Annotated in this window: 59 protein-coding genes and 2 tRNA genes (1 of these 61 cut by a window edge); 27 read left to right on the forward strand and 34 right to left on the reverse strand. The window is 63.8% G+C overall.

Annotation, left to right across the window (positions count from 1 at the left end; genetic code table 11):
* Positions 1-660: RNA polymerase sigma factor (locus G3N95_RS35580; RefSeq protein ID WP_205974768.1), on the reverse strand; the 660-nt coding region annotated here is incomplete at its 3' end.
* Positions 661-816: 156 nt separating this feature from the next.
* On the opposite strand from G3N95_RS35580, the gene G3N95_RS35585 reads away from it, so the two are divergent.
* A complete protein-coding gene (locus G3N95_RS35585; protein ID WP_205974769.1) occupies positions 817-1,710 on the forward strand; it encodes a metallophosphoesterase in 894 nt (297 codons plus the stop codon).
* Positions 1,711-1,726: 16 nt separating this feature from the next.
* Entirely contained in the window at positions 1,727-2,104 is a 378-nt protein-coding gene (locus G3N95_RS35590) for a cupredoxin domain-containing protein (protein ID WP_205974770.1), read from the forward strand.
* A 9-nt stretch (positions 2,105-2,113) separates the two neighbouring features.
* Here the strand turns inward: G3N95_RS35590 and G3N95_RS35595 are convergent, their stop codons facing one another.
* Positions 2,114-3,025, reverse strand: coding sequence for a LysR family transcriptional regulator (locus G3N95_RS35595; protein WP_205974771.1), 912 nt, complete (start codon positions 3,023-3,025; stop codon positions 2,114-2,116).
* Positions 3,026-3,209: 184 nt separating this feature from the next.
* On the opposite strand from G3N95_RS35595, the gene gcl reads away from it, so the two are divergent.
* From gcl to G3N95_RS35610, 3 genes are all read left to right on the forward strand, one after another.
* The gene (gene gcl, locus G3N95_RS35600) at positions 3,210-4,985 is read left to right on the forward strand and encodes a glyoxylate carboligase (RefSeq protein ID WP_205974772.1); all 1,776 of its coding nucleotides are present in this window, start codon (positions 3,210-3,212) and stop codon (positions 4,983-4,985) included.
* Positions 4,986-5,094: 109 nt separating this feature from the next.
* Entirely contained in the window at positions 5,095-5,895 is an 801-nt protein-coding gene (gene otnI, locus G3N95_RS35605) for a 2-oxo-tetronate isomerase (protein ID WP_205974773.1), read from the forward strand.
* A 70-nt stretch (positions 5,896-5,965) separates the two neighbouring features.
* A complete protein-coding gene (locus tag G3N95_RS35610; protein WP_205974774.1) occupies positions 5,966-6,874 on the forward strand; it encodes a 2-hydroxy-3-oxopropionate reductase in 909 nt (302 codons plus the stop codon).
* Positions 6,875-7,863: 989 nt separating this feature from the next.
* Here G3N95_RS35610 and G3N95_RS35615 read toward each other — a convergent pair.
* From G3N95_RS35615 to G3N95_RS35645, 7 genes are all read right to left on the reverse strand, one after another.
* Positions 7,864-9,126, reverse strand: a complete 1,263-nt coding sequence (locus G3N95_RS35615) for a PQQ-dependent sugar dehydrogenase (protein WP_205974775.1) — start codon at positions 9,124-9,126, stop codon at positions 7,864-7,866.
* A 333-nt stretch (positions 9,127-9,459) separates the two neighbouring features.
* Positions 9,460-10,491 (reverse strand): asparaginase, encoded by a 1,032-nt coding sequence (locus G3N95_RS35620; RefSeq protein WP_241019144.1) that lies wholly within the window; start codon positions 10,489-10,491, stop codon positions 9,460-9,462.
* Between the two features lie 86 nt (positions 10,492-10,577).
* Positions 10,578-11,504 (reverse strand): CysB family HTH-type transcriptional regulator, encoded by a 927-nt coding sequence (locus G3N95_RS35625; protein WP_205974777.1) that lies wholly within the window; start codon positions 11,502-11,504, stop codon positions 10,578-10,580.
* 72 nt (positions 11,505-11,576) lie between these two features.
* The gene (locus G3N95_RS35630) at positions 11,577-12,635 is read right to left on the reverse strand and encodes a sulfate ABC transporter ATP-binding protein (protein ID WP_205974778.1); all 1,059 of its coding nucleotides are present in this window, start codon (positions 12,633-12,635) and stop codon (positions 11,577-11,579) included.
* Between the two features lie 15 nt (positions 12,636-12,650).
* Positions 12,651-13,655, reverse strand: coding sequence for a sulfate ABC transporter permease subunit CysW (cysW, locus tag G3N95_RS35635; RefSeq protein ID WP_205974779.1), 1,005 nt, complete (start codon positions 13,653-13,655; stop codon positions 12,651-12,653).
* A complete protein-coding gene (cysT, locus tag G3N95_RS35640) occupies positions 13,652-14,551 on the reverse strand; it encodes a sulfate ABC transporter permease subunit CysT (protein ID WP_205974780.1) in 900 nt (299 codons plus the stop codon). Before cysT ends, cysW begins: the two co-directional genes overlap by 4 nt.
* Positions 14,552-14,645: 94 nt before the next feature.
* The gene (locus tag G3N95_RS35645; protein WP_205974781.1) at positions 14,646-15,689 is read right to left on the reverse strand and encodes a sulfate ABC transporter substrate-binding protein; all 1,044 of its coding nucleotides are present in this window, start codon (positions 15,687-15,689) and stop codon (positions 14,646-14,648) included.
* Between the two features lie 344 nt (positions 15,690-16,033).
* Between G3N95_RS35645 and lexA the strand changes: the two genes are divergently transcribed.
* The 3 genes from lexA to G3N95_RS35660 all read left to right on the forward strand — a co-directional run bounded on the left by lexA (position 16,034) and on the right by G3N95_RS35660 (position 17,794).
* Positions 16,034-16,684 (forward strand): transcriptional repressor LexA, encoded by a 651-nt coding sequence (gene lexA / locus G3N95_RS35650; RefSeq protein ID WP_205974782.1) that lies wholly within the window; start codon positions 16,034-16,036, stop codon positions 16,682-16,684.
* A 27-nt stretch (positions 16,685-16,711) separates the two neighbouring features.
* Positions 16,712-17,056: a hypothetical protein gene (locus tag G3N95_RS35655; protein ID WP_205974783.1), complete on the forward strand. Its 345-nt coding sequence runs from the start codon at positions 16,712-16,714 to the stop codon at positions 17,054-17,056.
* Positions 17,057-17,140: 84 nt separating this feature from the next.
* A complete protein-coding gene (locus G3N95_RS35660; RefSeq protein ID WP_205974784.1) occupies positions 17,141-17,794 on the forward strand; it encodes a DUF2939 domain-containing protein in 654 nt (217 codons plus the stop codon).
* A gap of 27 nt (positions 17,795-17,821) precedes the next feature.
* Here the strand turns inward: G3N95_RS35660 and G3N95_RS35665 are convergent, their stop codons facing one another.
* On the reverse strand, positions 17,822-18,286 hold the full coding sequence (locus tag G3N95_RS35665; RefSeq protein WP_205974785.1) for a universal stress protein: 465 nt from the start codon (positions 18,284-18,286) through the stop codon (positions 17,822-17,824).
* Between the two features lie 111 nt (positions 18,287-18,397).
* Between G3N95_RS35665 and nodI the strand changes: the two genes are divergently transcribed.
* Both nodI and G3N95_RS35675 read left to right on the forward strand, forming a co-directional pair.
* Entirely contained in the window at positions 18,398-19,465 is a 1,068-nt protein-coding gene (gene nodI / locus G3N95_RS35670) for a nodulation factor ABC transporter ATP-binding protein NodI (RefSeq protein WP_205974786.1), read from the forward strand.
* A gap of 53 nt (positions 19,466-19,518) precedes the next feature.
* Entirely contained in the window at positions 19,519-20,346 is an 828-nt protein-coding gene (locus tag G3N95_RS35675; protein ID WP_277398061.1) for an ABC transporter permease, read from the forward strand.
* Between the two features lie 57 nt (positions 20,347-20,403).
* Here G3N95_RS35675 and G3N95_RS35680 read toward each other — a convergent pair whose 3' ends face one another.
* From G3N95_RS35680 to G3N95_RS35690, 3 genes are all read right to left on the reverse strand, one after another.
* On the reverse strand, positions 20,404-20,826 hold the full coding sequence (locus G3N95_RS35680) for a hypothetical protein (protein ID WP_028365170.1): 423 nt from the start codon (positions 20,824-20,826) through the stop codon (positions 20,404-20,406).
* A 246-nt stretch (positions 20,827-21,072) separates the two neighbouring features.
* Entirely contained in the window at positions 21,073-22,131 is a 1,059-nt protein-coding gene (locus G3N95_RS35685) for a permease (RefSeq protein ID WP_205974787.1), read from the reverse strand.
* 338 nt (positions 22,132-22,469) lie between these two features.
* Positions 22,470-23,522, reverse strand: a complete 1,053-nt coding sequence (locus tag G3N95_RS35690) for an NADP(H)-dependent aldo-keto reductase (RefSeq protein ID WP_205974788.1) — start codon at positions 23,520-23,522, stop codon at positions 22,470-22,472.
* A 161-nt stretch (positions 23,523-23,683) separates the two neighbouring features.
* Between G3N95_RS35690 and G3N95_RS35695 the strand changes: the two genes are divergently transcribed.
* Together G3N95_RS35695 and G3N95_RS35700 are read left to right on the forward strand one after the other, a co-directional pair.
* Positions 23,684-25,126 carry an MFS transporter gene (locus G3N95_RS35695; protein WP_205974789.1) on the forward strand — a complete coding sequence of 481 codons (1,443 nt, stop codon included), beginning with the start codon at positions 23,684-23,686 and terminating at the stop codon, positions 25,124-25,126.
* A 40-nt stretch (positions 25,127-25,166) separates the two neighbouring features.
* On the forward strand, positions 25,167-25,379 hold the full coding sequence (locus G3N95_RS35700; RefSeq protein WP_205974790.1) for a DUF3820 family protein: 213 nt from the start codon (positions 25,167-25,169) through the stop codon (positions 25,377-25,379).
* 117 nt (positions 25,380-25,496) lie between these two features.
* On the opposite strand, the gene G3N95_RS35705 is transcribed toward G3N95_RS35700, so the two are convergent.
* Together G3N95_RS35705 and dusA are read right to left on the reverse strand one after the other, a co-directional pair.
* A tRNA-His gene (locus tag G3N95_RS35705) sits at positions 25,497-25,572 on the reverse strand.
* A gap of 92 nt (positions 25,573-25,664) precedes the next feature.
* Positions 25,665-26,654 (reverse strand): tRNA dihydrouridine(20/20a) synthase DusA, encoded by a 990-nt coding sequence (gene dusA / locus G3N95_RS35710; protein WP_205974791.1) that lies wholly within the window; start codon positions 26,652-26,654, stop codon positions 25,665-25,667.
* Between the two features lie 453 nt (positions 26,655-27,107).
* Here dusA and G3N95_RS35715 point away from each other — a divergent pair, with 453 nt between their 5' ends.
* The 3 genes from G3N95_RS35715 (at position 27,108) to G3N95_RS35725 (ending at position 29,911) form a co-directional block, all read left to right on the forward strand.
* A complete protein-coding gene (locus G3N95_RS35715; protein WP_205974792.1) occupies positions 27,108-27,908 on the forward strand; it encodes a phytanoyl-CoA dioxygenase family protein in 801 nt (266 codons plus the stop codon).
* 44 nt (positions 27,909-27,952) lie between these two features.
* Positions 27,953-29,170: an acyltransferase gene (locus tag G3N95_RS35720; protein ID WP_205974793.1), complete on the forward strand. Its 1,218-nt coding sequence runs from the start codon at positions 27,953-27,955 to the stop codon at positions 29,168-29,170.
* A gap of 474 nt (positions 29,171-29,644) precedes the next feature.
* Entirely contained in the window at positions 29,645-29,911 is a 267-nt protein-coding gene (locus G3N95_RS35725; RefSeq protein WP_012401034.1) for a hypothetical protein, read from the forward strand.
* Positions 29,912-30,346: 435 nt separating this feature from the next.
* On the opposite strand, the gene G3N95_RS35730 is transcribed toward G3N95_RS35725, so the two are convergent.
* The 3 genes from G3N95_RS35730 to G3N95_RS35740 are packed head-to-tail and all read right to left on the reverse strand — an operon-like array spanning position 30,347 to position 31,066.
* On the reverse strand, positions 30,347-30,598 hold the full coding sequence (locus G3N95_RS35730) for a hypothetical protein (protein ID WP_205974794.1): 252 nt from the start codon (positions 30,596-30,598) through the stop codon (positions 30,347-30,349).
* Positions 30,599-30,648: 50 nt separating this feature from the next.
* A complete protein-coding gene (locus tag G3N95_RS35735; RefSeq protein WP_201660264.1) occupies positions 30,649-30,849 on the reverse strand; it encodes a hypothetical protein in 201 nt (66 codons plus the stop codon).
* 58 nt (positions 30,850-30,907) lie between these two features.
* Positions 30,908-31,066, reverse strand: coding sequence for a hypothetical protein (locus G3N95_RS35740; protein WP_205974795.1), 159 nt, complete (start codon positions 31,064-31,066; stop codon positions 30,908-30,910).
* Positions 31,067-31,076: 10 nt separating this feature from the next.
* Here G3N95_RS35740 and G3N95_RS35745 point away from each other — a divergent pair, with 10 nt between their 5' ends.
* Entirely contained in the window at positions 31,077-31,352 is a 276-nt protein-coding gene (locus G3N95_RS35745; RefSeq protein ID WP_205974796.1) for a hypothetical protein, read from the forward strand.
* Between the two features lie 66 nt (positions 31,353-31,418).
* Here the strand turns inward: G3N95_RS35745 and G3N95_RS35750 are convergent, their stop codons facing one another.
* Genes G3N95_RS35750 through ssuD form a run of 4 tightly spaced genes read right to left on the reverse strand, consistent with a single transcriptional unit; the run spans position 31,419 to position 34,737 of the window.
* Positions 31,419-31,634 (reverse strand): molybdopterin-binding protein, encoded by a 216-nt coding sequence (locus tag G3N95_RS35750; RefSeq protein ID WP_012401038.1) that lies wholly within the window; start codon positions 31,632-31,634, stop codon positions 31,419-31,421.
* A gap of 58 nt (positions 31,635-31,692) precedes the next feature.
* On the reverse strand, positions 31,693-32,685 hold the full coding sequence (locus tag G3N95_RS35755) for an ATP-binding cassette domain-containing protein (protein ID WP_205974797.1): 993 nt from the start codon (positions 32,683-32,685) through the stop codon (positions 31,693-31,695).
* Positions 32,682-33,524 carry an aliphatic sulfonate ABC transporter permease SsuC gene (gene ssuC, locus G3N95_RS35760; protein WP_205974798.1) on the reverse strand — a complete coding sequence of 281 codons (843 nt, stop codon included), beginning with the start codon at positions 33,522-33,524 and terminating at the stop codon, positions 32,682-32,684. Before ssuC ends, G3N95_RS35755 begins: the two co-directional genes overlap by 4 nt.
* Before the next feature lie 55 nt (positions 33,525-33,579).
* Positions 33,580-34,737, reverse strand: a complete 1,158-nt coding sequence (gene ssuD / locus G3N95_RS35765; protein ID WP_205974799.1) for an FMNH2-dependent alkanesulfonate monooxygenase — start codon at positions 34,735-34,737, stop codon at positions 33,580-33,582.
* Positions 34,738-35,336: 599 nt separating this feature from the next.
* Between ssuD and G3N95_RS35770 the strand changes: the two genes are divergently transcribed.
* Positions 35,337-35,756 carry a hypothetical protein gene (locus tag G3N95_RS35770; protein WP_205974800.1) on the forward strand — a complete coding sequence of 140 codons (420 nt, stop codon included), beginning with the start codon at positions 35,337-35,339 and terminating at the stop codon, positions 35,754-35,756.
* A 42-nt stretch (positions 35,757-35,798) separates the two neighbouring features.
* On the opposite strand, the gene G3N95_RS35775 is transcribed toward G3N95_RS35770, so the two are convergent.
* Positions 35,799-36,929 carry an enoyl-CoA hydratase/isomerase family protein gene (locus G3N95_RS35775; RefSeq protein WP_205974801.1) on the reverse strand — a complete coding sequence of 377 codons (1,131 nt, stop codon included), beginning with the start codon at positions 36,927-36,929 and terminating at the stop codon, positions 35,799-35,801.
* Between the two features lie 112 nt (positions 36,930-37,041).
* The gene (locus tag G3N95_RS35780) at positions 37,042-37,776 is read right to left on the reverse strand and encodes a TetR/AcrR family transcriptional regulator (protein ID WP_205974802.1); all 735 of its coding nucleotides are present in this window, start codon (positions 37,774-37,776) and stop codon (positions 37,042-37,044) included.
* A 127-nt stretch (positions 37,777-37,903) separates the two neighbouring features.
* On the opposite strand from G3N95_RS35780, the gene G3N95_RS35785 reads away from it, so the two are divergent.
* On the forward strand, positions 37,904-38,884 hold the full coding sequence (locus G3N95_RS35785; RefSeq protein WP_205974803.1) for an NAD-dependent epimerase/dehydratase family protein: 981 nt from the start codon (positions 37,904-37,906) through the stop codon (positions 38,882-38,884).
* A gap of 42 nt (positions 38,885-38,926) precedes the next feature.
* Here the strand turns inward: G3N95_RS35785 and G3N95_RS35790 are convergent, their stop codons facing one another.
* The gene (locus G3N95_RS35790) at positions 38,927-39,214 is read right to left on the reverse strand and encodes a DUF1488 domain-containing protein (RefSeq protein WP_012401047.1); all 288 of its coding nucleotides are present in this window, start codon (positions 39,212-39,214) and stop codon (positions 38,927-38,929) included.
* A 227-nt stretch (positions 39,215-39,441) separates the two neighbouring features.
* Positions 39,442-39,717 (reverse strand): hypothetical protein, encoded by a 276-nt coding sequence (locus G3N95_RS35795; protein ID WP_205974804.1) that lies wholly within the window; start codon positions 39,715-39,717, stop codon positions 39,442-39,444.
* A gap of 174 nt (positions 39,718-39,891) precedes the next feature.
* On the opposite strand from G3N95_RS35795, the gene G3N95_RS35800 reads away from it, so the two are divergent.
* Together G3N95_RS35800 and G3N95_RS35805 are read left to right on the forward strand one after the other, a co-directional pair.
* A complete protein-coding gene (locus G3N95_RS35800; protein WP_205974805.1) occupies positions 39,892-40,125 on the forward strand; it encodes a hypothetical protein in 234 nt (77 codons plus the stop codon).
* Between the two features lie 136 nt (positions 40,126-40,261).
* Positions 40,262-40,615: a hypothetical protein gene (locus tag G3N95_RS35805; RefSeq protein ID WP_205974806.1), complete on the forward strand. Its 354-nt coding sequence runs from the start codon at positions 40,262-40,264 to the stop codon at positions 40,613-40,615.
* Positions 40,616-40,642: 27 nt separating this feature from the next.
* On the opposite strand, the gene G3N95_RS35810 is transcribed toward G3N95_RS35805, so the two are convergent.
* Together G3N95_RS35810 and G3N95_RS35815 are read right to left on the reverse strand one after the other, a co-directional pair.
* A complete protein-coding gene (locus G3N95_RS35810) occupies positions 40,643-40,981 on the reverse strand; it encodes a multidrug efflux SMR transporter (protein WP_205974807.1) in 339 nt (112 codons plus the stop codon).
* 3 nt (positions 40,982-40,984) lie between these two features.
* The gene (locus G3N95_RS35815) at positions 40,985-41,482 is read right to left on the reverse strand and encodes a heme-degrading domain-containing protein (protein WP_205974808.1); all 498 of its coding nucleotides are present in this window, start codon (positions 41,480-41,482) and stop codon (positions 40,985-40,987) included.
* A gap of 256 nt (positions 41,483-41,738) precedes the next feature.
* Here G3N95_RS35815 and G3N95_RS35820 point away from each other — a divergent pair.
* From G3N95_RS35820 to G3N95_RS35840, 5 genes are all read left to right on the forward strand, one after another.
* Positions 41,739-41,815, forward strand: a tRNA-Met gene (locus tag G3N95_RS35820).
* 183 nt (positions 41,816-41,998) lie between these two features.
* Positions 41,999-42,544 carry an NUDIX hydrolase gene (locus G3N95_RS35825; RefSeq protein ID WP_205974809.1) on the forward strand — a complete coding sequence of 182 codons (546 nt, stop codon included), beginning with the start codon at positions 41,999-42,001 and terminating at the stop codon, positions 42,542-42,544.
* A 16-nt stretch (positions 42,545-42,560) separates the two neighbouring features.
* Positions 42,561-43,298 carry a leucyl/phenylalanyl-tRNA--protein transferase gene (aat, locus tag G3N95_RS35830; RefSeq protein ID WP_205974810.1) on the forward strand — a complete coding sequence of 246 codons (738 nt, stop codon included), beginning with the start codon at positions 42,561-42,563 and terminating at the stop codon, positions 43,296-43,298.
* A gap of 171 nt (positions 43,299-43,469) precedes the next feature.
* The gene (locus G3N95_RS35835) at positions 43,470-44,309 is read left to right on the forward strand and encodes an arginyltransferase (protein WP_205974811.1); all 840 of its coding nucleotides are present in this window, start codon (positions 43,470-43,472) and stop codon (positions 44,307-44,309) included.
* Between the two features lie 111 nt (positions 44,310-44,420).
* A complete protein-coding gene (locus G3N95_RS35840) occupies positions 44,421-45,455 on the forward strand; it encodes a quinone-dependent dihydroorotate dehydrogenase (RefSeq protein WP_205974812.1) in 1,035 nt (344 codons plus the stop codon).
* 49 nt (positions 45,456-45,504) lie between these two features.
* On the opposite strand, the gene lepB is transcribed toward G3N95_RS35840, so the two are convergent.
* The 6 genes from lepB to G3N95_RS35870 all read right to left on the reverse strand — a co-directional run bounded on the left by lepB (position 45,505) and on the right by G3N95_RS35870 (position 52,111).
* The gene (gene lepB, locus G3N95_RS35845; RefSeq protein WP_205974829.1) at positions 45,505-46,206 is read right to left on the reverse strand and encodes a signal peptidase I; all 702 of its coding nucleotides are present in this window, start codon (positions 46,204-46,206) and stop codon (positions 45,505-45,507) included.
* Between the two features lie 150 nt (positions 46,207-46,356).
* A complete protein-coding gene (locus tag G3N95_RS35850; protein WP_205974813.1) occupies positions 46,357-47,361 on the reverse strand; it encodes a Gfo/Idh/MocA family oxidoreductase in 1,005 nt (334 codons plus the stop codon).
* Positions 47,362-47,481: 120 nt separating this feature from the next.
* Positions 47,482-48,225, reverse strand: a complete 744-nt coding sequence (locus G3N95_RS35855; RefSeq protein ID WP_205974814.1) for an FCD domain-containing protein — start codon at positions 48,223-48,225, stop codon at positions 47,482-47,484.
* Between the two features lie 408 nt (positions 48,226-48,633).
* Positions 48,634-49,167, reverse strand: a complete 534-nt coding sequence (locus G3N95_RS35860) for a flavin reductase family protein (protein WP_205974815.1) — start codon at positions 49,165-49,167, stop codon at positions 48,634-48,636.
* Between the two features lie 274 nt (positions 49,168-49,441).
* Positions 49,442-50,278 carry a class I SAM-dependent methyltransferase gene (locus G3N95_RS35865; protein WP_205974816.1) on the reverse strand — a complete coding sequence of 279 codons (837 nt, stop codon included), beginning with the start codon at positions 50,276-50,278 and terminating at the stop codon, positions 49,442-49,444.
* Positions 50,279-50,302: 24 nt separating this feature from the next.
* Positions 50,303-52,111 carry an alpha/beta hydrolase gene (locus G3N95_RS35870; RefSeq protein WP_205974817.1) on the reverse strand — a complete coding sequence of 603 codons (1,809 nt, stop codon included), beginning with the start codon at positions 52,109-52,111 and terminating at the stop codon, positions 50,303-50,305.
* A gap of 361 nt (positions 52,112-52,472) precedes the next feature.
* On the opposite strand from G3N95_RS35870, the gene G3N95_RS35875 reads away from it, so the two are divergent.
* Positions 52,473-54,188 (forward strand): glycosyltransferase family 39 protein, encoded by a 1,716-nt coding sequence (locus G3N95_RS35875; RefSeq protein WP_205974818.1) that lies wholly within the window; start codon positions 52,473-52,475, stop codon positions 54,186-54,188.
* A gap of 143 nt (positions 54,189-54,331) precedes the next feature.
* Positions 54,332-55,099, forward strand: partial view of an MBOAT family protein gene (locus G3N95_RS35880; protein WP_205974819.1) — the 5' portion only. It continues 783 nt past the right edge of the window; 768 of the gene's 1,551 nt are visible here — the first part of the coding sequence; it begins with the start codon at positions 54,332-54,334; its stop codon lies off the right edge, out of view.

A 55,099-nucleotide genomic window follows, 5' to 3' on the forward strand; every position in this document is an offset into this window, starting at 1 on the left:
GCCCGAGACACCACCCGCCCCGTCCGGCGCACGCTGCGCAGCGCCTCCATCGCGCGCGCCGCCTGTCGGCCGCGCGCTCCCCTTCGCTTGCAACGACGTCAGCGCCGTCGCGAGTTTGCGCCGCCCGCGCGCGAGCCGGGACATCACGGTGCCCACGGGCAGATCCGCGATCGTCGCGATCTCGCGATAACTCAGCTCTTCCAGTTCGCGCAGGATCAGCACCTCGCGATATTCGACGGGCAGCTGTTCGAGCGCCTCGTGCACGAGCCGCGTGTCTTCTTCGCGGATCAGCAGCGCTTCGGGGTCGGGCGAACCCGTGCTCCAGCCTTCGAACGACGCGTCGTCGAGGTTCTCGTCGAACTCGATCGTCGCGTTCACGCCGCCCGAGCGCCTGCGCCATTCCGTGTACCACGTGCGCCGCACGATCGCGAGCAGCCAGGGCCGCGCGGTCTCGCCGTGGAACGTGTCGAAGAAGCGGTATGCGCGCATGAACGCCTCCTGCACGACGTCGTCGGCGTCGTGCCCATTGCCGCATAGCCAGCGCGCAAGGTTGTATGCGGCATCGAGATGCGGCAGCGCCATCTGCTGAAAGCGCAGACTGCGCGCCGCCTCGGCGCGTGCGTCGCCACCTCTCGCCGCATGATTTCCGGTCTCATCCACCGATCGCCTCCAGGCTTGCCCAGACTTCACGGCTGCAAAACCCATCTGCAATCCAGTTTATTCCCGGCTTTTGCGCATCCTGCAAAAAATAAATCCGGGAATAGAACGTGGCCCTGCGCAGTACCGCAGACGAGTCTCTAACTCGCGAGGACCATCATGCAGAACAGTCTCAAATGTCTGAAGCGGCGCGATTTCCTGCGCCTTGCCGCAGTCGGCGGCGCGGCGTTCGCGTCGGCGTTGCCCGGTTTCTCTTACGGACGCGACGACGATTTCTATTTCGTCCAGCTTTCGGATGCGCATTGGGGCTTCGAAGGCCCCGGCGTCAATCCTGATTCGAAAGGCACGCTGCCGAAGGCGATCGCCGCCGTGAACGCGCTGCCGTCGCCGCCCGATTTCGTGATCTTCACGGGCGACCTGACGCACACGACCGACGACACCGCGCTGCGTCACGAACGCATGCGCCAGTTCCAGCAGATCATCGCGCAACTGAAGGTGAAGCCGTTGTATCTGATGCCCGGCGAACACGACGCGAGCCTCGATGCGGGCGCCGCCTATAAGGAGCACTTCGGCCAGACGCATTACACGTTCGATCACAAGGGCGTGCACTTCATCACGGTCGACAACGTGTCGGATCCGGCGGGCCGCGTCGGTGCCGAGCAGATCGCGTGGCTCGCCGACGATATCGACCGTCAGCCGCAGGACGCGCGCATCGTCGTGTTCACGCACCGGCCGCTGTTCGATCTCGCGCCGCAGTGGGACTGGGCGACACGCGACGGCGCGCAGGTCATCGACGTGCTGAGCCGGCGCAAGAACGTGACGGTGTTCTACGGGCACATCCATCAGGAACATCACATGGTGACGGGCAACATCGCGCATCACGCGGCACGCTCGCTGATGTTCCCGTTGCCGCCCGCGATGTCGCAGGACAAGAAGCTGCCCGTGCCGTGGGATGCGTCGGCGCCGTATCGGGGGCTGGGATGGCGGCAGGTGGAAGTCGCGCGCACGTCGGGCGCACTTGCGCTCAATGAAATGCCGATCAAGACGTCATAACGGGGAGACCACCATCATGCAAGCCTCTGCAATCGACAGAAAGCGGCGACGGCTCTTCACGCTCGCCGCGCTGGGCGCGGTATTGAGCGTGGCGGGACGTTTCGACGCGCGCGCCGCCGAGCCGCGCGTGATCAAGGTTCACGCACGCAAGTTCGTGTTCACGCCGAATCAGATCAAGCTCGCGCCGAACGAGAACGTCGTATTCGAGCTGACCGCGCAGGACACGATCATGGGTTTCTCGATCCCGCAATACAACGTGCGCGCCGACGTACCGCCCGGAGCCGTCGTGCGTCTGCCGGCGCAGGCCGGCGCGGCGGGCACCGTCGATTTTCTGTGCGACATCTTCTGCGGATCGGGGCACGAGACGATGAGCGGAACGATCGTCGTGGGCTGATTCAACGGCTCACGACGCGTTTGCCCAATAGTCCTTTCGCGCATAGACCTCTTTCAGATAGTCGATGAAATAGCGCACTTTCGCGGGGACATAGCGCTGCTGCGGATACACGGCGAGGATGTCGTAATCGGGCAGCGCGTATTCGTCGAGAACGGTTTCGAGCTCGCCGCGCGCGAGTTGCTGATCGATTTCCCATGTCGAACGCCAGCCAAGCCCGAGCCCTTCCGACACCCAGCGGTGCAGCAGTTCGCCGTCATTGCAATCGAGCGTCCCGCTCACGCGGACCGTCGTCAGCTTGCCGTTGCGCCGGAAATACCAGCCGCGGTTCTGGCCGCCCTGCAGGTTGAACGCGAAACAGTTGTGACCCGGCAGGTCTTCGAGCGTCTTCGGCTTGCCGTGCTTGCGGAAATATTCCGGCGTACCGCACACGACGCGCCGGTTGGTCGCGAGCTTCACCGCGACGAAGTTCGGATCGACGGCGCCGCCGATGCGAATCGACAGGTCGTAGCCCTCGCGCACCAGATCGACCACACGGTCGGTCAGATTGAACGACACCTGCAACTCCGGCTTGTCCTTCAGGAATTCCGGCGCGAGCGGAGCGACGTGCTTGCGCCCAAAGGCGGCGGGCGCCGACACGATCAGGTGCCCGTTCACCGAGCGCCGGCCCGCCATCAGCTCGTTTTCCGCCTGATCCCATTCGCTGAGCAGCCCGCGGCAGCGTTCGAGAAACGCCGCGCCTTCTTCGCTGACCACGAGGCGCCGCGTCGAACGGTACATCAGCTTGACGCCGAGACGCTTTTCGAGCGCGTCGATCCGGCGCCCGAGTATCACGGGCGACACACCCTCTTCGAGCGCCGCCGCCGCCAGGCTGCCTGCGTCGGCAACGCGCACGAACGTTTCGATCTGTTTGAAGCGATCCATCCTTGTCTCCTCGGCCTGAGCGGCTCCCGGCTGCTTCCGGCGGCGTCGCGCGAAGCCGCGCCCCGCCTGCATTCCATACTTTTTGTTTTGGAATAAGCGACCGTGGATGATCTTATCAAACCTTAGATGCCGTCTTAAAGTCTGTCCAACACCAATCCGCTTTACAGACTTCCAGGAGACATTCATGGCCAAGATGAGAGCCGTCGACGCAGCGGTGCTCGTGCTCGAAAAAGAAGGCATCGACACGGCTTTCGGCGTTCCGGGCGCCGCCATCAATCCGTTCTACTCGGCCATGCGCAAGGCAGGCAACATCAGCCACGTGCTTGCGCGCCACGTCGAAGGCGCATCGCACATGGCCGAAGGCTACACGCGTGCATCGCCTGGCAATATCGGCGTGTGCATCGGCACGTCGGGCCCTGCCGGCACCGACATGATCACGGGCCTCTACTCCGCCTCCGCCGATTCGATCCCCATCCTCGCGATCACCGGCCAGGCGCCGCGTGCCCGTCTGTACAAGGAAGACTTCCAGGCCGTCGATATCGAATCGATCGCCAAGCCCGTCACGAAGTGGGCCGTCACGGTGCGCGAACCGGCCCTCGTGCCGCGCGTGTTCCAGCAGGCGTTCCATCTGATGCGCTCGGGCCGTCCGGGTCCCGTGCTGGTCGACCTGCCGATCGACGTGCAACTCGCCGAAATCGAGTTCGACATCGACACGTACGAGCCGCTGCCCGTGTACAAGCCGAAAGCGACGCGCAAGCAGATCGAAGCCGCGCTGACGATGCTCAACGATTCGGCGAAGCCGCTGATCGTGTCCGGCGGCGGCGTGCTCAACGCAGCCGCTGAAGACCTGCTCGTGCAGTTCGCCGAAACGATCGGCGTGCCCGTGATCCCGACGCTGATGTCGTGGGGCGCGATTCCCGACGATCACCCGCTGATGGCGGGCATGGTCGGTCTGCAAACGTCGCATCGCTACGGCAACGCAACCATGCTCGCGTCCGACTTCGTGCTCGGCATCGGCAATCGTTGGGCAAACCGTCACACGGGCAGCGTCGAGGTCTACACGAAGGGCCGCAAGTTCGTGCACGTCGATATCGAACCGACGCAGATCGGCCGCGTGTTCGGTCCGGATCTCGGCATCGTGTCCGACGCGAAGGCTGCGCTCGAACTGTTCATCGAAGTCGCAAAGGAATGGAAGGCAGCGGGCAAGCTGAAGGACCGCAGCGCATGGGTCGAGGACTGCCAGGATCGCAAGCGCACGCTGCAGCGCAAGACGCACTTCGAAAACGTGCCGATCAAGCCGCAGCGCGTGTATGAAGAGATGAACAAGGTGTTCGGCCGCGATACCTGCTACGTGAGCACGATCGGCCTGTCGCAGATCGCCGCCGCGCAGTTCCTGCATGTGTTCAAGGCACGCAACTGGATCAACTGCGGCCAGGCAGGCCCGCTCGGCTGGACGATTCCGGCTGCGCTCGGTGTGCGTGCTGCCGATCCGCAGCGCCCCATCGTCGCGCTGTCGGGCGACTACGACTTCCAGTTCATGATCGAAGAGCTGGCCGTGGGCGCGCAGTTCAAGCTGCCGTACGTGCACGTCGTCGTGAACAACTCGTATCTGGGCCTGATCCGTCAGGCGCAGCGCGCGTTCGACATGGACTACTGCGTGCAGCTCGCGTTCGACAACATCAACGCGCCGGAAATCGAAGGCTATGGCGTCGATCACGTTGCAGTGGCGGAAGGCCTCGGCTGCAAGGCGATCCGCGTGTTCAAGCCGGAAGAGATCCAGCCCGCGCTGCAAAAGGCGCAGTCGATGCTCTCCGAGTTCAACGTGCCCGTGATCGTCGAAGTGATCCTCGAGCGTGTGACGAACATTTCGATGGGTGCCGAGATCGACGCGGTCAACGAGTTCGAAGAACTCGCCATCACGCGCGCCGATGCACCGAGCGCAGTCTCGCTGCTCGACTGATCTCCGCCGTATCCCCTTCACCCGGATGGGTGCGCTTCTCACGAAGCGCATCCGTCCGCGTCACGCTGTTCACGCCGTTCAATTTGACCGACCAGAGAGAAAAAGCAACATGCCGAAATTTGCCGCGAATCTCACGATGCTGTTCAACGAAGTCCCGTTCCTCGACCGCTTTGCAGCGGCCGCCGACGCGGGCTTCGACGCCGTCGAATTTCTGTTCCCCTACCCGTACCAGATCGCCGAACTATCCGAGCGTCTCGAGCAGAACAAGCTGAAGCTGGTGCTGCACAACCTGCCCGCCGGCAACTGGGAAGCGGGCGAACGCGGTATCGCGTCGCTGCCGGATCGCGTGACCGAGTTCCAGGAAGGCGTCGGCCGCGCAATCGAATACGCGAAGGCGCTGAAGGTGCCGCAACTGAACTGCCTCGTCGGCATTCCGAAGAACGTCGAGGCCGACAAGGCCCGCGCGACGATCGTCGACAACCTGCGCTTCGCTGCTGCCGCGCTGAAGAAAGAAGGCATCCGGCTGCTGGTCGAGCCGTGCAACTCGTACGACATTCCGGGCTTCGCGCTGAACCGTTCGTCGGAAGGACTCGACGTGATTCAGGCCGTCGGTTCCGACAACCTGTTCCTGCAATACGACATCTATCACATGCAACGGATGGAAGGCGAACTCGCCGCGACGATCAAGAAGCACTTCGCGCAGATCGCCCACATCCAGCTCGCCGACAACCCGGGTCGCAACGAGCCGGGCACGGGCGAAATCAACTATCCGTTCCTGTTCGATCTGCTCGATTCGCTCGGCTATCAGGGCTACGTCGGCTGCGAGTACAAGCCGCGCACGACGACGGCGGAAGGCCTCGGCTGGCTGGAAAGCGTGGCGGGCGTGAAGCGCGCGCATGCATCGGCCTGACGCGGCCCGCTGATTCCAGCGACATCGCATACGAGCACATTTCGAACCTCATCAACTGGAGACTTACTCAATGGCAAAGATCGGTTTCATCGGCCTCGGCATCATGGGCGCGCACATGGCGCGCAACCTCATCAAGGGCGGCCACGCGCTGGTCGTGAACGGCGCGTACCCGGTGCCGGAAGATCTCGCCAGGACGACGACCGTCGTCGCCGATTCGACGGCTGTCGCGCAGGCTGCAGACATCGTCGTGATCATGGTTCCCGACACGCCCGACGTCGCGAATGTGCTGTTCGCCGATGACGGCGTCGCGAAGGGCCTGACAAAGGGCAAGCTCGTGATCGACATGAGCTCGATCTCGCCGCTCGATACGCAAGCGTTCGCGAAGAAGATCAACGAGCTGGACTGCGACTATCTGGACGCGCCTGTTTCCGGCGGCGAAATCGGCGCGCGCGATGCGACGCTGACGATCATGGTCGGCGGCCCGCAGAAGTCGTTCGATCTCGCCAAGCCGCTGTTCGATTTGATGGGCAAGAACATTTCGCTGATCGGCGACAACGGTGCGGGTCAAACGTGCAAGGTCGCGAACCAGATCATCGTCGCGCTGAACATCGAGGCTGTCGCCGAAGCGCTGCTTTTCGCGGCACGTTCGGGCGCCGACCCGGAGCGCGTGCGCAAGGCATTGATGGGCGGCTTCGCGTCGTCGCGCATTCTCGAAGTGCATGGCGAGCGCATGACGAAGCGCACGTTCAACCCGGGCTTCCGGATCGAACTGCACCAGAAGGATCTGAACCTCGCACTCGACGGCGCGCGCAAGCTCGGCATTGCACTGCCCCATACCGCTAGCGCGCAGCAGTTGTTCAGTGTCTGCGCGGCGAACGGCGGCAAGGCATGGGATCACTCGGCGATGGTCCGCGCGCTCGAAATCATGGCGAATTTTGAAGTGGCGCAGGCGCCGGCAGCCGATCAGAAGGCTGCTTGAGGCAGGGGTATTCAACGCAACAAAGGCTGCCGTGACGGGTTCACGGCGGCACGCAGGTGGGGCGCCTGGTCCGGCGCGCGGCACGCATCGGATCGGGCAAATCATGTCGCTCTGGGCTGAGAGCGACAAGTGGGGTCCGCAGCGGCACCCGGCGATGCCGGGGAAGCCTTGGTCGGTCAGACGTCATCGTCGGGTGTCCTGCTGTCGGATTCGGTTTTGATTTTTGTCTGCGACGCTAGTCGCCATCCTGGTTCTTTTGCTGGCGGCGCCTTTTTTTTGCTGGCATCCGCGATTTCATGTCGGTGTTCAGGCGTTGCCCCTGTGCGGGGCGGCACTTACTTTCTTTGCCGCCGCAAAGAAAGTAAGCAAAGAAAGCGGGCTAACCCCGCCAGTGCTAGTCGTTGCCTGCGGGCCCCCAACGGGTCCCGCACTCCACACGGCAACACATTGTGTTGCGCCCGTTGCCAGCGCCTCGAGCCGGCGCATCACCCACTCCAATCACCCGCAGGCAGCCAGCGGCAGCGACCCGTCCGCGCCGCCCAGGTGGCAAACGGTGTGTAGCTTGTCGCGCCGTATGCGTTAGCTCTCCTACGACACCGATCTGCTTTCCAGTCCGGAGTGGTGCACTTCGATCGCGACGGTCTACACACAGTTTGCCACCTGGGCGGCGGTGGACTTCCTGGTAACGCGGGCCGTGACGCGGGAGCGTGAAGCGGGTGATGCGTGAGTGAGCACGCTGGCAACGGGCGCGAACAAGCACGTTGCCGCGTGGAGTGCGGGACCCGGTGGGGGCCCGCAGGCAACGACTAGCACTGGCGGGGTTAGCCCGCTTTCTTTGCTTACTTTCTTTGCGGCGGCAAAGAAAGTAAGTGCCGCCCCGCACAGGGGCAACGCCTGAACTACGAAGGCAAATCGCGGACGCCAGCGAAAATAAGGCGCCGCCAGCAAAAAACCCAGAATAGCGACTAGCGTCGCAGACAAAAAAACCGCTATTTCGCGTAAGAAATCCGATAAATAGCACCTGCATAATCATCGGACACCAACAACGACCCATCCTGCAACTGCTGCACATCGACGGGCCGCCCCATGTATTCCCCATTCGGCGTGAGCCACCCTTCCGCAAACACCTCTGTCTCCCCGACAGAGCCATCATCCTTGACAGCCGTGTACATGATACGAGCGCCGATCGGCTTCGTGCGATTCCACGACCCATGCTCCGCATCGAAAATGCCGCCCCGATACTTCTCCGGGAACATCTTCCCGGTATAGAACGACATGCCGAGATCGGCCGCATGCGCCGCATACTCGACGGCCGGAAACACGGCGCCCGCCGGCGGCGTGTCGTTCTTGTACTCTTCCGTGCGCACCTTGCCGCCGCCATACCACGGGAAACCGTAGTTCGCGCCCGCCTTCGTCGCGTGATTCAGTTCGCCCGGCGGGATGTCGTCGCCCATGCCGTCCACCTGGTTGTCGGTGAACCACAGCGTCTTGTCCTTCGGATTGAAATCGAGGCCCACCGAATTGCGCACGCCATGCGCAAACACTTCGCGGTTCTTGCCGTTCTGATCGAGGCGGATGATGCCCGCCAGACCATTGCGGTCGAGTTCGGCGAGCTTGTCCTTGGGCGGCACGTTCCAGGGCTGCCCCAACGCGATATACAACTTCTTGTCGGGGCCGACGCGGCAGTAGCGCGCGCCATGATTGAAGCTCTCGAACTGTGTCGGAATCAGCTTGCCCTGCGGCACGACGACGGCGGCGGCAACGTCCGGGCCGCCCTCGCCGAAGAACTGCGCGGCGGGAAACGCCAGCACGCGATTCTGTTCGACGATGTACAACACGCCATCCGGCGAGAAGCACACGCCATTGGGCACCTTGAACGTAACGGAACTCGCGAACTGCACGACGTCGTCCGCGACACGCCGCTTGGTCCGGTCCGTCACCTGCCACACGCGATCCCTGCGCGTGCCGACGAACACCACACCCGTCGACGGCTCGATCGCCATCGCGCGCGCCTCCGGCACGACGGCGTAAAGCTCGATCTTGAAGCCAGGCGGCAGCTTGATTGCCTTCAGGTTCTCGCGCAGCGCATCCGCACGCGCGCCCGTCTGAGGCACCGTTTCAGCAGGCCTGGTGTTGCCCGTGGTCTTGAAGTTCGACAGCGTCTGCACGTTGTCCTGCGCAGCCTGTGCTGCAGGAAACACAGCGAGCGCCACGCTGACGGCAAGCGGCAAGAGCTTCACGGATGCGTTCATCGGATGTCTCCTGGCATTCTGATGCGGTTCGTTGGACCTGCAACAACTGCAAAGACACGGACGTGACGGCTGCGGCAATCGCGTGACCAGCCGTTGCAAGAACAACGGAAACCTCATGCGATCCGATATGAAAGCTTGCCTGACGCAATGCAAAGCGCACGGCTCCAATCGTCTGGCTAATGACTGTTATAGACGATGTCGAGCCAAACGAAAGGACGAATGCCTGCACTGCGCGACGCGCGATGCAGGCATTCGTATCTTGAGAAGAAGAGGAAGAAGCGATGTATCCGGCGGGAGCCGTCGCTGTCGCGCCGCCCTTTCGAACGGAAAAAATCAGTACGTTTCGAAGGCTTGTTGCAATGCAACCGGTGTCGTCTGCCCCGCTGCGAGCGCAAGCATCAGCAGCACGCGCGCCTTGTACGGATTGAGCGCGCCGGCCGTGACGAAGCCGAGTGTATCGTCCGAGGCCGCGCCGTTGCGCATCACATGGCCCGAACCGACGCGCGACGAGCGCACGACCGCCACGCCCTTTGCCGCGGCATCTGCGAGCGCCGTCTGGACCGTCGCATGGATCGAGCCGTTGCCCGTCCCGGCAACGACGATGCCCTTGACGCCCGCCGCCACGAGCGCGTCAACGGCAACGCGCGACACGCCCGCATAGCTCGCGACGATCTCCACCACGGGCCACGCCGATGCGACGGAATCGATCGCAAACGGCGACGCGCTCGTATGCGGCCGCACGACGCTGCGCTGAAACTCGACGCGCCCGTCCTGCACCCAGCCGAGCGCACCGATCTCCGGCGAATGAAACGCATCGACGGCATAGGTGCTCGTCTTCACAACATCGCGTGCGCTGTGAATGCGGTTGTTGAACGCGACCAGCACGCCCTGCCCTCTGGCTTCCGCCTTGCCCGCGACAGTCACCGCGTTGAGCAGATTCAACGGTCCATCGGCCGACAGCGCCGACGACGGCCGCATCGCAGCCGTCAGCACGACGGGCTTGTCGCTCTTCACGGTCAGATGCAGCAGATACGCGGTTTCCTCGAGCGTATCGGTGCCGTGCGTGATGACCACGCCGTCGATCTCATCGGAAGACAGCAATGCGTTGACGCGTTGCGCGAGCGTAACCCACAGCGCGAGCGCCATGTCCTTGCTGTCGACGCTCGCGACCTGTTCGGCCTGCACGTTCGCCACCGATGCCAGCGACGGCACAGCCGCCAGCAGTTGTCCGACGCCGACGACGCCCGCCTGATAACCGGATGTATTGGTCGCGTCGGGTGCCGCGCCCGCGATCGTGCCGCCAGTGGCGAGCACGGCAACGCGCGGCAACGCGCGCGATGCAGAGGTAGGAGTGGAAGTATTCATGGCGGCGATTGTAAGCGAAGCGCACGCCGCCGCCATCGATGAAAACGCGAGCCCGCGACGCGGCCCGCGTTCACTTCGATGCGCAATCAGGCTGCTTCGCGCAGTTGGCTCGCGATATCCGCTTCGTGCAGTTGCGGCGCGAACATTTCGATCAGCCGGTACGCATACGCGCGCAGGAACGCGCCCTTGCGCAAGCCGACGCGCGTCGTGCTCGCTTCGAACAGATGCTGCGTATCCAGCGCGACGAGTTCCGTGTCGCGCTTCGGATCGAATGCCATCGCCGCGACGATGCCGATGCCCATCCCGAGTTCGACGTAGGTCTTGATCACGTCGGCATCGATGGCCGTCAGCACGACGTCGGGCAGCGCGCCCGCTTTCGCGAACGCCGAGTCGATATGCGAGCGGCCCGTGAAGTCCTGGTCGTACGTGACGATCGGATATTCGGCGATCTCTTCGAGCGACAGATTCTCGCGACCGACGAGCGGATGCCCCTTCGGCACGACCACGACGTGATGCCACGAATAGCACGGGAACGTCACGATGTCGGGATAGCGGTCGAGCGCTTCCGTCGAAATGCCGATGTCCGCTTCGCCGTTGATGATCATCTGCGCGATCTGTTGCGGGTTGCCCTGGCGCAGCGCAAGATGAACCTTCGGATAAACCTCGGTGAACTGGCGCACCACCTTCGGCAGCGCGTAGCGCGCCTGCGTGTGCGTCGTCGCGACCACGAGGTGGCCGTTGTCCTGGTCCGCATACTGGCGCGCGACGCGGCGCAGGTTCTCGGCATCGAGCAACATCCGCTCGATCAATTGATGCACGGCCTTCCCCGGCTCCGTGAGACCCGTCAGGCGCTTGCCGCGGCGAATGAAAATATCGACGCCCAACTCGTCCTCGAGATCCTTGATCTGCTTCGACACACCCGACTGCGACGTGTACAGCACGTTCGCGACTTCCGTCAGGTTCATGTTCTGCCGCACGGCTTCGCGCACGAAGCGCAACTGCTGAAAATTCATATCGATGTCTCCGGTTCGTCCAGAGTAGGTTTGTTGTTCAATGCCTGATTCGGAAAGCGATCAGTGTTCGGCTCAATGCGCCGGAAACACGCGCAACGCGCGCGGCACCGCCGTCACGCCGTCGCCGACGTTCAGTTGCAGTTCGCGCCATGCCTCGCGATCCAGTTCCGCTTCCAGCACGTGTCCTTCGCGCCCTTCGAGTTCGACGCGCACCGAACCGCCGAGCGGCACCACGCGCCGCACGCCGACGACGATGCCGTCGCGATGCCCGGACGCCTGCGGATACAGCACGAGATCGTGCGGACGCACATAAGCAAACGCAGGACCCTGGAAGTTCGCCTCGATCGTGATCGGCTGCGCGGCCCCGTCTACGACGAAACCCTTGCCGTCGACACTGCCATGCAGGCGGTTCGCCGCGCCGAGAAACTCGTAGACGAACGAGGTCTGCGGATGATCGTACACGTCCTGCGGACTGCCTACCTGCTCGACGTGCCCGTGATTCAACACGACGATCCGGTCCGCGACTTCGAGCGCCTCTTCCTGGTCGTGCGTGACGAAGATCGTCGAGATATGCAGATCGTCGTGAAGGCGGCGCAGCCAGCTACGCAGTTCCTTGCGCACTTTCGCATCGAGCGCGCCGAACGGCTCGTCGAGCAGCAGCACCTTCGGCTCGACGGCGAGCGCGCGCGCCAGCGCGATACGCTGACGCTGACCGCCCGACAGTTCCGACGGATAGCGTTGCGCGAGCCAGTCGAGCTGCACGAGTTTCAGAAGCTCATGCACCTTCTCGCGGATCACGGCTTCGGACGGACGCTCCTTGCGCGGCTTCACGCGCAGACCGAACGCGACGTTCTCGAACACGGTCATGTGGCGAAACAGCGCGTAATGCTGGAACACGAAGCCGACGTTGCGCTCGCGTGCGCCCACTTCCGCGACGTCCTGGCCTTGCAGCACGACCTGGCCGGCATCGGCATATTCGAGGCCCGCGATCACGCGCAGCAGTGTCGTCTTGCCACAACCGGACGGCCCGAGCAGCGCGACCAGCTCGCCCGGCGGAAAATCGAGCGAGACGTTGTCGAGCGCGGTGAAATCGCCAAAGCGTTTTTGCAGATTGCGTACGGTGATGCCCATCTTTGACAACTCTCCTTACTGAACCGATTGAGCCGCGCGCTGGGTCGCGCCTTGAGGCGAATGTGCGGCCGGTTGTGCAGCGGACTGTGCAGCGGACTGTGAAGCAGGACCGGCATGCGCGGGCACATCGCGTGCACTCGCCAGTTCCGCCGACATGTGGCGCTCCGCCAGCAGCTTCAGGCCCAGCGTGACGAGTGCGAGCAACGCGAGCACCGACGCCACGGCGAAGGCCGCCGAAAAGTTATATTCGTTGTAGAGAATCTCGACGTGCAGCGGCATCGTGTCCGTCTGGCCGCGAATGTGGCCCGACACCACAGACACCGCGCCGAACTCGCCCATCGCGCGCGCGTTGCAGAGAATCACGCCATACAGCAGACCCCACTTCACGTTCGGCAGCGTGACGCGCCGGAAGATCTGCCAGCCCGACGCGCCGAGCACGTGCGCGGCTTCTTCTTCATCGTTGCCTTGCGCCTGCATCAGCGGAATCAGTTCGCGCGCGACGAATGGGAACGTGACGAAGATCGTCGCGAGCACGATGCCCGGCACCGCGAAGATGATCTGCACGTTGTGATCCGCGAGCCAAGGCCCGAACCAGCCTTGCGCGCCGAACATCAGCACGTAGATCAGGCCGGAAATCACGGGCGACACCGAAAACGGCAAGTCGATCAGCGTCGTCAGCAAGGCCTTGCCGCGAAACTCGAACTTCGCGATACACCACGATGCCGCGAGCCCGAACACGAGATTGAGCGGCACGGCGATCGCGGCCGTCAGCAGCGTGAGCTTGATCGCGGACACCGCATCGGGATCGGCGAGCGACTCGAAGTAGAACGCGATACCCTTGCTCAATGCCTGATAGAACACGGAAACGAGCGGCAGCACCAGAAACAGCGCGAGAAACAGCAGCGCGATGCTCGTCAGGACCCAGCGCACGACACGCGGCTCCGTGACGGGATCGGGACGGCGCGCGGCATTCGCGTTGTCAGGCGACGGGCGCGACAGCACCACGGAATCCTGGCTCATTGCACACCTCCCGTTGCGGCGACCGTCGACGTCGAAGGCACGACGGTAGGCGCGGTGCGCCCGCGGCTCGTGCGCCGCTGCAAATACCACTGCAACGTGTTGATCAACAGCAGCATCACGAACGACACCACCAGCATCACGACCGCTAGCGCCGTCGCGCCCGCATAGTCGTACTGTTCGAGCTTGGTGATGATCAGCAGCGACGTGATCTCGGACTTCATCGGCACGTTGCCGGCGATGAAGATCACCGAGCCGTATTCGCCCAGCGCACGCGCGAACGCGAGCGCGAAACCCGTCAGCAGCGCGGGGAACACGGCGGGCAGCACGACGCGCCGGAACGTCAGCCAGCGCGATGCGCCGAGGCACGCGGCCGCCTCTTCCTGCTCGCGCTCGAACTCTTCGAGCACGGGTTGCACGGTCCGCACGACGAACGGCAAGCCGATAAAGGTCAGCGCGACCAGCACACCGGCAGGCGTAAAGGCAATCTTGATGCCGAGCGGTTCGAGAAACTGGCCGATCCAACCGTTGCCCGAGTAGATCGCCGCGAGCGAAATGCCCGCGACGGACGTAGGCAGCGCGAACGGCAGATCGACGACGGCATCGACGATCCGCTTGAACGGAAAGCGATAGCGCACCAGCACCCACGCCACCAGAAATCCGAACAGCGCGTTGATCAACGCGCCGCCGAGCGCCGCGAAGAACGTCAGCCGGTACGACGCCAGCACACGCGGTGACGTGACGGCGCGCACGAACTGGCTCCAGTCGAGCGTCGCCGTCTTGATGAAAGTAGCCGCGAGCGGAATCAGCACCACGAGGCTCAGATACGCCACGGTGATGCCGAGCGTCACGCCGAAGCCGGGTATCGCGCTCGGCTTGCGAAAGGTCAACGTCGTCATGCGAAAGGCTCTTTCAGGTTAGGCATGTGCGCAGGCACATTGCCGAAAGCGCGCCCGAGGGCGCGCCTTGCTCAAACTTCGCCGCGGCTCGACTTCACTGCGGCTGGTAAATCGAATCGAATACGCCGCCATCGGCAAAGTGCGTCTTCTGCGCGTTCGTCCAGCCGCCGAACGAGTCGTCGACCGTGTACAGCTTCAGCTTCGGAAACTTCTCGGTCAGCGCGGCCGGCACCTTGTTCGAGCGCGGACGGTAGAAATTCTTCGCCGCGATTTCCTGGCCCTCTTCGCTGTAGAGGAAGTTCAGATACGCTTCGGCGAGCTTGCGCGTGCCGTGCTTGTCCACCACCTTGTCGACCACGGCGACGGGCGGCTCGGCCAGGATACTCGCCGACGGCACCACGATCTCGAACTTGTCCGGGCCGAATTCCTTGATCGACAGGAACGCTTCGTTTTCCCATGCGATCAGCACGTCGCCGATCCCGCGCTGCACGAAGCTCGTCGTCGCGCCGCGCGCGCCGGAATCGAGCACGCCCGCGTTCTTGTACAGCTTCGAAACGAACTCCTTCGCCTTCTGGTCGTTGCCGCCCGGCAGGTGCGCCGCGTACGCCCACGCCGCCAGATAGTTCCAGCGCGCGCCGCCCGAGGTCTTCGGATTCGGCGTGACGATCGACACGCCCGGCTTCACCAGATCGTCCCAATCCTTGATATGCTTCGGGTTGCCCTTGCGCACGAGAAACACGATCGTCGACGTGTACGGCGACGCGTTGTCGGGCAGACGCTTTTGCCAGTTCTTGTCGATCAAGCCCTTGTTCGAGAGCGCATCGATGTCATAGGCCAGCGCGAGCGTCACGACATCCGCCTGCAGGCCGTCGAGCACGGAACGCGCCTGCGCGCCCGAGCCGCCGTGCGACTGCTTGAAGGTGACCGACTCGCCAGACTTCGCCTTCCACTCCTTGCCGAATGCCTGGTTGACGTCCTGATACAGCTCGCGGGTCGGATCGTAGGAGACGTTCAGCAGCGTCGTATCGGCCTGCGCCTGGGCGACCATTCCGAGCGTGGACGCGACGCCCAGCGCGAGCGCCGCGACCAGCCGCCTGGCCTTCCCTGCTCCTGCAAACCCCGTATTCCGAATACCCATCGACCTTCTCCGTCTTGTTGGATTGACTGCCTGTTTCCGCTGATTGCCGCGATTCGCTGCTGTGCAAGCGGGAAGCGGCTCTGGTGCTGCGTGTGCGTTGTTGTTGCATCAGTGGAAGCCAGTCTATCCAACGGCTTACATCATTAAAAATAATGTTTCTTCATTTTTTAATACGCAATAGTGGTAAAGGACGGGTTTCCGTTCGCGGAAGCGTCCTGGGGAACGCTACAGCGCCCGCTTTCGACGCTCGCGCGACATCCGCAGCGAAGAACTTAAAGTAAAGCTTGAAATGCGCCGGATACTGTATAAAAATACAGTCACCTGTCTATCCATACAGTGGCGCCATGACCAAACTCACCGCACGTCAGCAGCAGGTTTTCGATCTGATCCGCCGCGCCATCGAGCGCACGGGCTTCCCGCCCACGCGGGCCGAGATCGCGGCCGAACTCGGTTTCAGTTCGGCCAACTCGGCGGAAGAACATCTGCGGGCACTGGCGCGCAAGGGCGTGATCGAGCTGGCAGCGGGCGCGTCGCGCGGCATCCGGCTCATCGCGAGTCCGGACGACTCGCCGCACCAGTTCACGCTGCCGCACCCGAGCATCATGCAGCTGTCGCTGCCCCTCGTCGGCCGGGTGGCTGCGGGCAGTCCGATCCTCGCGCAGGAACACATCTCGCAAACATATATGTGCGACCCGTCGCTCTTCTCGAGCAAGCCCGACTACCTGCTGAAGGTGCGCGGCCTGTCGATGCGCGACGCGGGCATCTTCGACGGCGACCTGCTCGCCGTGCAGAAAAAGAGCGAAGCGAAAGACGGCCAGATCATCGTTGCGCGTCTGGGCGACGACGTCACCGTGAAGCGTTTGAAGCGCCGGCCGAACGGCCTCGAGCTGATCGCCGAGAACCCCGATTACGAGAATATTTTTGTTCAGGCCGGCAGTGCGGAATTCGCGCTGGAAGGCATCGCGGTCGGGCTGATCCGGCCGACGGAATTCTAATTAGCTGAACACTGTCTGGAGAGACTCATGGAACGCTTTGCCCGCTTGCTGCCCTTTCGCCAGTTCGGTCGTCTGCGCCATCTGCGCAATCTCGTCCCGTGCGGTTCGCTGACGGCGTTGGCGTCGAACGTCGCGGATCGTACGGCATCGTTGTTCGAAGACGAGCCGCAAGCGCTGCCGTCCGCACAGCCGGCGTTCGCGCGCGTGTCGCTCAACTCGGCGCTGAACGCGGAACCGGCGCGCCGCGCGCCCGTGCGTGTCTATCACGGCCCGTCACGCCTCATCATGGTCGGCACGGTCGACGCGGTGTGCAACATGATCGATCGCGCGATTGCCGAGCAAGGCGATCAGTTGGCGAAGCAGGCGGCGTAACGCCTGCTTGCAATCTTCGCGGGATCGTTTCGGCGCCGATCGGGTCCACATCAGATCGAAACTGAGAATGGAGTGTCCCGCACAATGGCAGGTCTGATTCGTATGAAAGGCGGTGTTGGCCGGCCAGTTTTGATCGCGCTGATCGCGATCGCCGTCGTAGCCGCGCTGGGTTATGCGTATGCGTCGCCGTACATCGCGCTCGACCGGCTCAAACGCGCCGCCGATTCACGCGACGTCGAAACGGTCAACGAATATGTCGACTATGCGGCGCTGCGCGGCAGTCTCAAGCAGCAGGTTACCGGGCTGTTAACGCGCCGTCTCAACGTGCAGCACAACGGCAATCCGCTCGCCGCGATCGGCGCGATGATCGGTGTTGCGTTGATTGGTCCGCTCGTCGATGCGTATGCGACACCCGATGGCGTCGCCGCGTTGCTCAATGGCATGCCGCCGCGCGGCGAACCAGGCGAGCGTCCGCCTCCGCCGCCTGCTGCACCTGTCGACAACGCGACAGGCACGTCCGCCGGGAATGCACAGCCAACGCCTGCACCCGGCTCAGGCGCGGCCAACGCCAGCAGCAAGACACCGCCGCAGCCGCCACAAACGACGGCAGGCTACCGCGGCATCAACGAGTTCGTCGTGAGCTATCAGCACGGTGTCGGCGACACGCGCTATTCAGCGATTTTCCATCGCGACGGACTGTTCATGTGGAAGCTGTCAGCCGTCGATCTGAACGGCTGACGTTTGATGACCGCAAAGGCGGCCGCATCACGCCGCCGCCTGCTCCTCTTCAGCAGCCGACGAACACGCCACCAGAATGCTGCACGACACACGGTCGAGCAGCGGTGTGTTGCCCGCGCCCATCCACCAGCGCGAGAGACCCGTGCGGCAGCGATGCCCAACCACGACGAGGTCGACGTGCAGTTCAGTAGCCAGCGACGCGATCTCGTCGATGGGGTGACCGAACGCGAAATGCCCCGTCGCCTTCACGCCGCGCTCGGTGAGCCAGTCGACGCCTTCCTGCAGGATCTCGCGCGCGGTCTTCTCGAAGCTGCCGCACGCTACGTCCGTCAGCAGGCCCGCGCTTTGCGCAATGCTCGATCGCATGTCGACCACCGACAGCAGATGCGTTTCCGCGCCCAGATCCATCGCCAGATTCGCGCCGCAACGCAATGCCTTGCGGCCTTCGCGCGAGCCGTCGTAGCACAGCAGAATCTTGTTGTAGCTCGCCATTTCGCTTACCCCCTCCCCGCGACCATCGCGGTCTCACTTGCATCATGGTGCGCCGCAATTCCACATGCAAGGGCTGGAAAACGCTAAGTGCGGCGAACCGCGCAGTCAGGCATGACGCGCCGCAAAATCGTGCACGCATTCCGCCATGAATCCGCATTCACGCGCCAAACGCAATCGGTGCGATGCCCTAAAATAGGCAGCCGCCGCACGCATTGCCACTTTCGTTACATCGCCGCGCACACATTCAGGGAGCATCCGTCTCGTATGTCTGAAGCTGCTATCGAATTCCATCAGGTCGAGAAGCGCTACGGCGAGAAACTCGTCGTCGACGGCCTGTCGTTTCATGTGCGCGCGGGCGAATGCTTCGGACTGCTCGGTCCCAACGGCGCGGGCAAGACGACCACGCTGCGCATGCTGCTCGGCATCGCGGCGCCCGACGCGGGCAGCATCCGCCTGTGCGGCGAACCGATTCCGGGCCGCTCGCGTTTCGCGCGGGCACGCGTGGGCGTCGTGCCGCAGTTCGACAATCTCGATCCCGACTTCACGGTCCGCGAAAACCTGCTCGTGTTCGGCCGCTACTTCGGCCTGTCCGCCGCGCAGTGCCGCGCGATGGTGCCGCCGCTGCTCGAATTCGCGCGACTCGAAAGCAAGGCCGATGCGCGCGTCGGCGAACTGTCGGGCGGCATGAAGCGGCGTCTCACGCTTGCCCGTGCGCTCATCAACGACCCGGACGTGCTCATCATGGACGAGCCGACCACGGGCCTCGATCCGCAGGCGCGTCATCTGATCTGGGAACGGTTGCGCTCGCTGCTCGCGCGCGGCAAGACGATCCTGCTGACCACGCACTTCATGGAAGAAGCGGAACGTCTGTGTCACCGTCTGTGCGTGATCGAAGAAGGACGCAAGATCGCGGAAGGCGCGCCGAACGAACTGATCGCGTCGGAAATCGGCTGCGACGTGATTGAAGTGTATGGCCCAGACCCAGCGACGCTGCGCGACGAACTGGCGCCGCTCTCCGTTCGCACCGAAATCAGCGGTGAGACGCTCTTCTGTTATGTCGACGATCCGCAACCCGTTCACGTGTTGCTCAAGCAGCGCGCGGGGCTGCGTTATCTGCACCGTCCCGCGAATCTCGAAGACGTCTTTTTGCGGTTGACCGGCCGCGAGATGCAAGACTGAGGCAGGACTGAAGCGGCCACACACGGACTCCGATAGACAACCGACCACGCCAAATGGACGCACGCACCTACGATTCCCCCGAGCACCCCGCGTCGATGCGCGAGCGCTTCGCCGCGCTGCCCGCGAACGCCGTCAACTGGATGGCCGTCTGGCGGCGCAACTATCTCGTGTGGCGCAAGCTCGCGCTCGCGTCGATGTTCGGCAATCTCGCCGATCCGATGATCTATCTGTTCGGACTCGGCTTCGGCCTGGGGCTGATGGTCGGGCATGTCGACGGCGTGTCGTACATCTCGTTCCTCGCGGCGGGAACGGTGGCGTCGAGCGTGATGATGTCGGCGAGCTTCGAGTCGATGTATTCCGGCTTCTCGCGGATGCACGTGCAGCGCACGTGGGAGGCGATCATGCACACGCCGCTCACGCTCGGCGACATCGTGCTCGGGGAAGTCGTGTGGGCGGGCAGCAAGGCCGTGCTGTCGGGTGTCGCGATCATGCTGGTGGCGGGCGCACTTGGCTATGCGAGCTTTCCGTCGATGCTGATCGCGTTGCCCGTCATCGTGCTGGCGGGGCTCGCGTTCGCCAGCACCGCGATGATCGTGACAGCGCTCGCGCCTTCGTACGATTTCTTCATGTTCTACCAGACGCTGGTGCTCACGCCGATGCTGCTGCTCTCGGGTGTGTTCTTCCCGCTGTCGCAATTGCCGCCCGCCGCGCAGATCGCCGCGCAACTGCTGCCGCTCGCGCATGTCGTCGACCTGATCCGGCCGGCCATGCTCGACCGTCCGATCGCCGATGCCGCGCTGCATGTGGCCGTGCTGGCCGCGTACGTGGTCGTGCCGTTCTGCGTGTCAGCGGTGCTGTTTCGCCGACGCATGATGCGCTAAGGGCGCCGCGGCGCAGTCTATCGTGCGCGGCGGCGCCCTCGGGCGGATTGAATCAGATCACTCTTCGTCGTCGGACCAGGGCACGTCGACGTCCGAAATGAACTCGACCGTCGCGAACGGGCCGCCTTCCTGACGTCCGATCTTGCCGTCCGCGCGATGCCATTCCACGCGGAACATCGTGCCGGGATCGTCCGAGCGCAGGCGCACCGTGCGAAGCTCTTCCGGATCGGCTTCCTCGACGGGGCCATCGAGCGAAATCAGCAGCGCCTGCGGCCACAAGCCTTCGACGGGATCATAAATGCGGTCGCCGTCGGGAATCGACGTGTGCGCCTCGACGCCGATCGTCGCCGATGCATCGACGATCATCTTGCCCAATGCACGCAACACGGCCGTCGCGCGCGCCGAGTTGGCCTGACGAATGGCGAGATCCCCGCGCGTCAGCGCCTGCTCGAGTTTCGGGTTGGTCTTTTGTTGGGCCATGCGATGTCCTGATTTGACTGGTTGGCGCCGAAGCGCCGTTTGTGCAGCTGAATGCGTCGTGCGGGACGGGTGCCGCCCGACTGCAAGCGCGGGGCGTTATCGTAGCACTCGTCTCGCGCTGTCCGCGCCTTGCCGTGCAACAGGCGTCCGCCTTTCCATCCTGGCGACGGCGGGATCGTCCGCTCGCCTCCCCAGTTTAGGACGAGATTAGGAACAATGACGCCGCGTTTTATGACGGACGCTTACTCAGAAGCCGAGCGCAATGGCGAGCAGCCCTGCCAGCACGCCGAACGCGACGACGGCAACAGCCACGATGGTCAGCACGCGCGGGCGGAACGAGCGCGCCAGCATCGCCAGCGACGGCACACTGATGGGCGGCAGCGTCATCAGCAGCGCGCCAGCGGGACCGACGCCCATGCCGAGCGACAGCATCGCCTGAATGATGGGCACCTCGCCTGCCGTCGGGATCACGAACAGCATCCCCGCGACGGCCAGCGCAACGATCCACACGATGTCGTTGCCGATTTCCGGTCCGACATGCGGAAAGAGCCAGGCGCGTGCCGCACCGAGCAACAGGATCAGCACGATGTATTCCGGCACGAGGCGCACGGCCATCCTTACGAAGATCGACAGCCAGCGCGCGAAAGGATTCCCCGCACGCTGTTCATCGACCAGTTCGACGAGACGCGCGTCGGCCGTCTGGGCTTCCGTGGACGTCACGAGCCGGTTCACCAGATAGCCGAGGCCGAACACCATCGCGACGCCTAGCACGAGACGCAGCCCGGCCCATTGCCAGCCGAGCACGAAACCCATGAACACGAGCGTCGCCGGATTGAGCACCGAATTGCCGAGCCAGAACGCGATCGCACCGCCCGGCGAAGCCTGGCGCTCACGCAAGCCGGCGACGACGGGCGCCGCGCAGCAGGTGCACATCATCCCCGGCAACGCCAGCAAGCCGCCTGCCGCGACGCTGCCGAAGCCAGTCTTGCCGAGCAGCCGCGCGACCCAATGCGCGGGCAGCAACGCCTGCACAGCCGAGCCGAGCAGCAGGCCGAGCACCATCGCCTGCCAGATCGCCTTGCCGTAGGCCAGCGCGTAGCCGAGGGCCGCGTTCCACGACGGCGTGGGCGGGCTCGCCGCCGTGCCCATCAGAATCGACGCACCGATCGAATGCGTCGACGCGGCCGTGAACGCGCGGTTGTAATACGGAAACCATTTGACGTAGAAAAGCCCGGCGACGGCAAGCAGCACGAAAATCGGCCAGGTCGAAGCGGCGGGAGAAGGAGTGGGACGCGTGGTGGTCATCGTCGTGAGTCGTGAAACGGATCGTTCTGTTGTGGGGTGCGGCTGCCGCGTGCGCGGCCCGGTTGGCGCGCCGGGTTTGCGTGCCGCCCCCGCATTTGCAGGCGGGCGCGAGCCATGCGCAAGTCGCGCGCGAATAGTGCGCACTGTACACGGATCGGCATGGATCGTAAAAAGCGGGGGCGAAGCGGCGCGTCGCGCCCGGTTCTATCGCGAGCGCGCTATCGTACGCGAGTTGCGGGGTGCGGTGTCAGGCTCACGCTTCGCGCGCAAGCATTCGGTGGGTCTCAGCGTGCCGCCGTCGCGGCACGCCCGGTCTCGCAGCGTGTGTGATCCCGCGCTCAGGGCGCCGGGTTCGGCTGCAACTCATGCAGCGCGTCGATCTCGGCCAATGCTTCCGCCGACAGCTTCACGTCGACGCTCGCAATGTTCTCTTTCAATTGATCGAGCGACGTCGCACCGATCAGATTGCTCGTGACAAAGGGGCGGCTATTGACGAACGCGAGCGCGAATTGCGCGGGCGACAGACCGTGGCGCTTTGCGAGTTCCACGTAGCGCGTCGTCGCGTGCACGGCCTGCGGCTTGCTGTAGCGCTGAAAGCGCTCGAACAGCGTAATGCGCGCACCCGCCGGACGCGCGCCGCCCTCGTACTTGCCCGACAGCCAGCCGAACGCGAGCGGCGAATACGCAAGCAGACCGACATGCTCGCGATGCGTGAACTCGGAAAGCCCTGCTTCGAACGTGCGGTTCAACAGACTGTACGGATTCTGGATCGACGCGATGCGCGGCAAGCCCAGCTTCTCCGACGCGCGCAGGAACTGCGCGACACCCCACGGCGTTTCGTTCGATACGCCGATATGACGCACTTTGCCTTCTTTCACGAAATCGGCGAGTACGGAGAGCGTCTCTTCGATGGGCACCGTGTACGCGTCGTCGATCCACGGATACGCGGGACGGCCGAACGTCATCGTGCTGCGATCGGGCCAATGCAGCTGATACAGGTCGACGTAATCGGTTTGCAGACGCTTCAGGCTGTCGTTCAGCGCCTCGGTGAGATTCTTGCGGTCGAACTGGTTGCCCTCGCCGCGTATGTGTCGCGGGTTGTGGGGCTGACGCGCGGGGCCGGCGATCTTGGTGGCGAGCACGATCTTGTCGCGCATCGAACGATGCTGCGCGAGCCACGTGCCGATGTAGCGCTCCGTCGAGCCCTGCGTTTCCGGGCGCGGCGGCACGGGGTACATCTCGGCGGCATCGATCAGCGTGATGCCCTGAGCGAGCGCGTAATCGATCTGCTCGTGTGCGTCGCGCTCCGTGTTCTGCTCGCCCCACGTCATCGTGCCGAGACCGATCAGGCTGACCTGTACATCCGTATCGCCGAGCTTGCGGTATTCCATCGATTCGTTCCTGTTTCGTGTTCTGACGGGTGATCCATCGGTAAACGGCGAAATTACCACGTCCGCGCCAAACGCGTGCGTGGATAGAATGTGGTCTGGAATGGGGCCTCGCTGAAGCACGCAAGCCTCTATTTCGATGCGCTTACAACGTTCGGAGAATCATGTCGATGTCAGATACGCCGTCCACGCAAACCGTCCCGTCGAACGGACGGCCGTCGCTGATCGTGACGCTCGTGGCCGCGGCGTTTTTCATGGAGAACCTCGACGGCACGATCATCGCGACTGCATTGCCGCAGATGGCGCATTCGTTCGGCGTGCATGCCGTCGATCTCTCCATCGGCATCACGTCGTATCTGCTGACGCTCGCCGTCTTCATCCCGATCAGCGGCTGGGCCGCCGACCGCTTCGGCGTGCGCAACGTGTTCACGGCGGCGCTGGCGGTGTTCACATTGGCGTCGGTCGCGTGCGGGATGACCGACGGACTCGTCGAGTTCACGGCGGCGCGCGTGGTGCAAGGCATCGGCGGCGCGATGATGGTGCCCGTCGGCCGCCTCGCCGTGCTGCGCGCGACGCCCAAGGACGACCTGATGCGCGCGATCTCGATCATCACGTGGCCGGGGCTCGTCGCGCCCGTCATCGGGCCGCCGCTCGGCGGCTTCATCACGACGTATTCGTCGTGGCGCTGGATCTTCTATCTGAACGTGCCGCTCGGCATCATCGGGATCATGCTGGCGTGGCGCTTCATCGGCGCCGATCGCGATACGCAGAAGCGTCCGTTCGATACGCTGGGTTTCGTAATGTGCGGCATCGCGGGCACGGCCATCATGTACGCGATGGAACTGCTCGGGCGTTCGGATGCGCCGTGGCGCGAAGCGCTCGCGTTCCTCGCGGGCGGCATCGCGGCGGGTGTCGCCGCCCTCTCCCATCTGCGGCGAAGTCCGCACCCTGTCGTCGATCTGTCGGCGTTTCGTGTGAAGACGTTTGCCGTCGCGATGGGCGGCGGCTCGCTGTTTCGCGTGTCGATCAGCGCAGTGCCGTTTTTGCTGCCGCTGATGTTCCAGCTCGGCTTCGGCATGAACGCATTCCACTCGGGGCTGCTGACGCTCGTCGTGTTCGCGGGCAATCTGTCGATGAAGCTCGTGACGACGCCTGTGATGCGCCGGTTCGGTTTTCGTCCCGTGCTGCTCGTGAACGGTGCGTTCGCGGCATTGAGCATCGCGGCGATGAGCCTGCTGACGGCCACGACGCCGCTCGTGCTGATGGCGATCGTGCTGTTCGCGAGCGGCTTGTCGCGCTCGCTGCAGTTCACGGCCGTCAATACGCTAAGCTTCGCCGATGTGCCGAAGCCGCAGATGAGCGGCGCGTCGACGTTATCGAGCACGCTCACGCAGATGACGATGGGCATGGGTGTCGCACTTGGCGCAATCGCGATGCGGCTGGCGGCATGGATGCACGGACACGATGCGCAGTCGGTGACGCCGGCGGATTTCAGTGTGGCGTTTCTGCTGGTGGCGGCCGTCGGGCTGGTGGCGATCGTCGACGTGTTCGGTCTCGCGCGCGATGCGGGCGCGCATGTGAGCGGGCATCGGCGGGAGCGGACCTGAGCTTGCCGCTTTATTCTGGATTGTGAGGTTGTGCCTGACGATGAACGTCGAACAGTTTGAATTGCTCGTGACCCGTACGATGCCGTACGGCAAGTACAAAGGACGCGTGATCGCCGATCTGCCGGGACACTATCTGAACTGGTTTGCGCGCGAAGGATTTCCGCCCGGCGAGATCGGGCGGCTGATTGCGTTGATGCACGAGATCGACCACAACGGGCTGAAGGGACTGCTGGAGCCGTTGCGCAAGCGGTGACGCGGTTCGGTGTTTGGCGGGCTCGATGTTAGAGCCCGCTTCGGCCGAATCACATGTGATGGAGGCCAAAACAAAAACGGCATTGCGATTGCTCACAATGCCGTTTCTGAAATTCTTTGGGGTGGCTGATGGGACTCGAACCCACGACGACAGGAATCACAATCCTGGACTCTACCAACTGAGCTACAGCCACCACTGAACTACATCTCCGCCGCCTGCTACCGAGCGGCGCTCAGCAACGAAGAAGCGAGATTATACAAACACGAATCGTATTTGCAAAGCCCTTTATTCAAAGATTTCGCTGGGCTCGCGCAAATGCTGCCGCGCTTCGTCGAAAATCGCGAGATCGCGCGCCGCCAGCTTCTTGCTGTCGGACAGCACACGCCGCCACCCGCGCGCACCCGCGACGCCACGATACAGTCCCAACGCATGGCGCACGATCGCGCCGAGGTACGTGCCGCGCGCGAGTTCGGCACGGCAGTATTCGATCAGTTGCGCTTCCGCTTCTTCGCGCGTCGGCGCGGCATCGGTCGAACCGTAGAAACGCGCGTCGACATCCGCAAGCACGTACGGGTTGTGGTATGCCTCACGGCCCAGCATCACGCCGTCGACGTGCTGCAAATGCGCTTCGACTTCGTCGAGCGTCTTGATGCCGCCGTTGATGATGATCTCGAGCTGCGGAAAGTCGCGCTTCAGTCGGTACGCGTAGTCGTATTTGAGCGGCGGAATCTCGCGATTCTCTTTCGGACTCAGACCTTTGAGGATCGCGTTGCGTGCATGCACGATGAACACGTCACAACCGGCCTCGGCGATCGTGCCGACGAAGTCGCGCACGAAAGCATAATCTTCGACCTCATCGACGCCGATCCGGTGCTTGACGGTCACGGGCACCGACACCGCATCGCGCATCGCCTTCACGCAATCTGCGACGAGTTCCGGCTCCTTCATCAGGCATGCACCGAATGCGCCGCGCTGCACGCGCTCGGACGGGCAGCCGCAATTCAGATTGATCTCGTCGTAACCCCATTGCTCACCGAGTTTCGCCGAACGCGCGAGATCGTCCCGTTCGCTGCCGCCGAGTTGCAGCGCAACCGGCGCTTCGTCGGCCGTGAACGCGAGATGGCGTGCGACATCACCGTGAATCAGCGCACCCGTCGTCACCATCTCCGTATACAGCCAGGTGTGTCGGGACAGCGTGCGGTGAAACGAGCGGCAGTGGCGGTCGGTCCAGTCCATCATGGGCGCGACGGATACGCGGCGGGGTGTGGATTTCATTGAATTCTGCTGCAATATCATTGACTTACGGATGAACTTCGCGCGCGGGCCAGGTTCGATTTCCGTGATTCGCGGTGGTTTATTGTCCCGGGGCGCTTCGATGTGGCGCCAGAACGCTGTCAACAGCACCCAAGGGCCGAAGAGAACGATGACGGAATGGCTGCGCGAGCGTGAAAGTATACGCTACGGGGCCCAGATGCGCCCGACGCACGCAGTCGCGCGACCCGGGCCGCGTGCGATAACCGTGCCGAAGCGCCGCGCACAAAAAGCGACAGCCTGGCCTGCATGTCGCACTTACCATACATTCTGAAAGCAATTGTAAAAATTTGGTGTTACGCTTCGCGCTCCGGCACACCCGAACCGATTTCCAGATAGCGCGTTCAATGACGCGCTATTTGCGTTCGGGTATAGCCCATTGTCAGACAGCACTTTGCCAGCCATCCGGATCGCACAATGACCGAAGTCAAAAAGCACGGTATCACCGAGCAGGAAACGAAAGACGTCCATCTCCAGAGTCTCGAACGGCTCGGCTACTTCGTGCTTAAAGGTGCTGTGTCGCGCCCGAAGGTGAATGAAATCCGCGAGAAGCTTTACGGCGCATACGACGCGCAGATCGCGGAGGTCGGCGGCGAAGACAATCTCAAGAAAATCAATGACGACGGCATTGCGCGAGCGCTCTTCGCCTACGATCCCGTCTTCATCAAGGACGTGTTGTGCAACGCCGCTGCCGAGCCGTACGTGGCCGCCGCACTCGACACGAACTACACGCTGTATTCGCAGGTAGGCGTCTTCAGCAAGCCGCGCAGCGAGCTGTATCAGGTCGCGTGGCACCGCGAAGTGCAGTATCAGCACTTCACGTCGAGCCGGCCGCTGGCAATTCAGACGCTGTTCATCCTGAACGACTTCAACGTAGAAACGGGCGGGACTTTCTTCCTGCCGGGCTCGCACCTGTTCGAGAAGTTCCCGTCGGACGAGTTCGTGCTGGCCAATCAGGTGCAGCCCGTGCTGGAGCCGGGTGACATCGTCGTGATGAACTCGATGCTCTATCACCGCGCGGGCATCAACCGCTCCAGCGAGGACCGCCTGCTCATCACGAACACCTTTACGCGTCCTGTCATGGCGTCGCAGTTCGATTACACCTCGATGATCGATCCGCAAGGGTTGACCGAGAAGGAGCGCCAGATTCTCGGTTTCCGCTGGAACTACAGTTTGCCGATGACGCAGTGGCGCAAAAACCGGATCAACGCGATCTGATCGTCACTGAGCACCGAAGTAGACAACGCAACGAGATGCACCCGATGACGAGCACCCAAAACACCCGTTCGCGCATAGACGATATCGAAGCCCTGCGCGCGATCGCCATCCTGTTCGTGCTGGTGAATCATCTGCCCGCACTGTTCTTCTGGGGGCCGACCAAACTCGATCGTCTCCACCCGTATTTCGGCTTCTGGGACGGCGTCGATCTGTTCTTCGTGATCTCCGGCTTCGTCATCGCGCGCGAACTCATCCCGAAGCTGGACGCGGCGACAAATGCATCGCGCGAAACCACATGGCGGGCGATCATCGCATTCTGGATCAAGCGGGCGTGGCGAATCTTGCCGTCAGCCTGGCTCTGGATTCTGCTTACCTTCGTGGGGGCCGTTTTCTTCAACCGGTCGCACGCGTTCGGCGATCTTCGCGTCGTTTTTTCGGGAACGATTGCTGCCCTGATGCAGGTTGCGAACTTCCGCATGTGGGTCTGCTTCAACCAGACTCCGGGCTGCGCGTCGAACTCGATCTACTGGAGTCTTTCGCTCGAAGAGCAGTTTTATATCGTGCTGCCGCTGGCGCTGCTCTTCCTTCGAAACCGGATCAAGTGGCTGCTTGCGCTCGCGGTTTTCTCGCAGATTCTGCTGGATCGGCATCCCGTCAACTTTGCATGGGCGATCCGCACCGATGCATTGGCGCTGGGCGTCATGCTGGCCATTCTTTCGAAGAAGCCTACGTATCGCCTGTTCGAACCCACCTTCCTGAAGCAGTCATGGGGCGCTGCGATCCCGGTGTTTCTCGTGATCGCTTTGGCTGCACTTCCAATGGAAGGAGACAAGCTGTCCTTCGTGCCGTTCTCGACAGGGATGATCGCACTGGTTTCGACGGCGCTTGTCTTCATTGCATCGTTCAATCGCGGCTACATCACGCGAATCAGTCTGGTCAGAAAGGTGTTGACTGCCATCGGGGTCCGCTCGTTCGCACTCTATCTGGTGCACTACCCGCTCTACGCCGCGACACGCGAACTCTGGTTCCGCCTCGAACCTGCCGGGACGACATTCGGCGGCGCCTACATCGTGCGGTTTTCGCTGACCGCGCTGGTGCTCATCGTGCTCGCAACAGAACTCACGCACAGACTCATCGAAATTCCAATGCGCGAAAAAGGACGCCGTATAGCACGTGCCTTCGAGGCGGCGGCGTTGTCCGAGCCGCCGCCTGTGGATGACCGGTCGAAGCGACCGTCAGCCATGCGCTCAGAGCTGTCGTAAAAGCGCTATGAATACGCCGCCGGGTGCCGTTGCGCGATCGCGTACCGCACCTCGGCTGTTCGGTCCACCATCGACGACCGAGGCCGATTCACCGACAATCCGCCGCCCGCCCGTTTCCGAATCGAAGACCCACGTGGCGTAGCCGCCCCCTTCCGGTGGCCTTCCCCGGCTACCACAGAGCACCACGCCACAAGCCCTCTCTGCCTGATCCCGCACCGCAACACCCCCGGAAGCCCATGATTTACCTAAGGTTTTTCCGGGCCCGACGCATCGCTTATCAGGGCACATACATCCGAAACGCCCATCTGGCGGGCCTCCCACCATTGTTTCCGATCGCAGAATAGTAATTTCAAATTATCGATACAAAAAGTCGATAGTAAGGGTATACACTGCATTCCATCGACGTTGCGAACACAGCGCCGCAAGGCAGACACCGCAACGTCTTACTGAATCAAACATTACGGAGAGTTCACCATGAAGACCAAGCTTATCGCCGCAGTTCTGATCGCCGCTTCCGCCACGCTGGCTGCTCCCGCTTTCGCAAGCGGCTACGGTCCGGCTCCGCATTACAACCCGACGGTCGGCGCGCCCGCTTCGCAACAAGGCCAGAGCGCGCAGACGCTGGCAGCGGAAGCACAGCAAGCCAACGCAGTCGCCTACGGCGGCGTGCAAAACGGTTCGACGCAAGCTGGCAAGCATGAGCCGGTGACGGGCCCGGGCTCGGTGTTCTTCGGCCACTAAGCCGAACGCGAGGCAATACCGGCAGCAGATTTCGCAGCAGGCAGTACCCGGCAGTATCGAGCAGCACTGGCAGCACGCGGTTCCTGTAGTGGACGTTCGCAGTCTTGAAGTTGCTGTTTGCGGTAGCAGTACGCAGTCTTGAAGATGCAGTTCTTGCAGTAGCAGTACGCAGTTTTGAAGTTGCAGTTCCAGATGTAGCAGCAAGCAGTACCGCAGTTAAGGCTTGACCGTAGTTTTGCAGTACCGTTGATGGCGAAATGGCAGTATCTGGAAGTATCCGCAGTTTGAAGTTGCCGTACCCTGAAAGTATCCGCAGTTGGAAGTTGCCGTACCCTGGAAGTACCACGCAGTCTGTTGTTGCAGGTGTAGTTCAGCCGGATGTTCTCCACGGAGCATCCGGCTTTGTTTTTTTGCGGCGTCGACAAAACGCGCCAATCAACCGCCTGCCGCCAGCAGTTCGACGTCGATCGCCTCGCGCGCCGCGCGAAAACCCGCTTCGGCCGCCGCGTGTTCAGTCGGCCAGAATCCGTCGATATGCACGAGCCGCCAGTCGAGCATCACCGCATCGCGCTTCAGCACGCGAAAATGCGCCTTGACGCCCGTCAGCACCTGCTCGACGGCCACCTCCATGTCGAAGTCCTTGTAGCGGTCCTGGTAGTCGCCCATGTCGATGCCTTTCGGCTCCATCGCGCCTCCCGTTCTCCACGTCGCACGCGTCCGCGCGCATTCAATCACGATCAGTCGCAATCGCCGGACAGATACTTCCGGCCGTCACAGGTGATTTCGACGCCCGTCCCCTTCCCCGCCTTCGCCACCAGTCCCGCGACGAGTAACTCCTTCTCGACGACAGGCTCGACGGCGGGCGGCGTTTGCCCTGTTCCGACGTCGTTCAGTTGCCGCAGGGTATCGATTGCATCCGCACTCAAGGACTTCGTCATCGCAGCCTCCGCATTCGTTGGCGGCGCGCCGCCCGTATGGCAATGCGCCAGTCGATGCTCAGTTCATGCTAGCACTTTCGGCGCGGATTGCCGGGACCGTTATGCCGGCGAAAAACGCTGCGATGCGCAGCGAATGCGGCTCATAGAAAAAGGAAGCGAAGAATTTGCGTGCGATGCCGGGCTGGCACGCGCCTAGCAACAGCTCCAAAAACAGCATGGAGATCGCGATGATTCCGATGAAGATCAGTTTGAAACGCCACGTCTGGGCGTCGCTTGGCAGCGCCGTGGTGCTTGCTGCATCGGCCGGCGCAGCGCAGACGGCGTGGGGTCAGACGATCGCGCCGCGTGCAGGCGGCGCACCGATGGTGAAACCACCGCCCGCGGCGGCCTCCGGCGCGGCGAGCGCGACCAATCCCGACAACATGCCCGTCAAGAAGCCCCGCCAGCCGACCAACGACGACATGTCGCATCGTCCGCCCGCCAGCTCGACCAACGCGAAATAGCGGACGGCCTGCTGCGCTCATTCCGGCGCGCAGCCACCCTTGGCAAGCCGCGCGCCCAAACGCCCATTACAGGCGCGCGATCGACACCTCCGTCGATTTGACCAGCGCGACCACTTCCGCGCCGACCTTCAGTTCGAGTTCGTCGATCGAACGGGTCGTGATGACCGACGTCACGATGCCGAACGGCGTGTCGACGTCGACTTCGGACACGACGGGTCCGCGGATGATTTCCTTCACTTTGCCTTTGAACTGGTTGCGTACGTTGATCGCGGAAATGCTCATATCGGATAGCTCCGTGGGTCGATGAAAAAGTAGCCGGGCGAAGGCATCGGTCGAACCGTCACACTGCCCAGCGAAGGTCGCGTGCGTGCACGCTGCGCACGTCGTGCGCGTTCGCGTCTTGCGACACATGGTCGTCCGGCGCGCGTGTCTTCATCACACGCTGCAACACGCGCTCTTCGAGCTTCGCGAAGGCCGTCGACGCCCGTTCGCGCGGCCGCGCCAGCGGCACGGGCTGATCGAGCGCGATCCTGCCTTCCTCGATCAGCAGGATGCGATCGGCGAGCGCGACGGCTTCCTGCACGTCGTGCGTGACGAGCAGCGCGGTGAAGCGATGCTCGCGCCACAGCCGTTCGATCAGCGCATGCATTTCGATGCGCGTCAGTGCGTCGAGCGCGCCGAGCGGTTCATCGAGCAGCAGCAGTTGCGGCCGGTGCACGAGTGCACGCGCCAGCGCCACACGCTGCCGCTGACCGCCCGACAGCTGCGCGGGCCAGTCGTTCGCGCGTTCCAGCAGGCCGACTTCGGCGAGCACCGCGCGCGCATCGTCGCGCGACGACCGGCCGAGGCCCAACATCACGTTCTGCAGCACAGACTTCCACGGCAACAGTCGCGCGTCCTGAAACATGATCCGTGTATCGAACGGCTGTGAGCCGTCGGCGTGCTTGTCGAGCGTGCCCGAGGTCGGCGTTTCGAGACCGGCGATCAGCCGCAGCAACGTCGACTTGCCGCAGCCGCTGCGCCCGACGATCGACACGAAGCTGCCGCGTTCGATCGACAGATCGACATCCGCGAGCACGGCGCGCTCGCCATAACGCTTGCCGACGCCGCGCAATTCGACCGACACGTCCTGCGGCTCGCGCACGATTTCGCGCAGCGCAGCGCCCGCATTCGGCGCCCCGATCCAGTCGCGCAGCGACACGGCATCGCGCTCGACGGCCGCGGCGGCCGCTTCCGTCGCCGTGCGATCGTGCGTGCGCGGCTGCTGGAGTTCGGCTTCGAGATCGGCGCCCGCCACGCCGCCATACGATGCGGACAAGGTGCTTGCACTCATGCTTTCGCTCCTCGTTGATACGCAGGATGCCAGCGCAGCGACACACGTTCGAGCCCTTTCGCGAGCATGTCGGCGAGCTTGCCGAGCGCCGCGTACAGCAGAATGCCCACCACCACCACATCCGTTTGCAGAAACTCGCGCGCGTTCATCGTCATGTAGCCGATGCCCGATTGCGCGGAGATCGTTTCGGCCACGATCAGCGTGACCCACATGAGCCCGAACGCGAAACGCACGCCGACGAGAATCGACGGCAACGCGCCCGGCAGGATCACGTCGCGATACAACGCGAACCCCTTCACGCCATAGCTGCGCGCCATCTCGATCAGATTGGCGTCGACGGAACGGATGCCGTGATATGTGTTCACGTAAATCGGAAAGAACACGCCCAGCGCGACGAGAAACACCTTCGCCTCTTCCTCGATGCCGAACCACAGGATCACGAGCGGGATCATCGCGAGCGCAGGGATGTTGCGGATCATCTGCACTGTCGTGTCGAGCGCGATGTCGATGGGCCGGAACAGGCCCGTCGCGAGTCCGAGCACGAAGCCGATGCCGCCGCCGATCGCGAAGCCCGACACCGCGCGCCACGTGCTGACTTTCACATCGGCCCACATTTCGCCCGACTCGATCAGCGACCGCGCGGCCTTCACGACGGCAAGCGGTTCGGGCAACACACGTGTCGACAGCACGCCGCTGCGCGCGGCGAGTTCCCACGCGATCAGAATCACGAGCGGCACGATCCACGGCGCGGCCCTGCGCGCGAACGGCGCGAACACCGCGAAATAACCGAGTGGCGTAAGACCGGCGCTCGCGCGACGGTTGCCGGAAACAGTCGACATAAATCAGGACTCCCTTGATGAAGCGATGCGTGGTGCACGCATCGAGCCACGCAGATCAGCTTTGCGACGCCTTCGGCGCATAGTGGTTGCCGACGATCTCGCCGAACGGCCCCGACAGCGGGCCGCTCGCGTTCGCGCGCTCACGTCCCGGCAGCAGCGGGAACACGAGTTCGGCGAAGCGATACGACTCTTCGAGATGCGGATAGCCGGACAGAATGAACGTCTCGATGCCGAGCGCCGCGTATTCGTGCATGCGCGCCGCGACCTGTTCGGCACTGCCGACGAGCGCCGTGCCCGCGCCGCCGCGCACGAGTCCCACGCCCGCCCACAGATTCGGATAGATCTCCAGCTCTTTGCGCGAGCCGCGCTTGCCGCCGTGCAGCGCGGCCATGCGCCGCTGGCCTTCCGAATCCATCTTCGCGAACGACGCCTGCGCGCGGGAGACCGTCTCGTCGTCGAGCTTGCTGATGAGCTTGTCGGCGGCGGCCCATGCTTCATCTTCCGTCTCGCGCGCGATCACATGCAGGCGGATCCCGAAGCGAATCTTGCGGCCATGCTGCGCGGCGCGCGCGCGGATATCGGCGATCTTCTTCGCGACGGCTTCGGGCGGCTCGCCCCACGTCAGATAGGTGTCGATGTGCTCGCCCGCCATTTCGTGCGCGGCCGGCGACGAGCCGCCGAACCACAGCGGCGGATGCGGGCTCTGCACGGGCGGATACAGCAGCTTGCCGCCCTTCGACTTCAGGTGTCTGCCGATGAAATCCACGCTCTCGCCGTGATGCGCGCTCGTCAGCAGGCCGCGCCAGATGCGCAGGAATTCGTCGGTGATCTCGTAGCGCGTGTCGTGATCGACGAACAGTCCGTCGCCTTCGAGCTCGGCCGCATCGCCGCCCGTCACGACGTTGATCAGCAGACGTCCGCCCGACAGACGGTCGAAGGTCGCCGCCATGCGCGCCGACAGTCCGGGCGACGCGATGCCCGGACGGATGGCTACGAGAAACTTGAGGCGCTGCGTCGCGGGAATCAGACTCGACGCGACGACCCACGCGTCTTCGCATGAACGGCCCGTCGGCAGCAGCACGCCCTCGTAGCCGAGCGTATCGGCCGCGACGGCGATCTGCCGGAAGTAGTCGTAGCCGGCCGCGCGGGCGCCTTGCGAGGTGCCGAGATATCGGCTGTCGCCGTGGGTCGGGATGAACCAGAACACATTCATTTGCTGCTCCTGCTTGATCCGTGTGAGGTGCGTGTGAGGTCGATGGGATGACGGGCTTTGCCGCGTGATGCCTTTGCGCAGACCCGTTCGGGTTTTGCACAGGCGTGCGCGCGCCTCGCCGCGCACACGCGGCGCATCGAAACGGGATGATCGGAAAAGACCGCGTCAGCGGCGACAGCGAGGCGGCGTGCGCCGGGCCAAGGCGCCGCGCGTTACCGACGACGCAGCCGGGCATACGCGCATCGGATGGGGCATCGAACGGGACATCGCGACGGGTTCTCTCAAGTGTGTCGATTGGGTCGGCGCACGCAGCGCGCGGTGCGTATCGTGACGACGGCGGCGCATGTTTCGCATGGGTTGCCGTCGCCTGCATGGGAAAACAGTCTATGGACCGCCCGGTTTCTTTTGAACGATTTTTTTTAGCTTAGGTTTTCCACTTTCGTGATTTACCTGACGCTGCAACATCCGTCGCGAAAGCGCACGGGACGCACGCCAGCGCACCAAAACCCGGCCTCGCCGCCGATATAATGGCGCTCGTTCCAATCAACCTGCACGGGCTGCGCCAAGTCGACGACGCCCGGCGACCGCCGCTGTCAAGCATGCAAAAAATCATCCTGCCGTTCGTGTCCGGCTTTCTGGCGTCGCTGTTCTTTCACGAGTCGACGCTCGCGCTCCTGCACGCCGCAGGCCTCATCGACCCGACGGGGTTCTCGACGGCACCCTTCGTGCCCGTCGGCTTGCCGGAATTCATCGCGAATGCGATCTGGAGTTCGGTGTGGGCCGTGCTGATGGCGTGGCTGCTGCGCGTGTCGCCCGAGCGTCCCGCGCCGTGGGTTCAGGCGTTCGTGTTCGGCGGTATCGTGCTGACGGCGGCGAGCGTGTTCGTGGTCGATCCGCTTCGCGGCATCTGGCCGTCGGGCAACATGCTGCCGCGCCTCGCGCTCGGCTTCGCGTCGAACGCGATGTGGGGCTGGGGCGCGCTCGTGTTCATGCGCGCCTTCATGGCAAGCGAGGACTGAGCGCCCCGCCCGCTTTTGCTGCTTCTTTCCTGCTGCTCTGCGTCAGCCCTGCAGATCCCTCAACGGATGCTCGTTCGCGGGCCACGGGCTGTCGAACATCGTCTCGACGTCCGCGCGCTTCACGTCTTCGATCCGTGCAAAGCGCCAGTGCGGCTGGTTGTCCTTGTCGATGATGCGCGCGCGGATGCCTTCCGGCGCATCGCCGCGCTCGAACGACGAACGCGTCAGATCCAGGTCGCGGCGCAGGCATTCGGCCATCGTGCCTTCGGCGCGCGTCACCACTTCCAGCGAAACCGCCATCGACAGCGGCGAGCGTTCGCGCAGCATGGCGCCCGTCTGTTCGGCCCAGTCGGCATGCGCGCAATCGCCTTCGAGGTCGAGTGAACGGATGATCTGCGCGACGTCCGGCCGCGCGAAGTGTTTGTCGATCATCATGCGGGCGTCGGCGAGCGGCGAGACGTCGGGCAACGGCGCGACCCGATGCGCGTCCGCCTCCTGCTGCACGCACGCCACCACCTCCGCACCCTGCGCGAAGGTCTGTGACTTCAGACGGTCGATCAGCGCGGAGATCACGTCGTCGGGCAGATACGCGTCGGCGAGACCCGCGTAGAGCGCGTCCGCGGCGCCAATGGTCGCGCCCGTCACGGCCAGATAGCGGCCGATCGCACCCGGCGTCCGCGCGAGAAACCAGCCGGCGCCGACATCGGGAAACAGGCCGATGCGCGTTTCCGGCATCGCCATGCGCGTCGACGACGTCACGACCCGCAAGCCGCCCGTCCGATGCGCGCCTTGCGAGATGCCCATGCCGCCGCCCATCACGACACCGTTCATGAAGGCGATATACGGCTTCGTGTACGTGAAGATCGCGTGATCGAGCCGGTATTCGTCGATGAAGAACGTGTCCACGGCATCGCCGTCACCGCGCCGGAACGCGTCGTACAGATAGCGGATGTCGCCGCCCGCGCAGAACGCGCGCTCGCTCATGCTGCGCACGACGACGGCAAGCACGTCGGGATCCTCGCGCCATTCATCGAGCGCCGCCTGCATCGTACGCATCATGTCGAGCGACAGCGCATTGAGCGCCTTCGGCCGGTTCAGCTCGATGAAGCCGATGCCGTTGGCGACATAGGCGATGAGTTCGTCGGAGGCGATGCGCGATTCGGATGTCGACATGGTGTGGGCGTGAAGCGGTTCAATGGACGTGCGACGCCAACGGTAGCACGCGTCATGGACTTCTTCAGTGAAACCGGCAGCGAGGGGCGCGGCCCCGGGTTGCCCTCGCCGGCTATTTCGCCGCGTTGCGGCGAGGCCTGGCTGGCTTTGCGTTTTGCGCAGAAGGATCAGCCGGTGTGTCGATGTCCAGCGGCTCGTGCGTCGCTGCGTCGGCGCTGCCGGCATCGCAAGCGTCGGCGCCGAACCACGCGACGAGCGCGGCATCGATCACCGCGTCGAGCGGCGCACGCGGGAACACGGGGCACGTCAGATGCAACGCGACGATGCCATGCATCGTCGCCCAGAATGCCTCGGCGCACACCTGGCTGTCAGGCGCGCCGCGCAGACGGCCTTGCGCCTTGAGCGCATCGATCGATTCGACCATCAGACGAAACGCAGCGTCGTCCGCGTTGTCAGCGGCGTTATCCACGCCCTCGCCGCCGAGCGCTGCGCCCGTGTACGACGGATCTTCCATGAAGATCAACCGATAGGTCTCCGGATGCGCGACGCCAAACGCAACGTACGCGCGACCGATCGCCTTCAGCCGCTCGGCGTGATCGGCAATCGCGACGAGCGGTTCGAAGGTGGCGAGCAGTTGCGCGTAGCCCTCCGCGCACAGCGCACGCGCGATCGCGTCGCGGCTCTCGAAGTGCAGATACAGCGTGGCGGGCGAATATTCGACGGCGTCGGCGATCTTGCGCATCGACAGCGCGCCAAACCCCTCGCGCATCACGATGCGCCGCGCGGCGTCGAGGATGCGTTCGCGCAGTTCCTGCTTCTGGCGTGTCTTTCTTTCGGCGATTCCCATGCGGACGATTTTCGGGTTGACAAACTGAAAAGTCAAATTAAACTGAACATCGTTCAGTGAACAGTGTTCAGTAAATTTCTTGCGCTCAGCCACGCGTTGGAACAGGGCGCGCTCGATGGGAGACGTCATGGAAAACGCAGCACAGATCGGACTATTCGGCGCAGCGGGCGCGGCCGGACGCAGCATCGCCCACGCGCTCGGCGCGGCGGGCCGTCGCTATCGCGTGATCGGGCGTGGTCGTGAAGCGTTGCAGGCGTCGTTCGGACACGATCCACTCGCCGAAATCGTCACGTGGAACCCGGACGAACCCGCTACGATCGCCGCTGCGGCAGCCGGCTTGCAGACGGCCGTGTATCTCGTGGGCGTGCCGTATCACCAGTTCGACAGGCATCCCGTGCTCATGCAAAAAACGCTCGACGGCTTGCGCGCGGCGGGCGTGCAGCGCCTGATCCTGATCGGCACGGTGTATCCGTACGGGCGTCCGCGCGCCCTGCCCGTCACCGAATCGCATCCGCGCGAACCGCATACCTTCAAGGGCAAGATGCGGCTCGCGCAGGAGAATCTCGTCATCGACGCGCATGGGCACGGCGGACTCGAAACGCTGGTGCTGCGCCTGCCGGATTTCTACGGCCCTGGCGTCGAACGCAGCTTTCTGCATGGCGTGTTCGAAGGCGCTGCGCGTGGCTCGCGCGCGCAGATGATCGGCCCGATCGACGTGCCGCATGAATTCGTCTTCATGCCCGACGTGGGACCCGTCGTCGAACGGCTGTCGCGTACGCCCGAAGCGTTCGGCCGCGTGCTGCATCTGGCGGGTGCGGGCACGATCACACAACGCGAAATCGCCGAACGCGCCTACGCGCTCGCGCAGCGCGAACCCAGGCTGATGGTGGCGGGCAAGACGATGTTGCGCGTCATGGGTCTCTTCAACCCGATGCTGCGCGAACTGGTGGAGATGCATTACCTGCTGACGGACCCCGTCGTGCTGGACGATTCGGCGCTGACGAAGCTGATCGGTCCTGTCGTGAAGACGTCCTACGAGTCGGGAATCACGCAGTCGCTGGCGGCGGCGCAGCGCGCCTTCGAACTGGCGGGCGCGCGGGCGGCGTGATCGACCGCGCCGCCTGCAAGGCCGCGCTGGATGGACTGTGCGTCAGCTGCCCGCCAGATTGCCCGGCGGAAAGTGGCCGCTCTTGAGCAGAACGGGCGTGCCGTTGCTGATCAGCAGATGCTCGCGCGCAACGGCTTCGATACGCTCGCGTCCTGCATCGAACGCACGGCGCCAGCCGTCCGTGTCGTTCGTGTCGGCGCCGAAATGATCTTCGAGCGCTTCGACTGAAATCGCGCACGGCACCCGTTCGCCGTCGACCAGCGCCGGAAACACCAGCGTCAGGTTGAAGTCGCGGTAAGCGGGCGCGTCCGTGGGAAAACGAATCTCCATGATGACCTCAGCGGGACAATCCGGCGTTATGGGCAGTTGACCGCGCGCGTGAAGACGCGTGAGAGGCGGCCGACGGGCCCGATCGGCGGGCTTTATGGTACTCGTAGCGGCATACGGCGGTCCAGCGTCGCATCGCCGGAACCCGCTTCATTGTCACGGCGCCGCGCGCCGCGTGCTGCGCGTCTGACGCCGCCGCGCGCATCCGATGGACGTACCCGGCAACGGGCTCATTCACCGTCCAGCAGACGGTCGACATACGCGCGGCCGGCTTTCTCGACGTAGACGAGGGCTTCGTCTTCCGTCGCAAAGCGATGCTCGTCACCGATTTCGATCAGCGTTTCCATCCGGTGCGGGTCGTCCGGCCCGCGTTCCGACAGGCTGACGGATCCGACGTACAGCCCCTCCTGCTCGCCCGCGCGGCGCGTCTGCTCGTGCGCGGGCACGAACCGCGCCGACGCGCTGATGTAATAGCCCCGGTAAGGGCCGCTCACCCGCTCTGCCATAGTCACTCCTCGTTCGAACTTGCTGCCAGTCATGGAATCGACAGCACGCGGCACGCCACGTGCGATACAGGTAAGTCCTCGCCTCGCGCGATAAGTTCTGCGCGCGGTCAATGCGGGTCAGCCGACTCGCGCGATGCCTGCCATTCCTGCAATTTCCGGACGAGAACCGACGATATGGGAAAATATTTTCTTCGAGAGCGCGAGATCGCCGAACCGGACGCCGCCAACGCGTGGTTCGCGTACGCCGAAGGTCATGGGATGGACATCCCGAAGGCGATCAGCATCTGGGAGGACGCCGCGACGGAAGAAGGCGCCGACAGCCGGCGTGCCGTCGGCCAGGCAGGCATCCGCATCGATCTGTCGGAAACGGGACACCCCGGCCTCAGACCCGAAAGTCGAGACGCCTGAGTTCGCGGGGATTCGCCTTCCTCCACGAGCGCGCGACGCGCGGTCTGCGGCGCTTCGTTCAGGCGGCTGTTGAAACGCCGCCTGGCGGCCTTGCTCGCAGCTCTCCCGTGACACCCTATTTCTGCAAGGAAACACAATGAAGTCGACCGAACGGCGCGCGCGCCACTCTTTTGTCTCACACGCGATCCGGGCGGCCGCGTTGCCGCTCGCGGCACTCGCGGTGGCGAGCCTTGGCGCCTGCGCGTCGTCGAACACGACCTCGCTGATCAATCTGCCGAACGGCGAAACGGGCTTCGCGGTCACCTGCAGCGGCGCCGACGCGAGCTCGAGCTGGGCCTCGTGCTACGTGCTGGCCGGCAAGGCCTGTGGCGCGACGGGCTATGACATCGTGTCGAAGGACAACGACGAAGGCGGCACCACGGGCGGCAGCATCACGAACGTCGTGTCGGCGAATGTGAAGAACCGCTCGATGGTGATTCGCTGCAAGTGATTTGCTTTGATTGAACCGCGCGCGGCGTCAATGCGCCTGCATCTTCGAAAACAGATTCAGCACGACGACGCCCGCGACGATCAGACCGAGCCCGGCGACAGCGGCCAGATCGGGCACCTGCCGATACATCACGATCGCGACCAGCGTGATCAGCACGATGCCCACGCCCGACCAGATCGCGTAGACGATGCCGACGGGCAGGCTCTTCAGCGTCAACGACAGGCAGTAAAACGAAATGCTGTAGCCGAGCAGCACGACTGCCGCGGGCACGAGACGCGTGAAGCCATCTGACGCGCGCAGCGCCGAAGTCGCGATCACTTCGGCGACGATGGCGATTGCGAGCAGGACATAGGGAGGCACGCCCATGCGTTATGCCTTCGCAAGCGCGAGCTTGCTGTATTCATGACCGAGGTGCGCGCACAGCGCCTCGACGACGAGTTCGTGATCCGCACGTTGCGGCAGGCCCGACACCGTCACCGAGCCGATCACGCCCGCGCCTTTCACGGTCAGCGGAAACGCGCCGCCATGCACGGCGTAGTCGGATTCGGGCAGAGCGTGCTTGTCGGCAAGCGTCGCGTTCGACTGTTGAAGTTTCAGGCCGACCGCGTACGAGCTGCGCCGGAAATGCGCGACGGTATTGCCCTTGCGGCGCGCCCAGTTGACGTTGTCGGGCGTTGCGCCCTCCAGCACCGAGAAGAACAGCGGTTGGCCGAACGTGCGGATGTCGATCGCGAGCGCGAGGCCGCGCGCCTTCGCGATCTCATGCAGATACGCACCGAGTTGCCATGCGGTATCGGCGTCGAAGTGAGGAAAGACGAGCGCGTGTTCCTGCGCAACGATCGACTGCAAATCGTGAGCGATGTCCATGACGTGTCGAGAGAGCGTTGAAGGAGCCATACCGCACGCGATACGACACCTCGCGCGGCACGGGAGAACGGCGATTCTAGCGCAGGCGTCCGGCGCCACGCGGCCATGCTCTCACAGGAACGAAGCGCATTGGATGGGTGTGTCGCGGCAAGCCAGATGGCCGTCGCATTCCGCGCTCGCCGCGCACTTTCCTGTCGTTTCTTAAAAACTGATTGCATCGGGCATGCGAATGCCCTATACTCTTTTCTTCGACGGACGCGGGGTGGAGCAGTCTGGCAGCTCGTCGGGCTCATAACCCGAAGGTCGTAGGTTCAAATCCTACCCCCGCAACCAGTTCTCACTGGTCATTTGCTCCAAAGAACCGTCGCACCATCAAACCCGCCCATGGCGGGTTTTTTGTTTTGGAACGCGGCCCCGTGTTCCGGGCCGCGCCATCGCGATCGCCCGCCCCTGCGACGTCATCGTCGGAGCACAGCCCGGTGATACACTCCCATCACCGTTCTCCGTCCCCTCCCTATGAAATTCTGTTCCGTCTGCGGCCACGCAGTGAGCCTGAGCATTCCGCCCGGCGACAACCGGGAGCGCTTCGTCTGCGCGAGCTGTGGCACCGTGCACTACCAGAATCCGCGCAACGTGGTCGGCACCGTGCCCGTCTGGGACGACAAGGTGCTGCTGTGCCGCCGCGCGATCGAGCCGCGCTACGGCTTCTGGACCTTGCCCGCAGGCTTCATGGAAATGGGCGAAACGACCTCGGAAGCCGCCGCGCGCGAGACGCTGGAAGAAGCCGGCGCGCGCGTCGAAGTGCAGAACCTGTACACGTTGCTGAACGTGCCGCACGTGCATCAGGTGCATCTGTTCTATCTCGCGCGGCTGCTCGACCTCGACGTCGAGGCGGGCGAAGAAAGCCTCGAGGTGCGCCTCTTCGAAGAACACGAAATTCCGTGGGACGACATCGCGTTCCCGACCGTCGCGCAGACGCTGCGCTTCTTCTTCACCGATCGCACGTCGGGCAATTACGGCCTGCACACGGGCGATATCTTCCGCTCGCTGCGCGACGGTTGACGACGACAGCGGTCGCATGGTTCCCTGGCTAGGCCCCGACGATCCATTTCCGCCCGTCGAACGCGCGCTGTCCGCGGCGAGCGGCGCGCCCGGCCTGCTCGCGGCGAGCGCGGACCTGTTGCCGTCGAGACTGATCGACGCGTACCGGCGCGGCATTTTCCCGTGGTATTCGGACGGTCAGCCCGTGCTCTGGTGGACGCCCGACCCGCGCATGATCCTGCGTCCGCGCGAGTTCAAGATTTCCCCGTCGCTGAAAAAGACGCTCAAGCGCGTGCTGCGCGACGACGCGTGGGAAATCCGCGTCGACGCCGACTTCCCGGCCGTCATGCGGTCCTGCGCACTCGCGCCGCGTCACGGCCAGCGCGGCACGTGGATCACCTCGGACGTGATCGACGCGTATTCGACGCTGCACCGTCGCGGCGACGCGCACAGCATCGAAACATGGCACGCGGGCAAACGCGTCGGCGGGTTGTATGGCGTGTCGTTCGGCAGGATGTTTTTCGGCGAATCGATGTTTGCAGAAGTCACCGATGCGTCGAAAATTGCGCTCTCCGCGCTCGTCTTCCACTTGCGACGTCATGAAATAGAAATGATAGACTGCCAGCAGAACACGTCGCATCTGGCGTCGCTGGGCGGCCGCGAGATCGCGCGCAAGGCGTTCGTCGCGCATGTGCGCGCGGCCGTCGACTCGGCGCCGATTCCCTGGTCGTTCGACAAGACCGTTCTGCGCGATCTTTTTGCGCCGGCGCAGTGATGCATACCGCGTCGAGAGCCGACGCCGCTGCATGAACGACGTCGAGCATCAGGGACGTGTCCGTCGGGCACACTGCAAGCTACTGTCCAGTGCGCAGTTCCGCGTGCTGCCGCGACACAGCCAGCAGCATGCCGGATTGGCAAAACCAGAAACGCTTCGAGAGCTGCTAACGTGACTCACCCGAATGAGCTGCCGCTTTCACCGCTTTCGGCGCTGCAATTCTATGCAACAGCGCCTTACCCTTGCAGTTACCTGGAAGGGCGCGTCGCACGCTCGCAGGTTGCGACGCCCAGTCATCTGATCAATTCCGACGTCTATACCGAACTCGTTCGCGCCGGCTTTCGCCGCTCGGGCGTGTTCACCTACCGGCCGTATTGCGATGGCTGCCGCGCGTGCGTGCCCGTGCGCGTGCCCGTCGAGCGCTTCACGCCGAACCGCACGCAACGGCGCGTGTGGAAGAAACACGGCGGCCTGATCGCGACGGTCGCGCCGCTGCATTACGACGAAGAGCATTACGCGCTCTACATGCGTTACCAGTCGGCGCGCCACGCGGGCGGCGGCATGGACCGCGACAGCCGCGACCAGTACGAGCAGTTCCTGCTGCAAAGCCGGATCAACTCGCGCCTCGTCGAATTCCGCGAGCCGCCCAATCCCGGCTATGCCGGACATCCGGATATGCCGGGCACGCTGCGCATGGTCAGCATGATCGATATCCTCGGCGACGGCCTGTCGTCCGTGTACACGTTCTTCGATCCCGAGCAGCCCCACACCAGCTACGGCACCTACAACATCCTCTGGCAGATCGAGCAGGCGCGCAGCCTGAAGCTGCCGCACGTGTATCTCGGCTACTGGATCCGCGAAAGCCCGAAGATGGCATACAAGGCCAATTTCACGCCGCTCGAAGGGCTCTTCGACGGCACGTGGAAGGTGCTCGATCCCGTCGCGCCCGATCTCTCCCCCGTCGGTGCCGCGAAAGGCGGCACACGCGGACTGCGCATCGATCGCGGCTGAAGCGCAGGCACACCGACGCTTCCGCACGCACGAAAACCGAAACGCCCATCGCCGCGGCGCCAAGCCGTTAAAATAGCGGGTTCTCATTTTTCAGCCGCCAGGCGTCCCGCCGTGTTCAGTTCCCTTTATCCGCTCGTACGCGCCCAACTCTTCCGCATGGATGCGGAAGACGCTCACCATCTCACCCTGCGCCTGCTGGGCGCGGCCGGCCGTACCGGCGTCGCGGGCGCGCTCGCGCCGCGCGTGCCCGATTCGCCGCGCACCGTGATGGGCCTGACGTTCCGGAACCCTGTCGGCCTCGCGGCGGGGCTCGACAAGGATGGCGCGTGCATCGACGGACTGGCCGCGCTCGGCTTCGGCTTCATCGAAGTCGGTACGGTGACGCCCCGCGCGCAGCCGGGCAACCCGCGCCCGCGCATGTTCCGCCTGCCGCAGGCGAACGCCGTGATCAACCGGATGGGCTTCAACAACGCGGGCGTCGATCAGTTCGTCAAGAACGTGCAGGCCGCGCGCTATCGCGGCACGCTCGGGCTGAACATCGGCAAGAATGCCGACACGCCCATTGAGCGCGCCGCCGACGACTATCTCTACTGCCTCGAACGCGTGTATCCGTTCGCGAGCTATGTGACCGTCAACATCTCGTCGCCGAACACGAAGAACCTGCGCCAGCTGCAAGGCGCGGACGAACTCGACGCGCTGCTCGCCGCGCTCAAGGACAAGCAGCAGCGTCTCGCCGACCTGCACGGCAAGCTCGTGCCGCTCGCGCTGAAGATCGCGCCGGATCTCGACGACGAACAGGTGAAGTCGATCGCCGACACGCTGCTGCGTCACAAATTCGAAGGCGTGATCGCGACCAACACGACGCTTTCGCGCAGCGCCGTGCAAGGCCTGCCGCACGCGGACGAAGCGGGCGGCCTCTCCGGACGGCCGGTTTTCGATGCATCGAACGAAGTGATCCGCAAGCTGCGCGCGGAAGTGGGCAGCGACGTGCCCATCATCGGCGTGGGCGGAATTTTCTCGGGCGCGGATGCGCAGGCCAAGCTCGATGCGGGCGCATCACTCGTGCAACTCTATACGGGCTTCATTTATCGAGGCCCTGCCCTCGTCTCCGAATGCGCGCAGGCGCTGGCAAGGCGCGCAGCGTAAGCCTGCAACAGCGCCGCCGCGGCGTGCCTGAGACGCCCAAAAGCGCGCCTCAGCGCGCCGCCACCGCATCGAGCCGCACGCCGAACCGATCGAAACGCGGCCGGTAGTAGTGGTCCGGATCGAGCGAGAACGCGACGCGGCGCGTGCGGCCCATCAGCTCGGCGCGCGGAAAGAAGCCGAAGTAGCGCGAATCCGCGCTGTCGTCGCGATTGTCGCCGAGCATCAGATACTCGCCCACCGGCACGGTCACAGGACCGAACGAGCGGCGCGGACTCGGCGCCAGTTCCGACAGCCGCACCGCGTGCGCCAACCCCGGAGACACACCCGCGACGCGCTCGGTCAGGTAGTCGCCCGGCGACACGGCATCGCCCGGCAGCGGCGCGAGCGCGAGTGGCTGATAGCTCGCCCGAGAACCGTTCACGTACAGCACGTTGTCGCGCATCGCAACGACATCGCCCGGCAGCCCGATCAGCCGCTTGACGATCAGCTCGTGCGCGGCCGACGAATCGATCGTCACGATATCGCCGCGCTGCGGCTCATGCAGATGCGCGATGGCGATGTGCGTGAGCGGGATGCGCAGATCGTAGGCCATCTTGTCGACCAGAATGCGGTCGCCCTCGCGGATGGTGGGCAGCATCGAGCCGCTCGGCACCACGTTCCAGTCGGCGATCGCGCTGCGAAACAGCACCATCAGGAAGATGAACGCGACGAGACTCTTGTACTCGCGCCACAGTCTGGCCAGCATGCGCATCATCGCGCTCCTCGCAAACGACATGGAAAACAACCTGCATACGTGATGGGAAACCGATGGGGAAACGATAGCGGCCGGCCGGGTTTTCATCCACAAGACCCTGAACCAGCCCGCGCCGATCCTACCACCACGCGCCCCCGGCGCGCAGTTTCACTCGCACGGGAACCGCAGTCCCAACGCCGCGCGCGCCGCATCGGCCATTGCGATCATCTGGCTCGATCTCGCGTGCGTCATGACCGGGCTTTCCAGTTGCCCGGCGCGGATCAGATCGCAGAAATGCGCCGTCTCGTAGTTCAGGCCGCCGCCTTCGAAGGGCGCATCGAGTTCGACCACGCGTCCATCCACATAGCGCACCGTCGCGCGCGCCGGATTCCACCAGTTCTCGTGAATCGTGACGTTGCCGCGCGTCCCCGCGATGAACGCATCGCCCTTGCCGAACAGATCGAGGCCGCAAAAGAGTTGCGCGATACCCTTCTCGTGCCGGCTGTTGAGGCTCGCGAACGTATCGACGCCCGTCGGTCCGAGCCGTCCCTGCGTCTGCACGTCGAGCGGTGCGCCGAGCCAGTCGACGGCCAGAAACATCTCATAGATGCCGATGTCGAGCAGCGCGCCGCCCGCGTGCCCGAACGACAGCGACGGATGATCGTCGGGCACGCCCGGCACCGAGCAGCCCGCGCGCACGAGTCCGATTTCGCCGATGGGATCGTCGGAAAGATGCTGGCGCAGTTGCCGATAGAGCGGATAGAACGGCGGCTTCATCGCTTCCATGAAGAGCCGCTGCGAGGCGCGCGCGCTCGCCAGCACGCTATCCAGTTGCGCCGCATTCACCGTAGCGGGCTTTTCGCACAGCACATGGATGCCGGCTTCGAGCGCTGCCGCCGCGTATTGCGCGTGACTGTCCTGCATCGTCGCGACGTAGAGCGCGTCGATACCGCTGTGAAGGAGCGCGTCGAAGCTGTCGAGCACCTGTCCGCCATGCTGCTGCGCAAACGTTTCAGCGGGAGCGCGACGGCGTGACCAGACTGCCGTCAGCCGCGTATGAGGAACATGCGCGAGGCTTTGCGCGAAACGATGGGCGATGCGGCCTGTGCCAACGATGCCCCAGCGTATCGTCGCGGGATGCCCGGAAGGGTCGAGGGTTGCTGCGTTACTCATCGGTCGTGCGAAGTGTCCATGCAGTGAGTGACAGCCGACATTGTCGCCGATGTCGCGTATCAAACTGCGGACAAGCGCCTTCCCACGGCCAGCCGATGCCGTGCCGAAACCTGCTTTGTCCTACTGTTCCGCCGATGCTGCCGGAGTTGCAGGCGTCGCCGGCAAATCGGGCACGGCGGCGCTCATGCGGCTCATCGAGAAGTCGATCAGCGCAATCGACCCCGCTTCCGCTTCCTTCGCATCGTGCCGCTCGATCGCATCGACGACCCGCGAATGCAGCCGCACCGTTTCTTCCCACGCACCGGTGGGCAGGTCGACGAGCGGCTTCAGCGCCTGCAGCGCGCCGCGAATGATCGCCGCCATCTGCTGGAAGAACTGGTTGCCGCTCGCAATCACGATGCGCGTATGCACCGCCTCGTCCGCCGTCTGATGACCGGGCTCGCCGGGCGGACTGTTGCGGAAAGCCTCGAACGCATCGCGAATCGCAGCGATGTCCGAGGCGTTGCCGCGCGTCGCCGCCTGCGCAGCCGCACGTGGCTCGATCAGCACGCGGAACTCGATCACGTCGCGCAGAAACGTCGGATCGGGCTTCGCACGGAAGCGCCAGTTCACGACGTCCTCGTCGATCATGCGCCAGTCGTGCATCGGCCTGATACGCGTGCCGATCTTGGGCCGCACGTCGAGCATGTGCCGCGCGAGCAGCATCGACAGCGCCTCGCGCATCACCGTGCGACTGACGTCGAATTCCTTCGACAATACGTCTTGCGGCGGTAAGACCGCACCGTATTTTTCTTCGACGATCCCGGTCACGAGGCCATCCATGACCTTGCTGACCAAGGACCGCTCTTTATTGGTTTGTTCCATCATCTTTCTCCCCGATGCGGCGTTTCTCGCCTGCGATGAATGTTGATCACGTGCCCTCGTGTCATTTCTTATTTTGCGAACATTACGTTGCTTCGCTTTATCTGGATGCGCCAGTCGGGAAACCACCCGAAAGGGTATTCCCTCCGATGAATTGTTTCGTTCGTGCAACGCGTCGTGAAGCGAAGTGTTGAAGCACAACGCAACCGCCCTGCGAAATGGGGAAAAATTTCATCGAAAGTACTGCACGCATACGTCGGATAATCCACTGCGGTTACATTCGTTACGTTTGTTACCAATCGAATCAATTAGCAGTCCGCATGCTCATACAGGCACGGTACCCGTATGATTTATTTCGTCCGCTCATTGAAAGCGCGCAGTACGCAGATTGTCTTTCTTCATACTCCTCCGTCAGCAACGGTCCGTTGCGACCGACCCATAACGTCCGCCGAAAAACACCAGCGGCGCCTGCTCGTCGAGCGCAAAGACCAGCACTTCTCCGATGAATAACGTGTGGTCGCCGCATGGATGGCGGTCGACGATACGGGTTGCGAAGCGTGCCACTGCCCTCTCCAGCAGCATCACGCCCGGCAGTCCGTCCACGGCGGCAAAACCGGGCACCAGCCATGTCTGCGGTTCGCCCGCGAAATGACGGCTATGCGGCTCCTGCTCGTTCGACAACACGCTCACGCCGAAATGCGTGTCGTCCATCAATCTTTCATGCATGCGCGCGCGCGTGCCGACCGACACGACGATCAGCGGCGGCTTGAGCGACCCCGACATGAACGCGTTGGCCGTCATCGCATGCAGCGATTCGCCGCTACCGCACGAGATCACGACGACGCCCGTCGCGAACCGGCCGAGCGCGTGCCGCAGCCGCCGTTCGTCGAGCGCCGGCTGCGCGACGATGTCGTCGTCGCTGACGGGAAGTGTGCGCGCATTCATGGGAACACTCCTCGAAGCGCCCTCATCGCATCGCCGCGCATGCGGGAGCGCGCGACGCGAAACGGATGCGCGCCACGAGCCACACTGTCGAACGGGATGAAGTCGGTCATTGACGATTATTCGGGCAAGGTGCGCGGGCAAGGTGCGCGTCGAAGTCAGATGGCTCATGCACATCATGAGCTTCGACGGCGCGATAACCCATTCAATCAGATCAAACGCGGGTGCTTCCGTACGCATGCACACACTGCGGGACGCAAGTGCTGCAGCGTGTGCGTCAGATGACCTTGCGTGGCGCCGCGAGCGGCTTGCGCGCGATGAAGTGAAACCACCATGCGTCGCTCGTCTCCGCGTCGGCGGAAATGCGGTTGCCCTCGCAACTGCCGAAGACGGCATCGATCGTATAGCCGAGCGACGCCAGTTGCCGGCGCTGTGCGCGCAACGTGGTGTAGACAATCACAATGCCGAAGAAATGCGCGGCGGCCGTCTTGATCGAGTAGCCGTCGAAATCGCGGTGCAGCTTCTTGTGGTGCCAGTAGTTGTACGTCGCGAGAGGCAGAACCCGTGCCGCGCGCCAGCAGCGCCACCCGAAGCGCAGCGGATTCGCCGTCAGACGCGGCAGCAGTTTCCACGGGCTTTCGGTAAAGCCCGGACCCTCGCGATTGTGCGTGGAAAAGAACACGAGCCCGCCGGGTCGGGTCACGCGCATCATCTCGCGAAGAATGCGCTCGCGATCGGCGTAGTCGACGCAATCGATGCCGTTCCAGCTGAACGTCGTCAGCGCGAAGCGGTCGTCGGGAAACGCCGACAGGTCGCGCGCATCCATCAGGCGCAAGTCGACGCCCGGATAGCGCGCACGCGACATGTCGAGCAGCTTCTTCGTGTAATCGATCCCGACGTAGTCGTGCGAGATCTGATGCATCAACGGTATCGTGCGCCCTGCGCCGATACCGATGTCAAGCAGCGGCTGGTCCCGGCATTCGTCCGCGACCCAGCTGAATGCGGCCGCTTCACCCGGATCGCTCCAGGTCTTCTCCATGGTGAACTCACGTGTTGCGTCGCGCGAATTCCATGTTCGCTGATTGACCTGATCTAGCGTAATTGGAAGATTCATCCTCAAGCTCCATAGTTAGCGACACTACCTCGCCTGAAACCTTATCGTTTGATTGTCTGCTGATTCTGGAGCCTTCGAAACCGCCCCGCCCACGGGCGTGGCGATAAAGCTCTCGCGGAACCACGCTTGCGCATCCTCCATGGCTGCCTTGCGCGCCTCCCGGGTGAACAATGCGTGGTCGAGCTGCGGCAGGGTCTTTGCACGAACCCTCGAATAGCGCCGCAGCAGGCGCGAACCCGCGCCGAACTGGATTTTGAGTTCTTCGAGGCCGAGGTCGTAATCCCCGTAGACCAGGCATACTTCCGCCCGTTTGGCCTCGATCTTCTGCAATAGCCTGCGCACTTCGTTCGGTGCGATAGCCACGCCTGTTGTCTGGTCGATCAGATCCGTGATGCGTAGAAACAGACTGCGTGAAAGCCGCTCGGAAAGACCGCGCACGATCCGCACGAGCGATGTTTCACCGCGCAATACGCGCATCCATTTGCCGGCACTCAGCGCGGAGCGCCGCAACACGCGTGTCGATGCCAGTCCTGCCGTGCCGGGCGTGCGCGCGGCGCCGTCCCAGACGAACTTCTGCAGATTCACCCCGAACGCGCCGACGATGTCGGGATGATTCGCGCATGCATGCAGCCCGTTGAACGCGCCGCCGCACACGCCGAATGTCACCACTTGCCCATAGCCCTGCGCGACCAGCCAGTCCGCGCCCGCCATCGCGTCGGCGCACGACTGCTGCGAATAGATCGTGTCGAGATTGACCTCGGCCGACAGCGGCGTGCTGTCGCCCAGTCCGCCGAGATCCATCCGCAACGATGCAATGCCCTGCGCGGCCAGCTCGCGTGCGAACAGCACGAAGATGCGGCCGTCCCCGATATGGTGGCTCGCCCCCGTATTGAAGAACAGGACGGCGGGCGCATCCGCGCGCGGCGCATCCGGTCTGCAATAGATGCCGAAGTAACCGCCGAACACGATCGGCCGCTCGACGGCCCGTTGCGCGTGCAAGCGCAGTTCGACGGCTGCGTGCGCTGCGTCCGTCGCCAGCGCCGCCTTTGCCGCGCACGCCGTTTCAGGCACTTCGCGCAGCCAGCGTGTGACCGCTTCGAACGCGTTGACGGGTTCCTCGCTGTACAACGCCTCGATCAGAAAACGATCGGCTTCCTCGAACGACTGACGTTCGATCAGCACGCCGTTCGCCGCATAGTGATCGACGAGCGCGCCTGCCCGCGCACGATCGCTCGCATCGAGCATCAGCACGCGGCGCGCGGGCCGGCGCGTGTTTTCGCGCAGATCGATCGCACCGAGCCGCGCGATATCGTCGCCGTGCAGGCCGAAGCCGAACGCCTCGACATACGCGGCCGAATCGGGAATCGGCACGGCGTTGATGCCGGCCGGCGTGCTCAGCCAGCTTTGCCGGTGAGCCCGCAATTCACGCACGTAATTCCTGCCCGACAACGCGGGCGACAACAGCACGAGTCCGTCGACATCGCCGATGCGTTCCGCCGCCAGCGCCGCGAGCGTCGCGCCCAGCCGCAAGCCGCACAGCGACACGCGCTCGACGCCCGTGCTCGCCTTCAGATACGAGACCGCGGCAGCAATGCTCGCGATCCACGCTTCGATCCTGCCGGGATCCTCTTCGACGCCGAGCGAATCGCCCGCGCCTGGATAGTCGAAGCGCAACACGGGCATGCCTGCCGCCGCAAGGCGCTCCGCCAGTTGCCGCCAGCCGCGATGCGTGCACAACGCGTCATAGCCGAACGGACTGCACAGTACGACGCCACTGCCGCCTTCGGCTTCGTGCAGCCAGCCGAAACAGCCGTCGAAGACGACAGGTTTCATCGATGATCCTTGCGATGGCCGTGCCGGTACGTGGCGCTTCCACGCGCGTCAGCCGGCTTTCTCGCCGCACGGGAAGAGGCGCGCGCGTCCATACCACTGGACGCCCGGCGCGAAGGTCATTTAAGCAAGCTCGCCGCTCCCGGCTCTGTGCGCCCCCGCACACTGCCGCCGCGTATGTGATGCATTGCAGTATCGCGGCGGCGCGAGACGGGACAAGGGTAGCGCGCGAACACGACAACGCTTGCGGGTGCGATGTGGGACGTGTTCGGCATCGAACAGAATGCGATGTATTGCGCCTCTACGATGGCAGCGCGATCCCAGCAAGTTGCCCTTTTTGGAAGGAGCGCATGTGGCAAACTCAATGGCCTCACCCCGCCCACTTCGATTCACGGTCAGCCTGACCGTGCTCCCACTCATCATCTGGGTGCTGTGTGTCGCCGCTATCAATCCCGTCGGCAATTTCCCGCTGAACGACGACTGGTCGTATGCGATTGCCGTGCAGCGTTTCCTTCAGACGGGCTATTTCCATCCAACCGACTGGACCTCGACGACGCTCGTCACGCAGGTGCTCTGGGGCGCGTTGTTCAGCCTGCCGTTCGGCACGTCGTTTACCGTGCTGCGCATCGCGACGCTGGTGGCGGGCGCACTCGGCATCTGGACCTTCGGCGCGCTGCTGCGTACGCTCGGCTGCGACCGGCGCATCGCCCTGCTTGCCACGGCCACGCTCGCGTTCAATCCGCTGCTGTTCGCGCTGTCGAACACCTTCATGACCGACGTCGGCTTCCTCACGCTGACGCTGGTGTCCACCTTCCTGTTCGTGCGCTATCTCGAACGGCGCCACACCGGCTATCTGATCGCCGCGCTCGCGGTTGCGGTCGCCGCCACGCTGCTGCGCCAGCTCGCGCTGTTTCTGCCCATCGCGATGGCCGTCACGCTGTTCTTCGAGCAGCGTCGCGAGCGTCGCGACCGCCAGGCGTTATGGCTCGCGGCAACCGGCATCGCCGTCTGCGCGGGTGCCATCGCGGGACTCGAATGGTGGCTGAGAATTCATGGCATGGTCCCCACCACTTATCACAACCAGTCGGAAAAGCTGATCTTCGCGCTCGAGAACATTCCCGAGAAGCTCCGCATCCTCGCGCGCAATGCGGTGGTCGCGGTGCTGTACCTGGGCTGGTTCGTGTTTCCCGTGCTGGTCTGGCGCGCGCCCGCGCTGTATCGCGCGGCGCAGCGCACGGCGACGGGCCGCATCGCGCTGCTCGGCATCACACTGCTGATGTCGCTGTCGCTCGTCGTGCTCGCCAGCACCGAGCGGCTGATGCCGCTCACCGACAACATCCTCATCGACAGCGGCATCGGTCCGCTCACGCTGCGCGACGTGTTCGATCTGGGATTGCAAACCGTGCCGCCGCTGCCCGTCGAATTCTGGGTATTGATGACTGCGGCGTCGCTGTTCGGCGGCGCACTGCTGCTCGCTGAAACGGCACTCGCCATGCACTGGCTCGCGCAGCGCTACCGCTCGCGCAAACCGGACACGACAGACGCGGTGCGCGTGTTCCTGCTGGCGGGCGCCATCGTCTACATGGCGCCGCTCGAATTCGCCGGCTACTTCGACCGCTATCTGCTCGTGCCTTTCGCGCTGCTCACTGCGTTGATCGCGATGCCCCGCCCGACACACATGCCGGCCTTCTCCGTGTCCGCACGCTCCGCGTGGATGCCGCATCGCGCGATCGTCGCCACGGCCCTCGCGACGCTGGCGTTGATGACGTGGTACGCGGTCGGCGGCACGCACGACTATCTGAGCTGGAACCGGGCGCGCTGGGAACTGATGACGCGCCTGTCTGAAGCCGGCATCACGCCGCGCTCCGTAGACGGCGGCCTCGAAGTCAACGGCCTGTATCTGTACGACGCGCATTACCGGACGACGGCGGGCAAAAGCTGGTGGTGGGTCCACGACGACCAATACGTGATCTCGTTTTCAGTGCTGCCCGGCTACCGGGTCGACACCCGCGTCGACGTCAACCAGTGGCTCCCGCCGTTCCAGTCGAAGGTGCTCGTGCTCCGACGTCTTGCGCCGTAGAGGCCCATCCCTGCGCGGTCAGCCGCGCGGGTGCCCGCTGCATCGATTCTGTACGGGCGGCAACAGACGTATCCCTGGCGTAAAGCGACTATCCACGCATCGTTTCCTGTGCCGCGGGCGCAGTCCTCGATAGCGAGTCGGCCATGCTCTTCAACAGCTTCGAATTTCTGTTCGGTTTCCTGCCCGTCGTCTTCATCGTGTTCTTCATGATGGGACGGCGCAGTCCGCTCGCCGCGGCGGGCTGGCTCGCGTTCGCGTCGCTCTTCTTCTACGGCTGGTGGAATCCGCATTTCGTCGCGTTGCTGATGCTGTCGATCACGGGCAACTATCTGACGGGCCGCGCGCTTTCGCAGCGCCAGCACACGCCCGCCGGCAAGCGCCTCCTCGCGCTGGCGATCGCCGGCAACCTGCTCGTGCTGGGCGTGTACAAGTACAGCAACTTCTTCATCTCGACACTCGACCAGTCGCTGGGCGCGCATCTGCCCGCGCTCGATATCGTGCTGCCGCTCGGCATTTCGTTCTTCACGTTCACGCAGATCGCGTTTCTGGTCGACGTGTATCGCGGCATCGCGACGGAATTCAACTTCATTCACTACACGCTGTTCGTCACGTATTTCCCGCATCTGATCGCGGGGCCCGTGCTGCATCACAAGGAAATGATGCCGCAGTTCGCGAACCGCGCCTCTTACCGGATCGTGCCGTCGAACCTCGCGATCGGCGTGCTGTTCCTGACCATCGGCCTCGCGAAGAAGATCCTGCTCGCCGACAATCTCAGCCCCTATGTATCGCCCGTTTTCAGCGCGGCGAACGACGGCGTGCCGCTGAATCTGCTCGCCGCGTGGACGGGCGCGCTCGCGTACACGTTCCAGCTCTACTTCGATTTCTCCGGCTACACGGACATGGCGATCGGC

The sequence above is a fragment of the Paraburkholderia sp. Tr-20389 genome (genome assembly GCF_017104565.1).
Lineage (GTDB): Bacteria > Pseudomonadota > Gammaproteobacteria > Burkholderiales > Burkholderiaceae > Paraburkholderia.

Coding starts and splice junctions, on each gene's coding strand:
- G3N95_RS35585 (WP_205974769.1), top strand. CDS start 817: ATGCAGAACAGTCTCAAATGTCTGAAGCGGCGCGATTTCCTGCGCCTT.
- G3N95_RS35590 (WP_205974770.1), top strand. CDS start 1,727: ATGCAAGCCTCTGCAATCGACAGAAAGCGGCGACGGCTCTTCACGCTC.
- G3N95_RS35595 (WP_205974771.1), bottom strand. CDS start 3,025: ATGGATCGCTTCAAACAGATCGAAACGTTCGTGCGCGTTGCCGACGCA.
- gcl (WP_205974772.1), top strand. CDS start 3,210: ATGGCCAAGATGAGAGCCGTCGACGCAGCGGTGCTCGTGCTCGAAAAA.
- otnI (WP_205974773.1), top strand. CDS start 5,095: ATGCCGAAATTTGCCGCGAATCTCACGATGCTGTTCAACGAAGTCCCG.
- G3N95_RS35610 (WP_205974774.1), top strand. CDS start 5,966: ATGGCAAAGATCGGTTTCATCGGCCTCGGCATCATGGGCGCGCACATG.
- G3N95_RS35615 (WP_205974775.1), bottom strand. CDS start 9,126: ATGAACGCATCCGTGAAGCTCTTGCCGCTTGCCGTCAGCGTGGCGCTC.
- G3N95_RS35620 (WP_241019144.1), bottom strand. CDS start 10,491: ATGAATACTTCCACTCCTACCTCTGCATCGCGCGCGTTGCCGCGCGTT.
- G3N95_RS35625 (WP_205974777.1), bottom strand. CDS start 11,504: ATGAATTTTCAGCAGTTGCGCTTCGTGCGCGAAGCCGTGCGGCAGAAC.
- G3N95_RS35630 (WP_205974778.1), bottom strand. CDS start 12,635: ATGGGCATCACCGTACGCAATCTGCAAAAACGCTTTGGCGATTTCACC.
- cysW (WP_205974779.1), bottom strand. CDS start 13,655: ATGAGCCAGGATTCCGTGGTGCTGTCGCGCCCGTCGCCTGACAACGCG.
- cysT (WP_205974780.1), bottom strand. CDS start 14,551: ATGACGACGTTGACCTTTCGCAAGCCGAGCGCGATACCCGGCTTCGGC.
- G3N95_RS35645 (WP_205974781.1), bottom strand. CDS start 15,689: ATGGGTATTCGGAATACGGGGTTTGCAGGAGCAGGGAAGGCCAGGCGG.
- lexA (WP_205974782.1), top strand. CDS start 16,034: ATGACCAAACTCACCGCACGTCAGCAGCAGGTTTTCGATCTGATCCGC.
- G3N95_RS35655 (WP_205974783.1), top strand. CDS start 16,712: ATGGAACGCTTTGCCCGCTTGCTGCCCTTTCGCCAGTTCGGTCGTCTG.
- G3N95_RS35660 (WP_205974784.1), top strand. CDS start 17,141: ATGGCAGGTCTGATTCGTATGAAAGGCGGTGTTGGCCGGCCAGTTTTG.
- G3N95_RS35665 (WP_205974785.1), bottom strand. CDS start 18,286: ATGGCGAGCTACAACAAGATTCTGCTGTGCTACGACGGCTCGCGCGAA.
- nodI (WP_205974786.1), top strand. CDS start 18,398: ATGACGCGCCGCAAAATCGTGCACGCATTCCGCCATGAATCCGCATTC.
- G3N95_RS35675 (WP_277398061.1), top strand. CDS start 19,519: ATGGACGCACGCACCTACGATTCCCCCGAGCACCCCGCGTCGATGCGC.
- G3N95_RS35680 (WP_028365170.1), bottom strand. CDS start 20,826: ATGGCCCAACAAAAGACCAACCCGAAACTCGAGCAGGCGCTGACGCGC.
- G3N95_RS35685 (WP_205974787.1), bottom strand. CDS start 22,131: ATGACCACCACGCGTCCCACTCCTTCTCCCGCCGCTTCGACCTGGCCG.
- G3N95_RS35690 (WP_205974788.1), bottom strand. CDS start 23,522: ATGGAATACCGCAAGCTCGGCGATACGGATGTACAGGTCAGCCTGATC.
- G3N95_RS35695 (WP_205974789.1), top strand. CDS start 23,684: ATGTCGATGTCAGATACGCCGTCCACGCAAACCGTCCCGTCGAACGGA.
- G3N95_RS35700 (WP_205974790.1), top strand. CDS start 25,167: ATGAACGTCGAACAGTTTGAATTGCTCGTGACCCGTACGATGCCGTAC.
- dusA (WP_205974791.1), bottom strand. CDS start 26,654: ATGAAATCCACACCCCGCCGCGTATCCGTCGCGCCCATGATGGACTGG.
- G3N95_RS35715 (WP_205974792.1), top strand. CDS start 27,108: ATGACCGAAGTCAAAAAGCACGGTATCACCGAGCAGGAAACGAAAGAC.
- G3N95_RS35720 (WP_205974793.1), top strand. CDS start 27,953: ATGACGAGCACCCAAAACACCCGTTCGCGCATAGACGATATCGAAGCC.
- G3N95_RS35725 (WP_012401034.1), top strand. CDS start 29,645: ATGAAGACCAAGCTTATCGCCGCAGTTCTGATCGCCGCTTCCGCCACG.
- G3N95_RS35730 (WP_205974794.1), bottom strand. CDS start 30,598: ATGGAGCCGAAAGGCATCGACATGGGCGACTACCAGGACCGCTACAAG.
- G3N95_RS35735 (WP_201660264.1), bottom strand. CDS start 30,849: ATGACGAAGTCCTTGAGTGCGGATGCAATCGATACCCTGCGGCAACTG.
- G3N95_RS35740 (WP_205974795.1), bottom strand. CDS start 31,066: ATGCTGTTTTTGGAGCTGTTGCTAGGCGCGTGCCAGCCCGGCATCGCA.
- G3N95_RS35745 (WP_205974796.1), top strand. CDS start 31,077: ATGATTCCGATGAAGATCAGTTTGAAACGCCACGTCTGGGCGTCGCTT.
- G3N95_RS35750 (WP_012401038.1), bottom strand. CDS start 31,634: ATGAGCATTTCCGCGATCAACGTACGCAACCAGTTCAAAGGCAAAGTG.
- G3N95_RS35755 (WP_205974797.1), bottom strand. CDS start 32,685: ATGAGTGCAAGCACCTTGTCCGCATCGTATGGCGGCGTGGCGGGCGCC.
- ssuC (WP_205974798.1), bottom strand. CDS start 33,524: ATGTCGACTGTTTCCGGCAACCGTCGCGCGAGCGCCGGTCTTACGCCA.
- ssuD (WP_205974799.1), bottom strand. CDS start 34,737: ATGAATGTGTTCTGGTTCATCCCGACCCACGGCGACAGCCGATATCTC.
- G3N95_RS35770 (WP_205974800.1), top strand. CDS start 35,337: ATGCAAAAAATCATCCTGCCGTTCGTGTCCGGCTTTCTGGCGTCGCTG.
- G3N95_RS35775 (WP_205974801.1), bottom strand. CDS start 36,929: ATGTCGACATCCGAATCGCGCATCGCCTCCGACGAACTCATCGCCTAT.
- G3N95_RS35780 (WP_205974802.1), bottom strand. CDS start 37,776: ATGGGAATCGCCGAAAGAAAGACACGCCAGAAGCAGGAACTGCGCGAA.
- G3N95_RS35785 (WP_205974803.1), top strand. CDS start 37,904: ATGGAAAACGCAGCACAGATCGGACTATTCGGCGCAGCGGGCGCGGCC.
- G3N95_RS35790 (WP_012401047.1), bottom strand. CDS start 39,214: ATGGAGATTCGTTTTCCCACGGACGCGCCCGCTTACCGCGACTTCAAC.
- G3N95_RS35795 (WP_205974804.1), bottom strand. CDS start 39,717: ATGGCAGAGCGGGTGAGCGGCCCTTACCGGGGCTATTACATCAGCGCG.
- G3N95_RS35800 (WP_205974805.1), top strand. CDS start 39,892: ATGGGAAAATATTTTCTTCGAGAGCGCGAGATCGCCGAACCGGACGCC.
- G3N95_RS35805 (WP_205974806.1), top strand. CDS start 40,262: ATGAAGTCGACCGAACGGCGCGCGCGCCACTCTTTTGTCTCACACGCG.
- G3N95_RS35810 (WP_205974807.1), bottom strand. CDS start 40,981: ATGGGCGTGCCTCCCTATGTCCTGCTCGCAATCGCCATCGTCGCCGAA.
- G3N95_RS35815 (WP_205974808.1), bottom strand. CDS start 41,482: ATGGACATCGCTCACGATTTGCAGTCGATCGTTGCGCAGGAACACGCG.
- G3N95_RS35825 (WP_205974809.1), top strand. CDS start 41,999: ATGAAATTCTGTTCCGTCTGCGGCCACGCAGTGAGCCTGAGCATTCCG.
- aat (WP_205974810.1), top strand. CDS start 42,561: ATGGTTCCCTGGCTAGGCCCCGACGATCCATTTCCGCCCGTCGAACGC.
- lepB (WP_205974829.1), bottom strand. CDS start 46,206: ATGCGCATGCTGGCCAGACTGTGGCGCGAGTACAAGAGTCTCGTCGCG.
- G3N95_RS35850 (WP_205974813.1), bottom strand. CDS start 47,361: ATGAGTAACGCAGCAACCCTCGACCCTTCCGGGCATCCCGCGACGATA.
- G3N95_RS35855 (WP_205974814.1), bottom strand. CDS start 48,225: ATGGAACAAACCAATAAAGAGCGGTCCTTGGTCAGCAAGGTCATGGAT.
- G3N95_RS35860 (WP_205974815.1), bottom strand. CDS start 49,167: ATGAATGCGCGCACACTTCCCGTCAGCGACGACGACATCGTCGCGCAG.
- G3N95_RS35865 (WP_205974816.1), bottom strand. CDS start 50,278: ATGAATCTTCCAATTACGCTAGATCAGGTCAATCAGCGAACATGGAAT.
- G3N95_RS35870 (WP_205974817.1), bottom strand. CDS start 52,111: ATGAAACCTGTCGTCTTCGACGGCTGTTTCGGCTGGCTGCACGAAGCC.
- G3N95_RS35875 (WP_205974818.1), top strand. CDS start 52,473: ATGGCCTCACCCCGCCCACTTCGATTCACGGTCAGCCTGACCGTGCTC.